The organism is Streptomyces sp. NBC_00503 (genome assembly GCF_036346895.1).
In the GTDB taxonomy this organism is placed as follows: Bacteria; Actinomycetota; Actinomycetes; order Streptomycetales; family Streptomycetaceae; genus Streptomyces.
Genome location: NZ_CP107855.1, coordinates 512147 through 569434, shown reverse-complemented (window position 1 = coordinate 569434; position 57288 = coordinate 512147). Strand labels below are relative to the sequence as shown.

Sequence of the window (57288 nt, the reverse complement as noted above, 5' to 3'; positions counted from 1 at the left end):
CAGGCGGTGCTGTTCGCCAAGGACCGCGACGAACGGGTGTTCCTCGACGGGGAGTTCGGCGAGGACATCGGCCGGATCCGCGGCGCGCTCGCGCTCCTGGACATCGACGGCGAGATCTACGTCGACCGCACCGACCGCTCCGGACGGCTGTGGACGGTCTCGGTGGTCACCGGGGCCGGCCCGGTCCTCTACTACGTCCACGACCGCGCGGACGGCACCCTGCGCCACCTCTTCAGCCACCAACCAGAGCTCGAACGCTACCGGTTGGCCAGGATGGAGCCCTTCGAGTTCACCGCACGCGACGGGGTCTGCGTACACGGCTACGTGACCTGGCCGCCGGGGGCCGACCGCAAGGCCCTGCCCGCGGTGGTCAATGTCCACGGCGGGCCGTGGGCCCGCCACACCTTCGCCTTCGACGAGGAGGCCCAACTCCTCGCCAACCGCGGCTACGCGTGCGTACAGGTCAACTTCCGGGGCTCGACGGGCTACGGCAAGGACTTCCGCAACCTGGGCGCCAAACAGTGGGGCGCCGCGATGCACAGCGACCTGCTCGACGCGCTGGACCACCTCGTCGCCGCCGGGAGCGTGGACCCCGCCCGGGTCGCGATCATGGGCTGCTCCTACGGGGGCTACGCCGCGCTGGTCGGCGCGGCCTTCACGCCGTCGGTGTTCAGCTGCGCGATCGACCTCTGCGGCCCGTCGAACCTGTTGACGATGCTGGCCGCCGGGGCGCCCCGGCGCACCCCGCTGCGGGCGTTCATGCACGCCCAGGTCGGAGATCCGCAGACCGAGCGCGAGATGCTCTGGGAGCGGTCGCCGCTGTCGCGGGTCGAGGACATCCGCATCCCGGTCCTCGTGGTCCAGGGTGCCAACGACGTCCGGGTGCCCCGGGAGGAGGCCGAGCAGCTCGTCGCGGCCCTGGAGGCCAAGGGGCTCCCGTACGAGTACCTGCTCTTCCCCGACGAGGGCCACGGCCTGGCCCGGCCGGCCAACCGGCAGGCCTACTACGCGGCCGTCGAGCGGTTCCTCGCCGCCCACCTGGGGTGACAGCCGCCGCACTCCCGGGCCATCCGCGCCGCGGGCGGCCGCGTCATCCCGACGTCAGGGCCGCACGCAGCAGGTTCGGCAGGTGCAGGCGCGTCTCCGCCTCCTCGTGCGAGGCCCGGACGAGCCCGCAGGCCATCAGCGCGCCCAGCTCGTCCACCACCCGGGTCAGCGGCAGGCCCAGCGCCGCGGCCGCCTCGGTGACCGTCGGCGCCCGCTCGAACCGCACCAGCTCCTCCAGGACCGCCCGCCGGGCGGCGTCCAGATCCTCGAACCCGGAGCGGATCATGGAGCCGACCGTCCCGGGAACACCCGCCGACCACGCCGGGACCGGCAGATCGAGCAGATCGGGCGCGGGCGCGTCCGCCAGCCGCGCCAGCGAGAGCACCCGGAACCTCGCGGCCACCGCCTCCAGGGCCACGGGCAGCCCGTCCAGCCTCCGGCACAGCCGCACCACCGCCTCGGCGTCGTCCCGGCCGAGGACGAACCCCGGCCTGACCTCAGCCAGCCGGTCGACGAGCAGCCGCACCGAGGGCACCTGGGCCAGCGCCTCCAGCGACCTGGTGGCCTCCCAGTCGGCCCCCGGCACGGCCAGCGGCGGGACCACCGTCCCCTGAACACCGGCCACGTGCCAGGGCGCGCGCGAGGTGCTGACCACGCGGACCCCCGGACAGTGCGTCAGCAGCTCCTCCACGCCGGCCCCGCACCGCGCGTCGGCGACCCCGTCGAGCACGAGCAGCACCTCGCGGCGGCCGATCAGCCGGCAGACGGTGGAGACCTCCTGGGCAGCCTCCTGTGCGCCCGATTCCACGAGCCGGCGGAGCGAGGCCGTCACCGGGCCGAAAGCCGTGCCGGGACCGTCGACGGCCACCGCTCCCGACCCGATCCACAGCACCGGCCACCCCCGGCGCGCACTCAGCCGCGCCGCCAGCTCCGCGGCCACCCGCGACTTCCCCACCCCGGGAAGCCCGGACACCGAGACCATGCGCCGGTGGTCCGACTCCAGCCCGCCCGCCATCGCCCGCACCTCGGTGTCCCGCCCGATCAGGGCGTTGACGGACCGGGGCACGGCGAGAGCGGGATCGCCCCCGGCGGGCCCCCGCTGCTGGCTGCCCAGGGCCGCGGTGACGAAGAGCTCCCGGGGCAGCCCCCCGAGCCGCAGCGCGTCCGCGAGCAGCCGGACCGTCTGCATCCGTGCGTTCACCCGACCCGACTCCAGGGCGCGGATCGTGCGCGGGCTGATCGTCGAGAGATCGGCGAGCGTCCGCTGGGTCAGCCCGGCCTGGACCCGCTTGAAGCGGAGCAGTTCGGGAAACGAAGGGGCCTCGGCCTCGGCTCTGTGAACCATGGGCGGAGCGTAGGAGGGGCCCGTTCCACAGGCGTCTCCACCAGCGTCTCCGGCGCGTCGCCGACCCGTCTGCGGTGCGTCTCCTTCGGCCGTCAGACCGGCTTCGAAGCGGAATGCGCACGTCGGTCCAGCAGATCCAGACAGATGCCGAGCAGGGAGACGGCCAACGGGTCGGACACGTCCGTGACCGCGTGCTGCGACAGCCGCGCCAGCAGGTCGCCCATGCGCGGCACCGCGGTGGCGGCCCGTTGGCTGCGCCGCAGCAGGGCGAGGCTGAGCGCGGCCTGGGTCGCGAGCAGCCCCAGCAGCTCGATGTCGTCTAGCTCCCGGCCGGGGGCGCCCGCGTCGCGGGTGTGGCGGTCCAGTACCTCGATCACACCGATGCACTCTCCGTCCGCGATGAGCGGGGCGGCCATGATGCTCGCGGGAACGTACCCGGTGGACGCCGCCGCGTCGCGGGCGAACTGGTCGGTCCCGCCCACATCGTCCGTGATCAGGGGCTGGCCGCTGGCCGCCACCCAGCCGGCGATGCCGGTGCCGGGCTCGAACCGCTTGCCGACGAGGCCCTGTTCGCCCTCGCCCGCGACCGCTGCGAAGATCAGCTCACCGGTGTCGGGACTCACCATGAAAACTGACGAGGCGGCGGCTCCGTAGATGTACCGGGCCACCGAGACCACGGACTGGAGCAGTTGGCTTTCGGTCTCCATGAACTCGGGTGACCAGGACGTCATTTTCCCCCTCCTCGGGGTGCTACGTTCGCGGCGCAGTGGTACAGGACGCTCTTGAGCTGGAATGGCGTGAGCCAGGGATGCTTGCCCAGGACGAGCGCCGCGATCCCGGCCATGTGCGGGGCCGCGAAACTGTTGCCGGTGTTACGCACGGTGCCGCCGCCGGGGCTGGCCACCGGTACCCGCACCCCGCGCGCGCGGAACTCGACCGGGGGAGCCGCGTTGTAGTAGAAGCGCATGCCGTCCGGCTCCGCGTGGCTGGCGACCGAGACGACCGAGGCGAAGTTCCACGGGAAGCTCTCGATCGGCAGGTTGTGCGCGGCGGCCACCACCGTCGTCCGGCGGAAGTAGGCGCGGTCGCACAACTCTCCCAGCCGGTCGCGGAATTCGGTCCTGTTCGTCGACAGGCTCATGCTGATGACGTCGAACCCCTCCTCGATCGCGAAGGCGAGTCCCGCGATCAGCGCGGAGGCGCTGCCGGACCTCCCGTCGCCGAGCACCTTCAGTGAACTCAGCGACACCCCCGGCGCGATGGAGCGGATGATCCCCGCACAGGCGGTTCCGTGCCCGGCGCCGTCGAGCGGCTCGCACTCCTCCACGCGCGGCGCCCGGCCCTCGGCCGTCACCACCTGCCAGGCCGCCGCGACCGGCCCGACCAGCGGATGGGCCGCGTCGACCCCGCTGTCGAGCACGCAGACGCGTACGCCCTCGCCGCTCGCACCGCCCCAGGCCCACTCCGAGTCGATCCCCTCGAACAGCACCGCGGGCACGGGCTCGCCGGGGCCGCCGTCGGCCGGCATGCTCCAGGCCGGCATCCCGGAGGCGTGCGGCAGCCGCTCGCGCCGCCAGGGCGTGTCGCTCACATCCATGCCCGCACCGCCCCCAGAGGTTTCGTGGCACCGACGGCGGCGTAGTTGTCGGCGGCCAGCGCGGCCATGGTGCGGGCACCCGAGGGGTCGCCCAGGAGCCGGTGGGCGCGGGCCAGGTCGAAGCAGACCTCGCCGCGCAGACAGGGGTCGTCGATGTTCTCCAGCAGCGCCACCACCTCGCCGCGCATCGGATCGGCCCGGCCCTCCCCGGCGGCGATCAGCACGGAGGCGGACATGCACAGGATCCGCCCCCGCACGTCCATCCGGTCGCGCTGGGACAGCAGCGCCGCGATCCGGCCCGCGGCCCCGCCCGTCCCGTCGCGGCGCGCGCCGCCAGTCCCCTCGCGGCGCGCGAACTCGCGCGCCGCCTGCACCCGCATGGTCAGCGCCGTCGGTACGTAGCCGGCCCGTTCGAGGGCGTCCGCCGCGCCGCCGAAGCGCCGCTCGGCCTCCTCGTGCTCGCCCTCCAGCGAGGCCGCCAGACCGGCCACCTGGTCGACCAGGACGCCCCCCAGGGCCAGCCGGAGCTGCTCTACCACCCATTCGGCCTCGGCCAGCGCCGCGCGGGCCCCGGCACGGTCCCCGGTCAGCGTCAGGCAGCGGGCCCGGGCGGCCAGTGCGGGCAGCGCCAGGAACCGGTCCGCGGCGAACCGCTCCAGGAGCTCCGCGCAGCCCGAAAGCTTCTCCGCCACGGGAGTCGCGGACCACTGCCGGATCTCGCACAGGGCCACCAGGAGGCGGTCCTCCTCGTACGGATCGCCGATGCCCCGGGCGTGCCCGAGCGCGGTTTCCGCGGCTTCCTCGGCCGCTCCGAACCGGCCGTGGTCCAGGTGGAACAGCATCCGCAGCTGCTCGAACCGGCACCAGGCGAAGCGGTCGTGCCCGCCGGTGAGTTCCGCGCGCACCTCCTCGACCTGTGCGGCGGTGATCCTGCCCAGCCGCGCCGCCAACAGGTACCGCTGGACCAGACAGGGCCCCCCGACCCCGTCGCCGCCGAGCGATCCGTCCGCGACCACGTCCAGGGCGAGCCCGGTGTCCCCGGCGAGCATCAGGGCGTCGCTGAGCCGGATGGCCGCGACGGACCGGCACGCGTCCGACCCCTTCCGCGCCAGTACGAGGGCCCGTTCGAGCAGTCCGATCGCCGTCGGTACATCGCGCTGCCGCAGCGCCACGGTGCCCTCCGACAGGAGCGCCTCGGCGGCCCGTCGCGTCAGCCCCGACAGCTCCGCGTCGTCCGGGCGCAGCCCCGTCAGGAGTCGCGCGGCGGCTTCGAAGTGGAAGCCGGGACCGAAACCGCGCTCGGCCAGCCGCCGGTGCCAGGCGATGCGCTGCTCCTTCTCCAGCCGCCCGTACGCCACTTCGTGCACCGCCTGCTGCACGAAGCGGTAGCCGCCCTCCTCCGGCGTGCCGTGGACCAGCCCCCGTGCCACCAGCGCGTCCACGCCCTCCGCGGGCAGGTCCTCGCCGAGCAGCGCGAGCTGCTCCAGGGTGAACGAAGGGCCGATCACCGAAGCAGCGCCGAGCAACCGACGGGCAGGCAGCGGAAGTTGATCGATCATGGCGCCCACCATGGCGGTGATGGTCGGCGGTACCCGGTCGACGGTGCGCCCGCCGCCGAGCCAGTCCATCATCAGCCTGATGTACAGCGGGTTCCCGGCGCTGTAGTCCAGGACCCGGTCGACCAGTTCGAGGGCGTGCAGTTCCACCTCGCCGGCGTCCCTCCGCGCGGCCAGCGAGAGCGCGAGCTGCGCACTGTCGGCCGGGAGCAGCGCCCCGACGTCGATCACCTGCTCCTCCGGGCGGGAGGGGTCCGCTTCCCGCACCGCCAGTTCGGACCTGGACACGCAGACCGTCAGGAGCGGGATGTCCCCCAGTCCTTCGGCCAGTTCGCCGATCAGTCGCAGGAGGGAGCGCCCCGCCCACGCGAGGTCGTCCCACACCACGACGAGCGGCCGGGATGCCGCGGCGGTGAGCAGTTCGCGCGCCGCCCAGGCCACCTCCTCCACCCCCGGACCGGGAAGGGCGTCGGCCCCGCGGGGGAGCGAGGCTTCGCGAAGTCCGTCCAGCACGGCGGCGATCCGGCTGTCGGCCCGCAGCAACTCCGCGCTGGAGGGCGCCTGTCGGGTCAGCCCGTCCAGCACCTCCACGAGCGTGGAGTAGACGCCGTCCGCACCGTAGGAAGGACAGCTCGCGAACACGGCGATGGGCTCCGCCCCGGACGCGACGAGGTCGTCCACGGCCTCCCGCACCAACCGGGTCTTGCCGATGCCCGGCGGCCCGAGCACGGTCACCATCGCGGGCCGCCGATCGCGGGCCACCCGCTGGTAGATCAGGCGCAGCCGGCGCCGTTCGGCGCTGCGGTCCACCATGGGGGAGTCCTCGCCGGTACGGGCGGCACGGGCCGTGCCCGTCACCAGGAGCACGGGTACCGGCTCGGCCTTGCCTTTCAGCGCCACCGGAGGCACCGGGGTCATGGCGTAGTGCGTACGGGCCAGGTGCGCCACGGTCTCGTTGACGATGATCTCCCCGGCCACCGCGAGCGACTGCAGCCGCGCCGCCAGGTTGACCACGTCTCCGACCACCCGGATCCCGGCCCGCGCCGAACGCGTCACCAGGGCCTCGCCGGCGGCGATGCCGCAGTGCACCTCGACCGGCGCCGCGTCCGCGGCCGGTGTGCGCAGGCCGCGGACTTCGACGCGGATGCGGGTGGCCGCCCGCAGCGCCCGCAGGGCGTCATCCTCCCGTGAGGTGTCCGCGCCGAAGACCGCCATGACGGCGTCGCCGATGAACTTCTCCACGACCCCGCCGTGTTCCTCCACCGCGACCGAGCAGATCTCGTAGTACTGGTCGAGGAGCCGCTGCAGGGCCTCCGGATCGACCCGCTCGGCGAGCCGGGTCCATCCGACGAGGTCGAGGAAGAGAACGACCACCAGTCTTCGGCTCACGCGCGGTCCTCCTCCAGGGGCAGACGGCACTTCGACGACGGGCCCTCGGGCCCGTGGCCGCCGCCCGGAGGGGCGGCGGCGGTGTCAGAGCATCTTCAGGTCGTGGGCCCACACCTCCGCGTCCGCTCCGGAGTCCGCCTGGTTCAGCCGGTGCTGGACGGCCACGATGACGGCGGCCTCCTCCTCGGTGAGGTGCGCGAGCACCTCGCGCTGCGCCGTGCTCAACTGGTCGACGGGGAGCCCCGCTTCACGCAGAGCGGTCAGAGGATCGAACACGTCACTCACCCCATTCACGGGACCGCACGGGGGCGGCCAGACATCGATCGGCAGGATCCGGTGCACGTAGCAGTAGGCCACCAGCTCCGCCCTGTTCTTGCACTTGAACCGGTCGAGCAGGACGCTGATCTCCTCTCCCACGGTGTGTCTGCTCAGGCGCAGCGCGCGCGCCACGCGGTCGGTCGTGTGTCCCCGCGCCACCATGGCCACCAGCATCAGGCCCCGGGTGGACATCTCGGGGCCCCGGATCGACGTCACCAACACGAGCTCCTCACGACGTACTCCGTACGAACAACTCGCGCACCATCACGGCGGCCATGAAGGAGACGCCGTGCCAGCCCGCCTTGCGTTCGAACCACAGCCAGTCCCCGTCCGGGTTGGCCTCCAGGAACACCGGCTCCCCGGTGTCGGACACGAGCAGGTCGAACGCCCCGTAGCGCAGCCCCCACGCGGCGCACAGGGTGCGCACCGCCTCGGCCACGGGACCCGGGCAGTCCACGCGCGTCACCTTGACGCTGTCGGGATCCGTCATCGGGCTCGACGGGTCGGGCTTGTCCACCTGGAAGGCGCAGATCCCGCCGTCGACCTGGTAGACGCGCAGTTCGCGGGCGTGGGCCACGTACTCCTGGACGACGACCGGACGCCCGTCGGCCGAGACCCTCGCGGCCGGGACGCCCCCGGCCGGGATCCGGGCCGCCCGCTCGGAGCCGACGACCGCGGGCAGGCAGCCCGGCCAGTTCCGCGGCTCCGGCTCGAACAGCCGGAAGTCCGGGGTCTTGACGACGAGGACCGGCGCGCCGACCCGACGCGCCCCCGCGGGGACGTCGTTGGTGAGCACCGTCCGGGGCGTACGCACGCCCAGCCCGCGGGCGTCCACCAGCTGGCCCGGCCCGACGAGGCTCCCGCCGGGCAGTGCGACGCTCGCGGCCGACGCCACCTGACGCAGGAACCCGGACCAGGACTCCGCCTGCAACGGGGTCACCGAACCCGCCGGCCGCGCTTGCGCCAGCAGCGCGCAGGCCGAGCCGTGGCGCACCCAGACCACGGCGGGCCGCACGCGTCGCCCGGCGACGTCCAGCAGGCCGGTGTCCAGGTCGAGTGCCATGGGCGTCGACGGGATCTCGTCCTGACGGATCAACAGGGTGGGTGTTTCCAGTGGCCCCGTCAACGCGTCGCGAACGACCTCCAATTCACGGCCGCCCGCGCAATTCACAAGAACCACAACGGATTTGACGTCGCGGTGCGCCGGATCCTCTGAACGGCTCATGCAGCCGATGTTAGCCACGGCTTCGCACGCCGGGCGGCAGAGCAGGGGCAGCTCAAAGGCAGCTTGGGCAGGGCCCGTCGCACCACGGGCCGACAGGCGTAACGTCCACCCGCAGCAACACGATCGACGATCCTGAGAAACATCAAGTCGCGGGGTGGAAGGGAGAGATCGTGGCGGATGGTGTGGTGAACGCCGAAGAACTCACCAAGAGATATCGCGGGAAAGAGACGCCGGCCGTCGACGGTATTTCGTTCGACATCGCCAAAGGCGAGACCATCGGTCTGCTGGGGCCCAACGGGGCCGGCAAGACGACCCTGATGAAGATGATCTGCGGCGTCACCCCTCCCACGACCGGGAGGATCCGGGTGTTCGGAGCCGACCCGGCCCGTGACCCGGTCGCGGCCAAGACCGGGATCGGCGCGATGCACCAGTCCGCCCCCTACGACGAGATGCTCTCCGCCCTGGACAACCTGCTCATCGCCACCCGCTTCAAGGGTCTGTCCTGGCGCACGACCCGCCCCTGGGCGCTGGAGGTGGCCGAGTACCTCGGCCTCAAAGACGCCCTGTCGCGGCTGGTCTTCCAGCTGTCGGGGGGACAGCGCCAGCGGCTGCAGCTGGTACGGGCCCTGCTGACCATTCCCGAACTCCTGATCCTCGACGAGCCGTCGGCCGGCCTGGACGTGGCCGGGCGGCACGAGATCGAGCGCTTCGTGCGGTGGCTGCGCGAGGAGAACGGCATGACCGTGATCTGGACCAGCCACATCATCGAGGAGCTGGAGCGCAACGCCGAGCGCGTCCTGGTCATCAACAAGGGCAAGGTGGTCCGCTTCGCCCAACCGAGCGAGCTGGTGCGGGAGTTCGGGGGTGCGCATCTGCTGGTGAAGGTGGACGACGCGGTCGGGGCCAAGGTCGTCAGGGAATGGGCGGGCGCGGCCGGACTCACGGCGACGGCGCAGGACGCCGAAGTGCGCATCGAGAACGCGCAGGTACGGGACGTGCTGCCGCAGCTCTCACGGCACTGCCACGACTCCGGAGTGGCGATTTCGGGGATCTCCACCGTCACCGACTCGCTGGAGAAGGTCTTCCTCCGTATGACCGGGAATGAGGGCTGAAACCGTGACCGACCTGGGTTTCAAGAACACCGCGCCGGTGGGGAAAGGGAAGCCGGCCGACTTCGCCGCGGTCTTCTACCGTGAATACGCGCTCCTCGCCCGCAACAGGGTCAACCTCATCCTCGGCCTGACCCCCATGCTCGTGTACCTGCTGCTGGTGAACACCTCGCTCGGAAACGTCGTCGGGAACATCGTCTACCGCGGCGAATCGCTTCCGTTCTCCGTGTTCCTCCTCCCCATGGTCCTGTCGATGTCCGTGGTGAGTGCATCGGGGACGACCGGAATGGCGATGTTCCAGGAGGAGATGAGCGGGGTGTCCACCCAGCTCTGGAGCTGGCCGCTGCGCCGCTCGCGCTTCCTCGCCGGCAAGCTGCTCGCCGGAGTCTCCCTGGTGCTGGCGCAGAGCGTGCTGGCCCTGGCCGTCGCCGCGATCATCTTCGACTACCCGTTCGAGGCCTCCCACTGGATCTGGCTGCTGGTCGCGCTGACCCTGTCGTCGGTGGCCTTCAACGGGCTGTACCTCGCGGCGGCGGTCCTCATCAGCGACTACCGCACCTTCATGGTGCTCACCAGCATCTCGGTGCCCGTCCTGGTCTTCGCCGCGCCGTCGCTGTCCACGACCCAGCAACTGCCCACCGTGCTCCAGTGGATCTCCACCGTGAACCCGGTGACGTACGCGGTCACGGGCATGCGCGACGCCGCGATCTTCGGCCTGGACAAGGCCTGGCCGTCCCTGACGGTCCTGGCCGTCGTGGCCCTCGTAGCCAACGCCGTCGCCGCCCGCGCGCTGCTGCGGCGCACCCGCAACCTCTGACCCGCAGGGAGTCGCTCACCGTGCAGACCGAACAATCCGCGCTGTCCTGGCTCGCCTCCCCACGAGACCTCTCCGTATTCCGCCTGCCGGGTACGAACAGGGCCCGACTGCCCGCCGCCACCTGGGAGATGGCGAGCCGGGCGGCGGCGAAGGTGGGCGTCACCCGGGTCGCCGACATCACCCGGCTCGACACCATCGGCATCGCGACCTTCCAGGCCGTCCGGCCGCTCTCCAGAACCCTCGCCGTCTCCCAGGGCAAGGGGATGACGCCCGAGCTGGCGAAGCTGTCGGCGGTGATGGAATCGGTCGAGACCTGGCACGTGGAGCAACCGGTGCGGCCCGCCCTGAGAGCGGCCCCGCGCGACATCGGCGCGGAACTGGGCAGCGAACTGGGCTACGACGTCCACGCCCTGCCGCCCTCTGCACCGAGCCTGCTGCACGACGGCCTGCCCCTGGACTGGATGGCGGCCCGCTCACTGGTCGACGGCGCGCGGACGTACGTACCCGTGGACGTGGTCCGGCTGAGCCTGGAGGAGAGAACCGACTGGAACCCGCCGGTGTTCTTCGAGTCGACGAACGGCCTGGCCGGCGGCAACACCCTGGTGGAAGCCACCCTCCACGCGCTCTGCGAGGTCATCGAGCGGGACGCGATGACGGCGGCCGTCGCGGCGGGGGGCGAGATGGGCGTACGGGTCGACCCGCGCAGCTCGGGGTCGGCGGAGGCCGAGGAACTGTGCGCGCTCATCGAGCGGGCCGGGGTCACCCTCGAAGTGCGCCTCGTCCCCTCACCCACCGGCCTTCCGTGCTTCCTGGCCTGGGTCGCCTGCCACGACTACCCGGCTCCGATGTTCGGCTTCGGATGCCATCTCCACACCGGGATCGCCCTCACCCGAGCCGTGTCCGAAGCGGCCCAGGCCCGGCTCGCCTACATATCGGGGGCCAGGGACGACCTCAAGGAGGACTTCGCCGCCGCGGACACCGACCGCCTGAACAGGGCGCACACGGCCCCGGCGGCCGACATCCCGGACCTGGTCCGGGAACCGCCCCGGCACGACGGCCTGATCGGCGATCTCGAGTACGTGGTGCGGCAGGCTGCCGAGGCCTTCTCCCACCCGCCCCTCGTGGTCGACCTGACCCGCGACGAGATCGGTGTCCCGGTCGTCAAGGTGGTCGCACCGGGCAGCCGCGTGTCTCCGGAGGTGCTGTAGTGAGTACTTCTCAAGTGAGTGCGTCCAGGGTGGTCGTCTACGTCGGCCCGACGCTCTCGGCGGCTGATGTCCGCGCGGTGCTCCCGGACGCGGAGGTCCGGCCCCCCGCCGGCCGGGGCGATCTCCTGGCGGACCAGTGGCGGCCCGGAGACGTGGCCGTCATCATCGACGGCTACTTCCGCGAGCGGCGCTCCGTCGGCCACAAGGAGATCCTGCAACTGCTCACCGAGGGCGTGGACGTGGTCGGGGCCGCGAGCATGGGCGCGCTGCGCGCCGCGGAGCTGGGGCCCTGCGGCATGCGGGGCATCGGCACCGTCCACGAGATGTACACCTCGGGGGAGATCGACGGGGACGACGAGGTGGGCGTACTGCACGGCCCGGCCGAGACGGGCTACCCGCCGCAGACCGTGGCGCTGGTGAACCTCCGGTACGGCTGCGCGGAGGGAGAGGAACTGGACCTGGTCCAGGCCGAGTCAGGGCGCCGGATCGTGGCGGCGGCCGCGGCCATGCCGTTCACCCACCGCGGCTGGAAGGACCTCGAACGGGCGGTGGAGGAAGAGGACCACGCGGCACTGTGGACGCTGGAGGAGATGATCGGCTCCGGCGTCTGGGACCTCAAGCGGCTCGACGCCCTGGCGGCGCTCGCCGTGGTCGCCTCGGGCGCCGCGACGCCCGCCCCTGCCGCCGCCCCCGTGCCCTTCACCGGGATCAGCCGTACCCAGTCCCTGGTCCGCGGCACGCGGCGGGAGTACGCCCCCGGCCGGTGGATGTCGGACCTCGACGTCCTGGACGCGGCCCGGCTGTTCGACGCCGACTACCCCGCGCTGCACGAGGAGGTCCTGACCGGGATCCTGACGGACCTCGCCGCGGCCCGGGACATGACGCCCGAGGCGTACGCGACGGCCGGACTGGGGCTGGACGGGAGCACCCCGCTGCCGGATTCCCTGGCCCGCTGGTTCACGGAGGCGGAACGCGAGCACCTCACCGGCGAGGAGCGGGCCCGGCTGCTCATGGTCCGGGTGTGGCCCGTGTGGCAGTCGATCGACTGGAGACCGGCGGTCCTGACCCGGCTGCGGGCATCCGGGCGCTGGGAGGACTGGTGCGATCTCGTGGCACAGGCCGACGAGGCCGCGCAGACGGCCGGCGCGCGGCTCGCGGTCCCGCCGCCGGTGATGTGCGCGAAGCTCTTCCTGCGCCACTGGCTGGGGCGCGGCACGACACCGGATGCCGAGATGGCCCGCCGGGGATTCTGCGGCCCTGACGAACTGGGCGGCGCGGTAAGGCGGTTCTTCGCCTTCGACATCCGCCGGGGCCGAAGCCGGGTGAACACCTCCGCGCGATGAGCCGCCGGTTTTGCCGGGACCTTCCGTTCCGCTGGCCCGGTGCTGTCCTGGCGCTACCTGCCATTGGTGAGGCTGAGCTTGTCCATCGGGACCACCGGGACGACAAGCTCTGCCTCGACCGAAGACGCAGGAGTTCACCCATGAAGCGCACGATGTCCCGCCGTACGACGCTGGTTTCCGGTGCGGCCCTGGCCGCCGCCCTCGGTGTCACGGCCGTCGCCACCACGGCTTCCGCACAGCCCGGCAACCCGCCCGGCCAGAGCCGGTCGGGCAAGCCCACGCAGCAGCAGATCGCCGGGCTCTTCGACCAGTGGAACAAGGCCCTCGCGACGGGCGACTCGAAGAAGGTCACGGCGCTCTACGCGCCCGACGCCGTGCTGCTGCCCACCGTTTCGCCGAAGATCCGTACCAACCACGACGAGATAGCCGACTACTTCGACGAGTTCCTCGCGAAGAAGCCCGTCGGGAAGAAGATCGAGACGATCGTCGAGGTCCTCGACCGGAACACCGCGATCGACACCGGCCTGTACCGCTTCACCCTGACGGACAAGACCGGCAAGAGGGTCGACGTCGACGCCCGTTACACCTACGTGTACGAGAAGATCGACGGCAAGTGGCTGATCATCAACCACCACTCCTCGGTGCTGCCTGCCGCAAGCTGATCCGCACGCACAGGCCGCCGCCGGGAGCGTCCGCGAGAGCGACGCTCCCGCCGTCGTCCATCACCAACTGCTTGACGATGGCCAGGCCCAGCCCGCTGCCGCCCCGGCCGGTCAGGCCCTGACCGCGCCAGAAGCGGTCGAAGGCACGGGCCTGGTCGGCCCCCGACATCCCCGGACCTTCGTCCGCGACCGTCAGGACCACGCACTCGCCGTCCTGTACGACGCGGACGGTGACGGCGGCGCCGTCCGGGGACACCTCCAGCGCGTTGGACAGTACGTTGTCCAGGACCTGTTCGAGATGGCCCGCACTGGTCAGCACACCGAGCCGCTCGTCCACCGGCCGGGCCGCGAACCGTACGCCCCGCTCGTCGCCGACCGCCCGCCAGACGTCCAGCCGCTCGGCCACCAGCTCGCCCACCGCCACCGGCTCCGCCGCCGAATGCCGGGCCTCGGCGCGCGCCAGTACCAGCAGCCCGTTGACCATGCGGCTCATCCGGGCCACCTCGCCGATGGCCTGGTCCACGTCCTCGCGCACGAGGTCGTCGTCCGTGCCGTCGGCGATGTTGTCCAGGGACAGCCGCAGCGCGGTGAGCGGGGTGCGCAGCTGGTGGGAGGCGTCGGCGACGAAGATCCGCTGGGCGCGCAGGAGGGTGTCGAGGCGCTCCGCCCCGGTGTTCAGGGTCTGGGCGAGGGTCTGGGTCTCGGGCGGCCCGGTCACCGGGCTGCGCGCGGTCAGGTCGCCGTCGCTGAACTTGGTCGCCATGTCGTTGAGTTGGCGCAGCGGACGGGTCAGCCGACGGGCGAACATGGCGCCGATGGCGGCCGCGACCGCGAGGACGCCCAGGGCGAGGAAGGCCCGGAAGCCCCAGATCCGCCAGAGCCTGGCGTTGAGGTCGGCCGTGGGATAGCTGATGCGTACGGCGCCCACGACGCGGCCGTCGGAGGTCCGCGCGGGGACCGTCGTGACCAGGCCGTCCGCCCCGCCGAGTGCTTCGGCCGGTCCCCAATGCGTCGAGGCGCGGCCTTCCAGGGCCCGGTCGAAGGCCGGGTCCCCCGGCGCCGGGGGCAGCGGCAGCGGGGTCACCGCGCCGTGATCGGCGGTGACCACGTCGGCCACCCCGGGGGTCTGGTCGCGGTAGGCCCCGGCCAGCGTGGCCAGCGCCCGGTGGGACGGCAGGTCGTCGGCGGCCAGCAGCAGGGCCATGGTCGCGGCCTCGCGGTGTACCGATTCCTCGGTGTCCTCGCGGAGTTGGGCGGTGAGGGTGAAGGCCACCGGCACCGTGAACGCCGCCAGCGCGACCGCCACCAGCAGGACGTAGCTGACGATGAGCTGCCGGATCAACCGAGGTCTCCTCGCGGAGCGGGGGAGGGGCCCGCACCCGGATCCGGCGCCGGGTCGGCGACCACGATCAGCCGGAAGCCCACGCCGCGGACCGTCTCGATCGCGACCGCTCCGGCCAGCTTGCGGCGCAGGGCGCCGACGTGGACGTCCAGGGTTTTCGTCGGCCCGAACCAGTTGGCGTCCCAGACCGCTTCCATGATCTGTTCCCTCGTCATCAGGGCGCCCGGCGCCTCGGTGAGGAAGGAGAGCAGGTCGTACTCCTTGGGCGTGAGCACGACCTCCTCCCCGTTCAAGTACGCCCGGCAGGCGATCCGGTCCACGGCGAGCCGCCCGTGGACCTCGGGCTCGGGCTTCGCCGCGGCGGCCCGGTCGCCGCCCGACGGCCGCACGCGCCGCATCACGGCCCGGATCCGGGCGATGACCTCGCGCACCCCGAAGGGCTTGGAGACGTAGTCGTCCGCGCCGATCTCCAGCCCCACCACCCGGTCGGTCTCGTCGCTGCGCGCGCTGATCACGATGATCGGTACGTCACCGCGTGCCCGCAGCTCCCGGCACACGTCGAGCCCGTCGGTGTCCGGCAGCCCGAGGTCGAGCAGGACGAGGTCGGCCGGAGCGGCCGCGAGGGCCCGGCTGCCGGTGCTGACCCAGTCCACCTCGTACCCGTAGCGGATCAGCCCGCGACGCAGTGATTCGGCCACGGGCTCGTCGTCTTCTACCAGGAGTACGCGCACGCCCTCAGGCTACGTGGACGGTGATCGCGCCCAGCCGCCCAGCCGCCCACCGCCCGGCCGCCCGGTCAGCCCGTCCCGTCCCCGGTCCACGGACGGAGCTTCTCCGGGTTGCGGACCGCCCAGATACGGGTGACGAGGCCATCGGTGAGGCCGAAGGCCGCCACGGTCACGGTGGTGCCCGAGAGCTGGGCGACCAGGCCGGGTTGGCCGTTGACCGTGCGCTCCAGGAGCGTCAGTCCGGGGGCCTTGTCCGCGATGTGGATCAGGTACTGGGCGATGCGCTCGCTGCCCTCGACCGGGCGGAGCGCGGCGCCGACCAGTCCGCCGCCGTCGGCGATCATCGTGGCGTCGGGGGCGAGGAGGCCGACGAGGGCCTTGATGTCCTTGGCCTCCCAGGCCTCCTTGAAGTTCCGAACCAGGCCTGCCTGCCCGGCGGTCGGAGCCGCCGGAGCCCGCGCGGCCCGGACGCGCCGCCGGGCCGAGGCGGCCAGCTGGCGGCAGGCGGCCGGCGTCCGGCCGAGGATCTCGGCGACCTCGCCGAAGGGGTACCGGAAGACGTCGTGCAGGACGAACGCCACGCGTTCGGCGGGGGTCATCGCCTCCAGTACGAGGAGGAAGGCCATGTTCACCGACTCGTCCAGCGTGACCCGGTCCGCGGGGTCGCCCGGCCCGGCCGCGCCGCCGTCCGCCGGCCCGCCGATCCACTCCGTACGGTCGGGAAGCGGCTCGGGTATCCATTCGCCGACGTAGCGCTCGCGCCGCACCCGCGCCGAGCCGAGCAGGTCCAGGCAGACGCGGCTGGCCACCGTAGTCAGCCAGGCGCCGGGGGACTCGATGGCCTCCTGCTGCTCCCGCGACATCGCGTACCAACGGGTGTAGGTCTCCTGGACGGCGTCCTCGGCCTCGGCCAGCGAACCCAGCAGCCGGTAGGAGAGGTTCATCAGCTGACGCCGCTCGCCGACGATCGCACTCAGGTCCGGCTCAGACCGGTGGTGACCCGACTCGGCTGGCGTGCTCATGGTGACGGCCGCTCCCTCGTTCTTCTCGTCGGCGCTCCGCCTCACATTTCGCGGGGCTGCGTCGTCGGACCGTCGAGACACTACCGATCCATCGCCGCGAGGCAGAAGAAGGGACCACATCATGGTCACCCAGACGACGGCAGTTCCGCGCGGCCGCACGTTCCTGCAGGTCTCGATCGCCCTGCAGACCCTGGCCGTCTTCTTCCAAGCGGCCACCGCCGGACTGCTGTTGTCCTCTTCCCACGGCGAGCTGCTGCACGGGATCGGAGCACGCGTCATGTACGGCGCGACCATGCTGTACGTGATCGCCGCGATCCTGGCCTGGCGGCCGGGCGGTGGCTCCCCCCGCCCGATCCTGTACTCGTCCGGCTTCCTCGTACTGGCCTCGGTCCAGGTGGTGTTGGGCGTCGCCCGCATAGCGACGTTCCATGTCCCGCTGGGCGTCCTCATGTTCGGCCTGAGCGTGCTGCTCCTGGGCCAGGCGCTGTCCGCACGCCTCTCCGGGAGCTCCGGCATCCGTTCCTAGGGGTGGGGTGCGGGCTTCAGGGGGCGGGTGGTGCCCGGCAGGCAGGTCACGGCCGGGTTGTAGGTCTGGAAGGCCCCCTTGGGGTTCTCCTTCCAGAGCCACATGTGCATCGCGTAGTGCACGGGCTGGCCGCGGAAGTGGCCGCGGTGCGGGCCCGTGAACTTCTCGCCGAACATCGAGGGGCGGTCCTCGTCCGTGGCCACGTCCTGGTCGCGGTCGTAGACCACCCACTGCACACCGACGAGGCGTTTGCCGCCGAGCCCGTCGTCCTCGTAGAACAGCGCGGCGGGCTTCGCCGGGTCGACGGAGTTGTCGTACGCGTGGCGGAAGTGCGGGTAGCCCAGGGCGCCCGTTCCCGCGCGGTCCGCGATGCAGTACTTGTCCGGGACGTAGCCAGCCTTCACCGCGTTGGCGTGCCGCTGGTACGGGGCGGTCGCGCGGTAGACGATCGCCCGCTCGGCGCCGGCCCAGCCGGTGTCGGTACCGACCGCGGACGTACCGACCGCGGACGTACCGACCGCGGACGTACCGACCGCGGACGTACCGACCGCGGACGTACCGACCGCGGACGGGCCGGATGCGGACGCGGTGGACGCGGAAGCAGTGGTGGGAGCGGCGGTGGCCACCAGTGCGAGGGTGGCGGCCGCCGCGAGGGTCAGGGTGGAACTGCGGGCCATGCGAGGACTCCTCGGTGGCGGACTGGTTATCAGCAGCATGTATCCCGGTTCCGGGGCACGCCACGCGGCCGGTCCGGACGGCTGACCTCCCGGCGCCGCATCTGGCGGAGCGGTCTGACTCGAACGAACCAAGGACCGTTTCGTGACGGGCCTCCCCGGGGAACCGGTGTGTGCACAGAACACCGAGGTCACGGAGGACGCGGAGCATGACGCAGGAGAACGCGGCACCGACCGGGGACGAACCGCTGGATGAGCTCGTGTCGGCCGTGTCCAGGGGCGCGCCCGAGTTCCGCGCTTGCCCGTACCCCGTCTACGCGGCCCTGCGCGAGCAGGCGCCGGTGTGCCGGCTGACGCCTGCGCACGGGGTCGAGACCTATCTCATCAGCCGCTACGACGACGCCCGGGACGCCCTGTCGGACCGGCGCTTCAGCAAGAACATGCGCGGGGCCATCGACACCTACCACGCCGTGTTCGGCAGCTTCTTCGACGCGCTCGACGACAACGTGCTGTTCTCGGACCCGCCGCGCCACACCCGGCTGCGCCGCGTCCTGCGGAGCGCCTTCACCCCGCGGCGGGTGGAGGACATGCGACCGCGGATCACGGAGATCGCCGAGGAACTCCTGCGGGAATGCCGCAAGAGCGAAACGGTGGACCTGATGTCCGCCTTCGCGTTCCCGCTCCCCATCGCGGTCCTGTGCGAGCTGATGGGGATCGCCGAGGCCGACCGGCCCGAGATCCTGGAGCAGTTCGGGGTGGTGACCCGGTCGAGGTTCAACCCCGCGCTGAAGGCGGAGCTGAAGGCGGCCGAGGGATGGCTGCAGGAGCGGCTGGGCCAGATCGTCTCCCACACCCGGGCCAACCCGTCGGACTGCTTCCTCAGCGACCTGATCACGGCGGAGGAGGGCCTCGACGACGCGGATCTGGTCTCGTCGATGTGGGTCCTGTTCTTCGCCGGCCACAAGACCACCGCGTACCAGATCGGAAACTCCGTCCTCGACCTGATCCTCCATCCGGACCAGCTGGCGAAGCTCCGCAGGGAACCCCGGCTGATCCACGGCGCGGTCGAGGAACTCGTACGGTTCGACGGTTCGGTGGAGACCTCCACCTTCCGGTACGCGGCCGAGGAGGCCGAGATCCGGGGAACCGTGATTCCCAAGGGTGCGCTGGTCCAGATCGCCCTCAACTCGGCCAACCGGGACGAGGAGAAGTTCGAATCCGCGGACGTGCTGGACGTGACGCGCGAGGGGATCCAGGGAATGCACCTGGGCTTCGGCCACGGAACGCACTACTGCCTGGGAGCCCCGCTGGCACGGCTCGAACTCGAGATCGCGCTCTCCTGCCTGCTCCGGGAGTTCCCGGAGATGGAGCTGGCGGACGAGGAGCAGGGCGCGGGCACCTGGCTCAAGGGGCCCGTGGCGGCCTTCCGCGGTCTGGAACGTCTCCTGATCGTCCTGGAGCCGCGGCCGGCCGGGGAATTCGCCCTGGCACCGGTGGCCTCCGCAGAGTAGACGAGAGCGACGGGCGGTTCTTTGGCATGCGCAATTCTGGGAGTACGACCGGCCCGGGGCTCGGAGCGGCCCCTCCGGAGACGGCCGGAGCCCACGGAGCCCGGACGAAGATCGACATGCACCATCACTTCTGCGCGCCCCAGTGGCGTGCGTGGGCCGAGCAGCACGGGCTGATCGAGCCCCAGCAGCTGCCCCGATGGGCGTACCTCGACACCGAGGCCGCCGTCGGCTTCATGGACCGCGCGGGCATCTCGACGGCCGTGCTCAAACCCATGCTGCCGGCCCGCTACCGCTCGTCGGCGCAGCTGCGCGAGGCCGTCAACATCACGCTGCACTCGATGATGGAGGTGGTGAGCGCCTACCCCTCCCGGTTCTCGTTCTACGTGCCCCTCTTCCTGGACGACCCCGAGGCGTCCTCCTGGGCGGTCCGCCGCGGCCTCGGGCAACTCGGCGCCGTCGGGGTGAACGTGACGGCCAACTACGACGGGGTCTACCTCGGGGATCCCGGCTACGACCGGATCTTCGCCGAACTGAACGAGTTCTCCGCCGTGGTGGACACCCATCCGCACCATCTGCCGGGCGGCCGGCCCGGGGCGATGACGGTTCCGGGCGTTCCGAACTTCCTGTGCGACTTCCTGCTGGACACCACCCGGGCCGCCGTCAACATGATCAGCAACAGGACGCTGGACCGGTTCCCCGACCTCTCCGTGATCCTGCCCCACGCCGGCGGGTTCCTGCCGTACATCGCCAACCGCATGCAGGCGCTCGGCCGGTTCTGCGATCCGCCGGTCGATCCCGCCGCCGTCCGCGACCACCTGGGCCGCTTCTACTACGACACGGCGGGCCCCATGGAACCGGCCGCGACGCTCCTTGCCCATGTGCCCGCCGACCACGTTCTGTTCGGCACCGACTGGCCCGCCGCTCCCGCGGACACGGTCCTGGACCAGGCGATCCCCGCCCTCGACGCCGACGGGGCCTTCACCCCCGAGCAACTGAGCGGGGTCTACTGCGAGAACGCGCTGCGTCTGATCCCGCAGCTGGCCACGGTGTAGGCCGACGACCAATGGAGCCCGCGCCCGGATCCGGGCGCGGGCTCCATTGCTCTGGGCGGGCGAATACGGGCCGCGGGCAGTTCAGTCGCGTCCGCCGGGCGGGAGCCCGGGGGCCGGTACGGCGGGGCGGCCGGGGAGGAAGAGGGAGCCCAGGCCCGCGCAGGCGGTGAAGAGGGCGGCGCAGAGGAAGGCCTGGCCGTAGCCGGCGGTGAGGGCCTGGGTGGTGGAGCCGGTGTGGTCGCGTGCGGTGTGGGAGGCGATGGTCGCGAGGATCGCGAGGCCGAGCGAGCCGCCCACCTGACGCGAGGTGTTGACCAGCCCCGAGGCCAGGCCCGCTTCGCGACGGTCGATGCCGGTGGTGGCCGCCGCGGTGACGGGAAGCATGGACATGCCCAGGCCGAGGGTGCACAGCACGAAGGGTGCGGCCACCGTGGTGACGAAGGGGCCGTGCCCGCCGATGCGCGAGAGCCACAGGAAGCCGAAGGTACTGATCGACATGCCGGTGACCAGCAGGGGGCGCGGGCCGGTGCGGTGGATGAGGTGGGCGGAGGTCCGGGTGCCGACGATGATTCCGAGGCAGCCGGGCAGGAACCACAGGCCGGTCTCCAGGGCGCTGTAGCCGAGGGCTTGCTGCAGGTAGAGGGAGAGCAGGAACCACAGGGCGAACATCGCCGAGCCCAGGCCGATCATGACCAGGTTGGAGATGGCGAGGGTGGGGCGGCGCAGGACGGATAGCGGCACCAGCGGGGCGGCGACCTGCGACTCGATGACGGCGAAGGCCGCCAGGAGCAGCAGGCCCGCGAGGAGGGCGGCCCAGACGTGGGGGGAGGTCCAGGGCGTGGTCGCGGTGGAGATGATCCCGTAGACCAGCGCGGTCAGACCGGCGGTGACGGTCAGCGCGCCGGGCAGGTCCAGGCGGCGCAGTCCGCCGTGGCCGCCGTGGTGCCCGTGGCCGACGGGTACGTAGAGGAGCGCGGCGGCGAAGAAGGCGACGCCGATGGGGACGTTGACGAAGAAGACCCAGCGCCAGCCGGCGGACGCGGTCAGCAACCCGCCGGCCATCGCCCCGACCGCACCGGCGGCGGCGTTGACCGAGGCCCAGGCCCCCATCGCGCGGGTACGGGCCCGGGGTTCGGTGAAGGTGGCCATGATGAGCGTGAGCGTGGCGGGGGCCAGGATCGCGCCACCGATGCCCTGCACCGCTCGGGCCGCGATCAGCATCGCGCCGCCGGTGGCGAGCCCGCAGGCAAGCGAGGCGACGGTGAAGACGCCGAGACCCGCGAGGAAGGTGCGCCGGGCGCCGACCAGGTCGGCAGCCCGGCCGCCCAGGAGCAGCAGCCCGGCGAAGCCGAGGGTGTAGGCGTTGACGATCCACTGCTGCCCGGCCGGACTCAGGCCGAGGGAGGCCTTCATGTCCGGGAGGGCGATGTTCACGATCGAGACGTCCAGGACCACCATGAACTGGGCCGCGCAGGCGATCACCAGGATCATCGGCGTCCACACGCCGCGGCTCGTGGACGGTCCGGGGTCTGTGCGGAGTGAGGGCGGAGCGCTGGTCATGGGGGTTCCTCACGGGCAGTGGACGGGTCGGATCAAGCGCATCGATCCCACGACATCCCTGCCCCCGCGGCGAACCGTCGTCACAGGCGGTCGGCATCCGGGTGACTGGTAAGGGGTTTGCCCGTCCACAGCGGGCGAGATCGGGCGGAGGGAGTGCTCACCTCTGGCCACTTTCAACTTATAGCGCACAGGGGGGCTTGTGGCAAGGGCCCCCTCGTCCCGCACAATCGCAGGCCCAGGCCGGAACCGGCGGAAACGAGAGCTTCGCGGAGTGCGTGTGCGTTCGGAGTTGAGCGAGATGACCACCCAGACCCAGACCCAGACCCAGACCCAGACCGGAACCGGGACCGGGACCGGGACCCGGACCACCAGTGCGTTCGATCTTCCCGAGAGCCTCGCGGCCAAGGCCGACCCGAGGCTGATCTCCGCCGACGAGCGGCACTTCGCGGCCATCGCGGAAACCCTCGCGCAGACGATCGCCGAACTGTCCGGCCGCCTCGACGCCGAACGCAGGGCGCCCGGCGGCGCGGGCCGTGGCGCGATGGACCGGGACGTGGAGATCCACCGGCTGACCGGTCGCCTCGGCGCCCTGCGCCGCTTCGGGCTGGACCTGTGCCTCGGGCGCATCGTCGGCGCGGACGACCCCGAGCCCGTGTACATCGGACGCGTCGGCCTCACCGACGACCAGGGCCGCCGACTGCTGATCGACTGGCGCTCCCCGGCGGCCGAGCCGTTCTTCGCCGCGACCCACGCCGACCCCATGGGGCTGGTGAGCCGCCGCAGGTACCGCTGGACCCGCGGCCGGATCAACGACTACTGGGACGAGGTCTTCGTAGCCGAGGGGCTCGAAGGGCACGCCGCGCTCGATGACCAGTCCGCCTTCATCGCGGGCCTGGGCGCCAGCCGCTCGCCCCGCATGCGCGATGTCCTCGGCACCATCCAGGCCGATCAGGACGCCGTCATCCGCGCGGGTTCCCGTGGCGCCCTCGTCGTCGACGGCGGCCCGGGCACCGGCAAGACCGTCGTCGCCCTGCACCGCTCCGCCTACCTCCTCTACTCCGACCCCAGGCTCGGTCACCGCCGCGGCGGCGTGCTGTTCGTCGGCCCGCACCGCCCCTACCTGGCCTACGTCGCCGACGTCCTCCCCAGCCTCGGAGAGGAGGGCGTACAGACCTGCGTCCTGCCGGACCTCGTCGCCGAAGGAGCCACGGCGGCCGTCGAGACCGACCCGGACGTGGCCGCGTTGAAGTCCTCCGCCGACCTGGTGAAGGCGATCGAGGCGGCCGTCGGTCTGTACGAGGAGCCGCCGACCGAGGCCATGACGGTGTCGACCCACTGGGACGACATCCCGCTCAGCGCCGAGGACTGGGCCCAGGCGTTCGAAGCGCCCGAACCGGGCACCCCGCACAACGAGGCGCGCGAACAGATCTGGGACGAGCTGGTCACGATCCTGCTGGAGCGGACCGACGGCGAGGTCCCGCCCCAGCTGTTCCGCAGGTCGCTGCGGGAGAACAAGGACCTGGTCACCACCCTCAACCGGGCCTGGCCGATGCTCGAAGCCGCCGACCTCGTGGCAGACCTGTGGTCGGTCCCTGCCTACCTGCGCCGGTGCGCCCCCTGGCTCAGCCGCGAAGAGGTGCGCACCCTGCAGCGCGAGGACGCCCAGGCCTGGACGGTGTCGGACCTGCCGCTCCTGGACGCCGCACGGCACCGGCTCGGCGACCCTGAGTCGGCGCGGCGCAAGCGGCGCCACGAAGCCGCCGTCGCCGCCGAGCGCGCACGCCGGGCAGGCGTCATCGACAACCTGCTCGACGCCGACGACGACGGCGAGGGCGCGGTGACGATGCTGCGCGGCCGGGACCTGCAGGACAGCCTGATCGACGAGGCGGCCGCCCCGTCCGGCGCCGAGCCGGACCGGCTCGCAGGCCCGTTCGCGCACATCGTCGTGGACGAGGCCCAGGAACTGACCGACGCGCAGTGGCAGATGCTGCTGCTGCGCTGCCCGTCCCGGAGCTTCACCATCGTCGGGGACCGCGCCCAGGCCCGGCACGGGTTCACGGAGTCGTGGCGGGAACGGCTGGAGCGGATCGGGCTCGACCGGATCGAAGTGGCCTCCCTGAGCATCAACTACCGCACGCCGGAAGAGGTGATGGCGCAAGCGGAGCCGGTCATCCGAGCCGTGCTCCCCGACGCCAACGTGCCGACCTCGATCCGCCGCAGCGGAGTTCCCGTCGTCCACGGATCCGTTGCGGAGCTGGACGCGATCCTCGACGGCTGGCTCGCCGAGCACGCCGAGGGGACCGCCTGCGTCATCGGAACCCGTGACGGCGGAGCCGAACCGTTCCGGTCGACCCCCCGAGTCCGTTCACTGACACCGGAGTTGTCGAAGGGCCTCGAATTCGACCTGGTCGTCCTCATCGACCCGCAGACGTTCGGAGGAGGGACCGAAGGAGCGGTCGACCGCTACGTCGCGATGACCCGCGCGACCCGGCAGCTCGTCATCCTCACCAGCTCCTGACCGCCCGGCTCCGCCGTCGCCGGACCCGATGTCACAGATCTGGCGACAGCGGACCCCCTGCCCGGGCGGAGGTGGGACGATGAGCCCCACGTACAACCTGCTGGGGAGTCGTCGGTGGAGTGGTGGCAGGCCGGTCTGTGGGGAGCCCTGGGGGCCCTGCTGGTCGAGGTGGCGGACCTCGTCCAATCCCTGCAGGAGAAGAAGAAGTTGCCCTGGAGGATCAGGGGCGGACCGTCGCGGGGCCTCTACTACCTGGCGGTGGCCCTCCGGACGGCCCTGGGGATCGGGGTCGCCGTCGTGCTCGGCACCGCCGGCCAGGTCTCGGGCGGCTTCGGGGCGGTCCTCGCCGGCATCGCGGCGCCGAGGGTCATCGAAAGGCTGCGCAACCAGGCGATCCCGGGCCACTCGCCGGAACAGGGCCAGCCCCTCGCCGTGCCCCGCGCCCAGGACGGGTCGGCCCTCCCGCAGCCGGTGCGGGGGGACGGCCCGTGATGCGAGCGGATTCCTTCCTGGCCCGGTTGTGGGCCGTCCTCACCCGGACCGACCCGGTGTTCGCGGTCTCCGGGCCCCCTGAGCCGACCACCGCGGGCGCCAGGCTGTGGTCGACGGTGAACCGCACGAACCCAGTCTTCCTCCGGGAAGGGCGAGGAGCGTCCGAAGGCACCCTGCGCGGAGCCGACCTGGCCGACAGGGACCTGTCCGGCGCCGATCTGAGGGGCGCCCGGCTGGGCCGCTCGGACCTGACCGGGACCACCCTGTTGGGCGCCCGTCTCTCCGGCGCGGACCTGAACCACGCCATCCTGAACGGCGCGGACCTGCGCAGCGCCGATCTGAGCGGCGCCGACCTGTCCGGTGCCACGCTGCACTACAGCGATCTGATCGGCGTGGACCTGCGCCGTGCCGATGTGAGCGACGCGGACTTGAGCCATACCGACCTGCGCGGCGCGGACCTGACCGGGGCCACCCTGACCGGCGCCGGTCTGACCGGCGCGGTCCTGCGCAGCGCCACCCTGGAAGGCGCGGACCTGCGCGGGGCCGTGCTGACCGACGCCGATCTGAGCGATTGCGATCTGCGTGGCGCGGACCTGTCCGGTGCCGAAGGCCTGATGCTGCGGAACCTGGCCGGCGTCCTGTGGTCCGACGCCACCCGCTGGCCCGGTCCACGCCTTCACGCGACCGTGGCCCAGCACTCGGACCCGCTGGAATCGGGGCTGTACCGCGTCAGGGGAGAAGAGGTCGAACTGCCGGTGGAACAGGGCCCGCTGGTGCCCGCCTAGGCGGTACCTTCGGGGTCTTGCCGGGTCCGGGCCAGCGAGAGATAGATGCCCCGGAACGATTCGACGGTGCGCTCCAGCGTGAACCGCTCGATCACCCGCAGCCGCGCGGCCCGGCCGAGGGCTGCGCGCCGGGTGGGATCGCGCAGCAGTCCCAGTGCGGCGCTCGCCATGGCCTCGGGGTCATGTGGCGGTACGACGAGCCCGGCGTCGCCGAGGACCTCCCGTACGCCGCCGACGGCCGTCGAGATGGTGGGTCGGCCGTAGGCCATGGCCTCGATGAGCCGGGACGGGGTTCCCTCGCCGGCGCTGTTCAGGACGACGCTGCCGGCGGCGTAGACCGTCCGGATGTCCGCCACCCTGCCGTCGAAGGTGACCGCATCGGTCAGGCCCAGTCCGTCGGCGAGCGCCCGGCACTGGTCGTGGTACCGCTCGCCTCCGGTCGGTACAGCGCCGAAGAGCCGCAACCGCGCCTGCGGCAACTCGGAGCGTACGAGGGCGAAGGAGCGGATCAGGGTGTCCAGGTCCCGCAGCGGGTCGATGCGTCCGGCCCAGACGAGGGTCGGGACCCGCGGCTCCGGCACGTATGCGGGGAAGGCGGCCGGATCGATGCCGTTGTAGATGGTGCGCACGCGGCCGGTGACGGTGCGGCCGTGCTCTCCCGGGCTCCGCTCGTAGTGACCGCCGCGAGTGATGACGTCGGCCTTCGCGTACGCCTCCCGGGCCAGCAGCCGGCGGAACCCGAGCAGCAGGGCCTTCACGGGCCACTCGTAGCGCGCGGCCCGGTGGCCCAGGTGGCTCTCGCCGAGATGCCCGCCGTACTCGGTGAGGAGCAGGGGCACGTTCTCGAAGTGACGGGCCGCAAGGCCGGGCAGGGCCGCCGGTCCGCCGCCGACGGCGTGGGAGATGCCGTCCCGGGGCGCGGGCGCGGCGAGGGGGCGCAGGGTGCGTTCGAGCAACTCGGTCGCATCCCTCGCACCGTTGAGGATCGACCCGGTGAACGAGTCGGCCATGGGGGTGCGTTGCCATGCCGAGGCCAGGATTCGGGCCGCCGACCGGGTCCGCAGGGCAGGCGAGAGTTCGCCGGACCGGGCGTACTCGGTGAGGGCGTAGAGGCCGTGGGCGAAGTGCTCGGGTGGGGTGATGTGCAGCAGGGACAGCAGGAAGTCCTCGTAGCGGGACAGGAGTTCGCTCAGTCGCCTGCCGCGTGGCGAGTGCCGGGCCGGAGGTGCGCTGCTGGTGGGGACGACCGTGACGCGCGTGACGTTCGGCGGCAACTCCCACATCAGTGCTTCGTGCGCGTCCGCGGCCACGGAGAGGATCCGGAACTCGATGTCGGGCATGCCGCAGACCAACTGGTCGGAGAGAAGAGCGAGTTCCCCGAGGGAGTGCGGATAGGCCCCTTGGGTGAGGAGCGTCACCCCGGGTGTGGTCATGATGCGCGCGGCCCTCCTTCAAGTGCGGCCCCGTTCCGTACGGTTATACCGCCTCCGAGTCGCCCGGTTGGCCCCGCGCACCGCGTGGACCAGGGGTTAATCATAGGATATTGACGCTTTGTCCGCGTTTGGTAATCTTGGGCGTTTTGCTGGAAAACGCCGTGCGGGCGGGCCAGAGTGTGGGTTCCCGGCAGCAAGTCGGGTAACCGCACGTCCCTGAGGTGACATCTCCATGTCTGCTTCTCGCACCACTCGTCGCGTCCTCGCCACCGCCGTGGCCACCGCCGCGGTCCTGGGCTCCGCCGCCCTGCCGGCCGCCGCCGCCACGCACGGCCACGGCCATGGCCACGGCACGACGGGCAAGCACTCCACGATCATGATCAGCAAGGTGCAGTACGACAGCCCCGGCCGCGACGACCGCTCCAACCGAAGCCTGAACGGCGAGTGGGTCGAGGTGAAGAACACCGGTAAGAAGACCGTCGACCTGCGCGGCTACACCCTCACCGACCAGCAGGGCAACCGCTACCGGTTCCGCAGCCTGATGCTCGACGGGCACTCCAGCGTCAAGGTTCACACGGGCAAGGGCAAGGACACCCTCCACGACGTGTATCAGGGCCGGGCGAACCAGGTCTGGGACCAGCGCGACTCCGCCACCCTGCGCAACGACCACGGCCGCATCCTCGACAGCAGCAGCTGGGGCAAGGCCAAGGGCCACGACAAGGGCCACAAGCAGGGCACCCGCCACGGCGGCCGCTAGCCACCGTACGGCCCGCAGCACACCGCGGGCCGATGCGCCGGGCCCCCGTCCCTCCCAGGGACGGGGGCCCGGCGCGTGGGAAAACCGGTGGTCGGCCCGGCGCGTGCGGCCCTAATCTCGCCCCGATGACTACTCCTTCCGTCGAAGACCTCGCCCGTGCGACCGCAGCCGTCGCCGACCTGATCGCCTCGATCCGCCCGGAGCAGTGGAAGGAGCCGACGCCGTGCACGCAATGGGACGTGCGCGGGGTGGTCACCCACCTGGTCGGCATGGATCTGGTGTTCGCGGCCATGATCGGGGGCGGCCCGATGCCCGAGCGCGGAGCGGACCCCCTCGGTGACGATCCCGCCGGTGCCTACCGGTCCTCCAGCGCCGCGCTGCTGGCCGCCTTCTCCGCTCCCGGAGTCCTCGAGCAGAACCATCGCAGCCCCATGGGGAGCGCCACGGGCGCCGAGCGCCTGCAGATCCGTCTCTACGATCTCCTCGCGCACGGATGGGACCTCGCCCGGGCCACCGGCATCCCGGCCGGACTGCCCTCGGACCTCGCCGAGCGGAGCCTGGAGTTCGCCCGGGTCCAGCTCGCCACCCAGTCCCGTACGGGACGGTTCGCCGACCCGCAGCCCGTAGGGGACGACGCCCCGGCCCTCGACCGGCTCGCCGCCCACCTCGGCCGGACGGTCCCGCCGCGGCAGGATCCGGAAGAGACCGCCTAGCTGCGCCCCCGGGCCGCGGGTTCGCCGTTCGTGGGCGGGTAGCCGGGCTTCGCCGGGACCGAGAGCCGGGCGGGCGGGGAGGGCAGCGGGGGGAGGGCCGGCTCGTACAGCCAGGCCGAGAGCAGGCCGTCCACCGGCTCGGACGCGTACCGGGCCACGTGGGCGGTGAAGGCCACGGTGCTCACCACCCCGTGGCGGTGCGAGGTGGCCCAGTCGCGCAGCATCCGGAAGAACGCCTCGTCGCCCAGGGCGCAGCGGACCGCGTGCACGGCCAGCCCGCCGCGCTGGTACAGGCGGTCGTCGAACATGAGCTTGCGGCCCGGGTCGGCCAGTACGAGGTCCTGCGCCTGCGAGGCCAGCAGCCGGTGGGCGGCGAGTGCCAGCTCGTGTGCGCGGCGGCCGCCGGAACGCTCCGACCAGAGCCATTCGGCGTACTTCGCGAAACCCTCGTTCAGCCAGATGTGCCGCCAGTCGGCGATGGTCACGCTGTTGCCGAACCACTGGTGCGCGAGCTCGTGGGCGATGAGCCGCTCCGAGCCGCGTACGCCGTCCACGTGGTTGGTGCCGAACAGGGAGAGCCCCTGGGCCTCCACCGGGACGTCCAGTTCCTCGTCGGCGACGACCACCGCGTACTCGCCGAACGGATAGGGCCCGAAGAGCTCCTCGAAGAGCTTCATCATGGCGGGCTGCCGCGCGAAGTCCCGGGAGAACCGGGGCAGCAGGTGCGCCGGCACGTGGGCGCTCTGCGTCACCCCGCCCAGTCCCGGGTCGCCGAGCAGCACCGTCTGGTACATGCCGATCGACAGGCCGACCAGATAGCTGGAGGTGGGCGCGGGCTGCTCGTACACCCAGGTGGTCGTGGAGGCCCTGGTCGTCCGGGTGAGCAGCCGGCCGCCCGCCACCACCGTGTAGGCGGACGGGGTGTTCACCGAGATCTGGTACGAGGCCTTGTCGGCGGGCCGGTCGTTGCACGGGTACCAGGAGGGCGCGCCGACCGGCTGGCTGGCCACCAGAGCGCCGTCGGTCAGCTCCTCCCAGCCCAGACCGCCCCAGGGACTGGTGACCGGCTTGGGATTGCCCACCCAGTGCACCTCCACCGTGAAGGCGGCTCCCGCGGCCAGCGGCTTGGCCGGCCGGATGCGGAGCTTTCCGCCGCGGTGGGTGAAGTGCGGACGCCGGCCGTCCACCATGACACGGCCTATTTTGAACTCGGCCAGGTTCAGGTGGAACTCGGCGAGCGCAGCCCGCCCGGCGATGGCGCTGAGCCGGGCCGTCCCGGCCAGCCGGTTGGGGCCGGGACGGTATTCCAGAGCGAGTTCGTACCGGTGCACGCGGTAACGGGGGTCACCGTTGGCGGGGAAGTACGGGTCCGATGCCGCTGTGCTCTGGCCGTTCATTACCGCTTCCGCTCCCTGCGCCGTACTCGGGTCCTGCACCGTGCGCGGGCCTTCTCAGGTCCGCCACGCCTCGATCGGGTTGCCCAGCCAGCGGGTGTCGGCGGGGACGGATTCCCCGGCCATCACGAGAGAGGCGGGACCCAGTGTGCTGTGGGCCCCGACCGAGCTTCCGGGCAGGACGATTCCGCCCGGCCCCAGGGTGGAGCCCTCACGGAGGACCACAGTATCCGTCCTCAAGATCCGGTCGTGGAAGAGGTGTGTCTGCAACACGCAGCCGCGGTTCACGCTGACCGCGTCGCCCAGCGTGACCAGGTCGGTCTCGGGCAGCCAGTAGCTCTCGCACCACACGCCCCGGCCGATCCGGGCGCCGAGCCCGCGCAGCCACCACACCATCAGCGGCGTACCGGGCACCGAACCCGCCAGCCACGGCACGGCCAGCACCTCGACGAAGGTGTCGGCCAGCTCGTTGCGCCACACGAACCCGCTCCACAGCGGGTGCTCGCCCGCCCGGTGCCGGCCCACCAGCAGCCACTTCGCGGCCACCGAGACGAGGCACGCGGCCGCACCGGCGACGAGCAGGACCGCACCCGACAGCAGCGCGGTTCCCCAGACCCCCAGGGCGCTGCGCGTGCTCAGTGCGCAGAGCGCCGCCACGGTCAGTACGGCCAGCGTCGCCGAGCAGAAGACCGGGACGAGCCGGCACACCTCCACCAGACCGCGCGCCCACAGCAGGTGCGCGGGCGGGTCGTAGGTGCGGCTCTGGTCGGCCTTCGCGGTCGAGCGCGGCAGCTTCACCGGCGGCAGACCCAGGTACGAGCTGCCCTTCTTGGCCTTCTTCGGAGTGGCGGACAGGACGCCCACCAGCCCCCCGTCGGGCACGCTGCGGCCCGGCGCGGTCATGCCGGAGTTGCCGAGGAACGCCCGGCGGCCGATCTCGGAGTGTCCGATCCGCATCCAGCCGCCGCCCAGTTCGTAGGGGGCGGTCAGGGTGTCGTCGGCGAGGAACGCGCCCTCGCCGACCGTGGTGAGGCTCGGCAGCGCCAGCACGGTGGACACCTCCGCGCCCCGGCCGATCTTCATGCCGAGCAGCCGCAGCCACACCGGGGTGATCAGCCCGGCATACAGCGGGAAGAGGGTCTCCCGCGCCAGGTCCATCAGCTGGGTGACCGTCCAGGCCTGCCAGCCGATCCGGCCGTGCGTCGGGTGGACCCCCGTCCGCAGTCCGAGGCTCAGCAGGCGTACGCAGACCAGCAGCGGCAGCGCGTACGCGAATCCGTAGGCGAGGGCTCCGGGCACTACGGCGAGCAGGGCTCCGCGCAGCGCCTCGGCCAGGCCCGCGTCGGCGGGCACGAACAGGCTCACCACGAGCAGGGCGGGCACGGCGGCGAGCACCGGCAGGGCCGTCAGGCACAGGCCCGTGGCCCCGTACACGGCGCGCCAGGCGAGCGAGCGCGGCGGCCGGTGCCCCGGCCAGTTCCGCTTGGCCTTGCCCAGCTTGACGGCGGGCGCTCCGGCCCAGCGCTGGCCGGTCGGAATCTGCCCGCTCACCGCGGAACCGGGAGCCACCTCCGCCCGCTTGCCCACCCGGGCACCGGGGAAGAGCAGGCTGCGGGTGCCGACCACGGCGCCCGCGCCGACCTTGACCGGGCCGATGACGAGGCGGTCCCCGTCCAGCCAGTGCCCGCTGAGGTCCACCTCGGACTCCACGGCGCAGCCGCGGCCGAGCTTGAGCATGCCCGTCACCGGGGGCAGCGCGTGCAGGTCCACCTCGGGGCCGACCTTGGCACCCAGAGCGCGGGCGTAACGTTCCAGCCAGGAACCGGTGAGCGAGGTCGCACCCGAGTACTCGGCCAGCCGTTCGGCCGTCCACAGCCGCAGGTGCACGCTCCCGCCGCGGGGATGGCGTCCGGCCTTCACCCCGCGCAGCAGCAGCCGCGCACCGCCGGCCGCGATGGCGAGCCGCCCCGGCGGGCTGAAGAGCAGAGCCGCCCCGGCGGCGACGAGCCACCACGAGGCGGTCGGCGCCCACGGGTAGGGCCCGAACCAGTGCAGTACGTTGCCCAGCGTCAGCAGCGCCACCGACCAGCGCAGACCGACCAGTGTGTACAGCGGGAGCAGCAGGAGCGACTGCACCACCTGGGCCCGGAGCGGAACGGGCGCGACCTCGCGGGCCGTGCCGTCGTCCTGCGCCGACTTCTCCAGGTGCCGGGCCAGCTTGCGCAGGGTGGGCTGCTGGTAGATGTCGAGCACGGCCGCGCTCGGGTAGCGGGTGCGCAGCCGGGTGGTGAGCTGGGCCGCGGCGAGACTGCTGCCGCCGATCGCGAAGAAGTCGTCGGCCGCGCCCGACACCGACACCCCGAGGGTCTCGCTCCACTGCTCGGCGAGCCAGGCCTCGGTCCCGTAGAGCTGCTCGGAGGGACCGCTGGTCTCCAGGTCGGGCAGCGGCCAGGGCAGTGCGCCCCGGTCGACCTTGCCGGAGGTGCGGGTAGGCAGTTCGGCGACCGGCGCGAGCAGCGGCACGAGGGCCGCGGGGAGCTCGGCGCGCAGCCGCTCCACCGCAGCCTTGTGGTCCCAGCCCTCCTGGGTGACCAGGTAGCCGACGAGCAGCTGGTTGCCGCTGCGGGCCGTTCGGACGGCGGCGGCCGCGCCGGCCACCCCGGGCAGGGCCTGGAGCGCGGCGTCCACCTCGCCCAGCTCGATCCGGCGGCCTCCGAGCTTGATCTGCTCGTCGCCGCGGCCGAGGAAGACCAGCCCCTCCGGTTCGGCGCGGACCAGGTCGCCGCTGCGGTAGGCGCGCTGCCAGCCGAGGGATTCCAGCGGGGCGTACTTCTCGGCGTCCTTCTCGGGATCGAGGTAGCGGGCCAGGCCGACCCCGCCGATGACCAGCTGGCCGCTGCCGCCCATGGGCACGGGATCGCCGGACTCGTCCACGACGGCCAGCTCCCAGCCGTTGAGGGGGAGCCCGATCCGGATCGGCTCCTCGCCGGTCAGCAGCGAGGCGCAGGCGACGACGGTGGCCTCGGTGGGGCCGTACGTGTTCCAGACCTCGCGGCCTTCGGTGACCAGGCGCTGGGTCAGCTCGGGCGGGCAGGCCTCGCCGCCGAAGATCAGCAGCCGGACCTCGCCCAGGTCATCGGACTCCCACAGGGCGGCCAGGGTCGGGACCGTGGAGACCACGCTGATCTCCTGCTCCGCCAGCCACGGGCCGAGGTCGGCGCCGCTGCGCACCTGGGAGCGGGGGACGGGCACGAGGCAGGCGCCGTAGCGCCAGGCCAGCCACATCTCCTCGCAGGAGGCGTCGAAGGCCACGGACAGCCCGGCCATCACCCGGTCGCCGGGGCCAATGGGCTCCTCGGTGAGAAACAGGGCGGCCTCGGCGTCCACGAAGGCGGCGGCGCTGCGGTGGCTGACGGCGACGCCCTTGGGCTTGCCGGTGGAACCGGAGGTGAAGATGATCCACGCGTCGTGCTCGGGGCCGGGCCGGGCGGCGGATACGGGGACCTCCGCGGCGCCCGTGACCTCGACGCGCTGACCGGCGCCCAGCACGGCCCGTACCCCGGCTTCGCCGAAGACCAGCTCGGCCCGCTCGTCCGGGTCCTCGGCGTCCACGGGCACATAGGCGGCGCCCGCGGCGAGCACCGCGAGGATGGCGACGTACAGCTCGTTGGTCCCGGACGGAACGCGTACGCCGACCCGGTCGCCCAGGCCCACCCCGGCGGCCCCCAGCACCCGCCTGCGGCGTTCGACCTCCGCGGCCAGCGCCCGGTAGGTCAGCCGGTCGGTGCCGTCGTCCAGGGCGAGCTCGTCGGGGTGCTCCCGTACGGAGGCCTCGAAGATGTCGACGAGGGTACGGGTCGGGGCGGCCGGCCCCGCGGAGAACAGGGCGGACTTGCCGGACTCCTCGTACACGTCCCCGTCGTCGAGCAGGGTCGAATCACCGCGCTCAGGTGTTGCTGCCATCGGCCCTCACGTTTCGTTCCCGGAAACGTCCGGGTCGCCGGTGGAGCCCGGGTTTGCCCAGGTTGTTCCGGTCCAGCGCCAACACAACCGGCCAGTCTAGTGGGCCACCAAGGATCTTCCCGCCGAAGTCTTGCGTGTGGCGGAGAAGAGACGCTAAGCGGAACTCTCCACGCCCTCGTCACGCCCGGGTCACTCCTGCATGGCCAACCATTCGGTGTTCACCGAAGTTTTACGGCACTCTGGTGGGATGAACGACGTGCAGGCCCGAAAGCCGAACGATGCCCCCGCCCCCGCGGCGCGCCTCGCCGCCCTCGCCGCGGCCCTGGCCGACGAGACCCGGGCGGCCATCTGCATGACCCTCCTCGAAGGCCGCGCCTGGACCGCGGGCGAGCTGGCCCGGGCCACCTCGGTCGCACCCTCCACGGTCAGCGGCCACCTGGCCCGGCTCCTCGACGCGGGCATCTGCGTGACCGAGCGGCAGGGCCGCCACAGCTATGTGCGGATCGCCGACGCCGCGACGGCCCGGCTCGTCGACGAACTGGCCTGCCATGCCATTCCGGGAAGGGACGCCCCGCACGCGGCGCCCGTGGTCTGCGCGCCCGACCCGCTGGCCGGCGCGCGCACCTGCTACGACCATTTCGCGGGCCGGCTGGGCATGGCGGTCACCGACGCCATGGAGGAGCGCGGACTGCTGCGGACCGAGGGAGTGTTCCAGCTGACCGAGGAGGGGCGCGCCTGGTGCGGACGGGCCGGAGTCGACCTCGGCCAGGAGGGGCGCAGGCCGCTGGCGAGCTCCTGCCTGGACTGGACCGAGCGGCGGCGCCACCTGGGCGGCCTGGCCGGGGCCCGGCTGTGCGCGCGGGCGCTGGGCGAGGAGTGGGTGGTGCGGCCGCCGGCCGGCGGGCGGGGGCTGATCGTGACCGCGGCGGGGGAGCGGACCCTCGGGGAGCTGCTGGGGATCACCCCGGAGGCGTGGGTCTGAAGGGCCTGAGAGCCTCGAGGGGTTGAGGGGTCTGAAGGGCCTGAAGGGATCGCCGAAGATTTCGGGGTCAATATTTCGGTGGACTCCGAAATGTGGTCTGGATAGGGTGCGCGTATGAAGTCCCGCCTGAGTCTGCTCTCGCCCGGTGTCCTCACCGTCGGCGCCGTCTCCTTCACGGTGCTCGCCTGGGCCTCCGCCTTCGTCGCCATCCGCAGCGCCGGAGCCGCCTACTCGCCCGGGGCCCTGGCCCTCGGCAGGCTGCTGGCCGGCTCGCTGGTCCTCGTCGTCCTGCTGATCGTGCGGCGCGAGGGCCCGCCGCCGCGCGGAGCGTGGCGCGGCATCCTGGTGTCCGGAGTGGTCTGGTTCGGCGGCTACATGGTCGCGCTGAACTGGGGCGAACGGCTCGTCGACGCGGGCACGGCCTCCCTGCTCGTGAACATCGGGCCCATCCTGATGGCCCTGCTCGCCGCCCGCCTACTCGGTGAGGCGCTGCCGCCGCGGCTGCTGGCCGGGATGGCCGTCTCCTTCGCGGGCGCCGTGGTCGTCGGCCTGTCCATGTCCTCCTCCGGCGGCGACGGCGGCTCCACCTCGATCCTCGGGGTGGTGCTGTGCCTGCTGGCCGCCGTGGCCTACGCGACCGGTGTGGTCGCGCAGAAGCCGGCGCTCTCCTTCGGGACGCCCCTGCAGATCACCGCGTTCAGCTGCCTGACCGGCGCGGTGGCCTGCCTGCCGTTCATCGGCCAACTCGCCCGCGAACTGCCCGCGGCGCCGCTGTCCGCCACCCTCGGCATGGTCTACCTGGGCGTGGTGCCCACCGCCCTCGCCTTCATCACCTGGAGCTACGCCCTGTCCCGGATGCCGGTGGGCAAGCTGGGCTCGACCACGTACGCGGTCCCGGCCGTCGTGGTGCTGCTGAGCTGGGTGTTCCTGGGCGAGGTGCCCGCCTGGCTGACGCTGGCCGGCGGGGTGCTGTGCCTGGCCGGGGTGGCGGTGTCCCGGAGCCGGCCGCGGGTCGAGAAGGAGGAGTCGGTCGCGGCGTAGCGAGGACGGTGGGCCTGGATCAGGCCTGGATCAGGCCTGATCCGGCGCGTCGTACCAGGCGAAGGCCGAGATCCGCCAGCCCTCCGGGGTGCGGACGAACTGGATGGTCTTGGTCCCCCCGCCCTCGAACGGTTCGCCGTCCAGGATCCCGGCCTTGCGGTACTCCCCGAACCGCGACGCGATGTCGCCCGCGATATCGGTCCGCTCGCTCGTCTCCCACTCGGAGAACTCGGTCAGCCGCCCGTCGCTCAGCCACCGCTCGCGCGGCTCGATGAACTCCTCCACGGTGTAGACCGTGAGCTTCGCCCCGGTGCTGGCGATCACGCCGCCCGGCAGGACGAGCCGCCGCAGGCGGTCCAAGTCGGCAGCCTTGCCGCCCCTGTTGTCGAAGGCGCCGAAGAACTCGGCGGTCACCTGGTCTATCTCGGTCTTGGACATGGCGGGACCGTAACACGCCCCTCAGTGCGCCCCGGAGGTCAGCGCGGCCAGGTAGTCCTCGAGCAGCTGCGTCTGGCGGTCGGGCGGGAACGCCGCCGGGTCGAACAGGGCCTGCACCACCAGGCCCAGTACGAACGACTGCGCGCCGGCCGCCAGGTCCGCCGGATCCCCGGCGGGCAGTTCGCCCACCTCCTGGGCCGCGGCGACCAGGTCGCGCAGCTTGTCGCGGCTGCGGCCGTACTTGCCGGCGTAGTCCTCGCTCAGGCCCGGGTCCGAGAGGGCCGTGTCCCAGGAGGACACCCAGATCCGGTTGCGGTCGGTGGCCGGGCCCGTCAGCGGCAGGATGTCCAGCAGCGCGGCCCGTACGGCCGACAGGCCCGGGCCGGCGGTGCGCCGGGGGCGGGCGGCGCTGCGCTGTTCGAGCAGGTCGAGGGCGTGCGCGACCAGGTCCCGCTTGGCGGGGAAGTAGTGGGTCAGCAGACCGGTGGTCGCGCCGAGCTCGGTGGCGACGGCGCGCAGCGTCAGGCCGGCGAAACCGTGCGCGGCCAGTACGCGCCAGACCGCCTCCGAGACTTCGCGGCGACGGGCTTCGTGGTCCCCCTTGGTACGTGGCATGCTGCTACCGTAATAGTCATAACACTTGTTGTGTGAATGGGGTCCTCGTGTTCTCTCTGCCGCTGCGGGACGACGCCCGCCTCCGTCCCCTCGAAACCTGGCACGCCGAGGAGTTCGCGGCCCACATGGACCGGGCCCGCGAACACATCCGGCCCTGGGTCGGAGCGGCGTTCGTCACCACCGGGGTGGAGGCGGCGCGCGCCCAACTGGGCCGCTACGCCGAGCGCCAGGCCGCCGACGGCGCCCGCATATTCGGCATCTGGCAGGGCGGCGTACTCGTCGGCGGAGTGATGTTCGTCGACTTCAACGCGGCCGCGGGTTCCTGCGAGGTCGGCTGCTGGCTGGAACCGGCGGCCGAGGGCCGCGGCCTGGTCGCCGAGGCCTGCCGCGCCCTGCTGGACTGGGCGTTCGAGGTCCGCGGCGTGCACCGCGCCGAGTGGCACTGCCGGGCCGACAACCAGCGCAGCTCCGCGGTGGCCGAACGGCTCGGCATGACCATCGAGGGCGTACGGCGCGAGGCCTGGCCCTACGGTGGCACCCGCCACGACAAGCAGGTCTGGGCGGTCCTGGCCCCAGAATGGCGAACCCGTCGCGGGTGACCAACGCAGCCGTGCTCAGGGGCGGATCCCGTCGCAGGCGATCCGCAGGTGCCGCGGCCCGCGCAGCACCGCGTTCTGCCGGTAGGGCGGCGGGTCCTCCAGCAGCCGGGGGTTCTCCAGCCGCCGGGCCAGCTCGCTGAGGGCCAGCTGCGCCTCCAGCCGGGCCAGCGGTGCGCCGAAGCAGCTGTGGATGCCGCTGCCCAGGCCCAGGTGCTGGATGTCCTTGCGGTGCGGGTCGAAGCGGTCCGGGTCCTTGAAGCGCTCGGGGTCCCGGTTGCCGGAGGCCAGGATCAGCCACATCGAGGAGCCCTTGGGGATGGTGACCCCGCGGACCTCGATGTCCACGAGCGGGGTGCGCTGCGGCAGCAGCTGTACCGGCGGCTCGAACCGCAGCAGCTCCTCCACCAGCGGCACGGCCAGCCGGGGCTCCTTGCGCAACTCTCCCAGGACATCGGGATTGCGCAGCAGCGTCAGCATGCCGTTGGTGATCAGGTTGACCGTGGTCTCGTGGCCGGCGATCAGCAGCAGGGCCGCCGTGCTGAGCAGTTCCATCGTGGACATGGACTCGTCCGGGCCGTGTCCCACGGCCAGTTGGGAGAGCATGTCGTCGCCGGGGTTCTTGCGCCGCTCCTCGATCAGCCCGGCCAGGTACATGCCCAGCTCCATCCGGGAGTCGTGGGTCTTGCGCTGCCGTTCGGCGGGATCGGACTCCGGATCGGGGTCCAGGCTCGCGGCGAGGGTGTCGGCCCAGACGTGGAATTTGGCCTCGTCCTCGCGCGGTACGCCCAGCAGCTGGCAGATCATCGTCACCGGGAACGGGTACGCGAACTGGTCGACCAGGTCGATGTCCCCGGTGGCCCCGGTATCGGCGAGGTTGTCGATCAGCCCGGTGACGATGGAGGCGAGGCCGTCGCGCATCCCGTCCACGCGGCGGGGTGAATGCGGCGGGCCGAAGGGCCGGTTGGCCATGCGGCGCAGCCGGTCGTGCTCCGGCGGGTCCAGCTTCAGGAAGCTCGGCGGCAGCGCCGCGGCCTCCTCGTCACCACCCTCGGCCAGCGGGTCCCCGGCCGTCGCGGCCAGGTTCCGGGAGTCGGAGCTGAGTCGCGGGTCGTGCAGCAGGTTCAGGATGTCGAAGTAGCCGCTGACGACGTACGGCCCGGTCCCGTCGTGGAAGACGGGGGTCTTGCGCAGCTCCTCGTACAGCGGGTACGGGTTCGCGCGGTTGGAGTAGTCCAGGATCTGGCTCAGGATGCCGTGGCTCATGCGGGTCCTCCGTGGGCGTGCGGGTCAGTGCCCGGCGGGGGTGAAGGTGGCGATCCGGCGGTCGGCCGGCGAGTACCCGCTGAGGGTGATGGTCGGGCCGTGCGTGGGGATGGACGGGTCCGGGAAGTCCGCCGGGATCGGCCGCTGCCCCTCGGGGCGGCGGTCCACCGTGGTGAACGGGGGCGGGAAGGGCGCCGTGCACTCGATCTGCTTCTCGTAGAACTGCAGCCAGCGCGCGTTGTCGAAGGTGACCGCCCCGATGACCCGGCCCTGGTAGCCGTAGACCCCGGTGAAGCGGCGCTCGGCGCGCGACCCCTGGGTGATCATGATCTCGGTGCCCATGGAGGGCACGCCGACGGACTTGATGTTCACCCCGAACTGGGAGGACCAGAACGACGGCACCCACAGGTGCGGACGGCGGTCCGTGCTCTCGCTCAGCATGTTGTGCGCGGCGATCTCCGCCTGCGCCACGGCGTTGCCCCAGTGCTCCAGGGACAGGAACTGGTAGCCGAACAGCGCGTGCGGGGAGCGGGCCACGTCGCCCGCCACGTAGATGTCGTCGGTGACGATGCCCCTCAGGTCGAAGGCCCGGCAGCCCGCGTCGCAGGCGATGCCGCGCGGACCCGCCCCGAGCCCCGAGCCCGTCAGCCACTCGGTGTTGCGCTGGGCGCCGAGGCCCACGACGACCACGTCGCACTCCAGCGTGGTGCCGTCGGACAGGTGCGCGGCGCGGACCCGGCCCGTGGAGTCGCCCTCCAGCCCGGTCACCATGATCCCGGTCCTCAGGTCGACGCCGTTGTCCCGCTGGAGGTCGGCGGCCACCGCGCCGATCACCCCGCCGAGCGCGCCGACCAGCGGGCCGTCGCCGCGTTCGGCCACGGTCACGTCCAGTCCGCGCTCCCGGCAGGCCGAGGCGATCTCGGAGCCGGTGAACCCGGCGCCGATGACCAGGACCCGGCGCGGTCCGGCGGCCAGCGCACGGGCCAGGCCCGCCCCGTCCTCGCGGGTGCGCAGGGTGAAGACCCCTTCGAGTTCGCCCTCGGCCTCGTTCGGCCAGGGCCGGGCCCGCACCCCGGTGGCGATCAGCAGGCGGTCGTACGGGACCTCGTCGCCGTCGGCGAGCTTGACCGTACGGGCCGCCATGTCGAGGCCGCTGGCAGCCACGCCCAGACGCCACTCGGCGTCGATGTCGCGCCGCCGGGGGAGCGTGGTGCGCTCGGCGTCGGCCTTGCCCAGCAGCACCCCCTTGGACAGCGGCGGGCGGTCGTAGGGGTCGTGGGGCTCGTCGCCGATCAGGGTCAGCGAGCCGGCGAAGCCCTTCTCGCGCATGACCTCGGCGGCGCGCAGGCCGGCCAGCGAGGCACCGACGACCACGATCCGGCCGGACCGCTTGAGCTGCTCCAGGGCGGACTCAGGCATCGGGTGCCTCCCCGCTGCCCGTGGTGGTGGACGCACCGGCCAGGTCCACTTCGTCCACGAGGATCGCCTGCACGGGACAGGCGGCGACGGCCTGGGCCAGGCGCTCGCGCTGGGCCTCCTCGGCCTCCGGGTTGTAGAGCAGTCCCTCGTCCCCGTGCATCGCGAAGACGTCGGGGGCGAGGAAGGCGCATTGCGCGTATCCCTGGCACCGGTTGAGATCGACGACGAGCCTCAGCAAGGTGTGGTCCTTTCGGTGCCCCCCTCGGCTTCCCGGACCAGCGTGCGCGCGCGGGTGGCCGGGGGCCCGTCCGACACCGCCATTGGAGTGAGAGCGCCGGTCAGGCGCCGCGGGTGCGGATGCGGCCCGACCGCAGGATGTACGAGCTCACGAGCGCGGCCCAGGCCGGGAAGAGCAGCTCGGACCACGGCACCGAGGAGCCGACGACGAGCAGCACGAGCCCGGCCAGGTACCCGGTCATGGCCAGCGGCTTCGGGAAGATCCCGAGTTTGCGGCCGATCGTGGAGGTCGCGAAGACGAAGACGGCGGCCATCCGCATCGCGTAGGTGGTGAGCAGCGTGTAGGAGAAGTGGCGGCCGAACTCCTGGGGCTGGTCGGCGTCCAGCACCGTCCCGGCGGCCGCCGCCGCGCCGAAGAGGCAGGCGACGAAGACCAGGCCGCTGCCCAGGAAGACGGTGGCGACGAACCGGTCCTCCCGCTCCCCGGCGTGCGAGCGCAGCGCGCCCATGAACCACAGGAAGGCGATGCCGGCGAACGGTACGAGTTCCACCGCGGTGGTCACCGCGTCCCGCTGGCCCGAGGTGACCGCGATCTCGGCCGCGCCGCCCCCTTCGGGCAGGGCGAGACGGGCGAGCACGATCGCCGCGGCCAGCAGGGCGGCGAACACGATTCCGGCGAGCCCCGCCGCCCGGGGGGTGCTCAGGCTCTGTCCCGGGGAGGTTCCCGGATCTCCTTGCGTCATGCGTCCAGCAAGCCGGGGGCGCGGCCGGGATGCCAGCGGGGCCGGGCGCCCGGGTGACACGGGTACCGCCGGATGCCCGCCTCAGACCGTCCCGGCCGTCCGGGTCGCCCCTGCCGCCCCTGCCGTCCCGTCCGTCTCCCGCTCCGCTTCCACTCGCTCCAGCCGGTCGATGTTCCACAGGGGCAGGCTCCGGAAGAATTCCACGGCATCCGGCCGCCAGTACGGGGCCCAGGACGCGGCCTCGTCGCCCGCCGCCCCCGCGTACCGGCGGATCTCCGCGCGCAGCCGCCGGTCCGCGCCGCCGTGGCGGGCGATCTCCCGGATCCGGGAGATCGTCGCCTCGGAGCAGCCGGGGTCGCCGAGCGCGGCTTCCACCAGGGCGGCGTCTGAGCCGCTCGCGCAGTCCAGTACCGCGTTGACGGCGTAGGTGCGCCGTCCGGCGCGCAGGTCGGCCCCGGTCGACTTGCCCACCTGTGCGGCCTCGCCGAACAGGTCCAGGTAGTCGTCGTGCATCTGCTCGGAGATCCCCACGAGGCGCGCGTACCGGTGCAGCCGCTCGCGGTGCGGCGCGGGGTCCTCGCCCGCGGCCAGCAGGCCCATGGTCAGCGGGGCCAGGATGGAGTACCGGGCGCTCTTGAACTCCGTGACGGCGTGCAGGAAATCCTCATCGGGATCCCCGAGGGTGTCCCGCTCCAGGTCCGCCATCTGCCCGGTGACGGTCTCGGCCGCCGTGCGTATCTGGACGGCCAGCAGGGCCTGGCGGAGCTCCGCGGAGACCTCGGCCTCCAGCAGCACCTGCATCGACAGGAACGCGGCGAGATCGCCCGCCAGCACGGCGAGGCCGAGGGCGGCCGGCAGATCGCCGGGCAGCTCGTCGCGGTAGGCGTAGTACGTGGACGGACCGCCGCGCCGCAGCGGTGCGTCGTCGATGATGTCGTCGTGGACCAGCCCGTGGGTCTGCAGCAGCTCCAGGCTCAGCCCGGCCTCCGCCAGCCCCGGCGGCTCCTCGGTGGTGACCAGCCGGGCGGCCTCGTGGAGCAGGACGACCCGCAGGCGCTTGCCGCCGCGCATCGACAGCTCGCGCAGCAGCTCCAGGCAGCGCGGCGCGAACCGGCTCGCCGCCGGGACGTCGAGCCGGTCGCCGAGGGTGTCGAAGTACCGCTCGAAGCGGGCGTCGAAGCGGGTCCGGTGTCCGTGGATCCGCTCCAGCACGCGGGCGGTGGTGGCCGTGTCGTTCATGAAGATCAGTATCGACCCCTCGGCGGCGATGTAAGAAATAATTGACACGAGGTATGGATGCTTTTACATTCGCCATGTCAAAGTTGTTTTACACAGGAGTGGGGTGCGGACGTGGCCTTCGAGGAGAAGCGCGCGTGGATCATGGGGGTGGTCGCCATCGCGGGGTACGCGGTCTACCTGGTCCTGCTGCTGGGCCGGGCCGGCGAAGGCGTGCCGCTCGCGGAGGTCCCGTACGTCGCGGCGCTGCTCTGGACGGTCGGGGGCGCCATCGCGGCCTCGATCCTCCTCAACATCGCGGTCGGGGTGCTCTCACCCCGCGAGGCCGCCACCAAGGACGAGCGGGACAGGGAGATCGGCCGCCGGGGGGAGTACGCCGGGCAGTCCTTCCTGGTCATCGGCGCCGTGGCCGCGCTGATCCTCTCGATGGCCGGAGCGGACCGCTTCTGGATCTCCAACGCGATCTACCTGGGCTTCGTGCTCTCGGCGGTGCTCGGCTCCGCCGTCAAGCTCGCCGCCTACCGCCGGGGGTTCCAGTCGTGGTGAAGGCGACCGGCATCACCAACCGGATCAGGGCGCTGCGCTTCGAGCGCGCGGAGATGACCCAGGCGGAACTGGCGGAACGCATCGGCGTGACCCGCCAGACCGTCATCGCCATCGAGAAGGGCCGCTACTCGCCCTCCCTGGAGACGGCGTTCCGGATCGCCCGGGTGTTCGCGGTACCGCTCGAGCAGGTCTTCCAGTACGCGGACGAGGAAGGGACGGCGCCGTGAAGGCGATCGTGCAGGACACCTACGGCGACAGCGAAGTACTCCAGCTCAGGGACATCGAAACCCCGGAGCCGGGCAAGGGCGAGGTGCTGATATCCGTCCGGGCCGCCGCCGTGGACGCCGGGGTCTGGCACCTCATGACCGGCCGGCCCTACCTGCTGCGGCTCATGGGGTACGGGCTGCGCGCGCCCAAGGTCCCCGTACGCGGCCGGGAGGTCGCCGGGCGCATCGAGGCCGTCGGCGAAGGCGTGACCGGCTTCCGCCCGGGCGACGAGGTGTTCGGGATCTGCGAAGGCTCCTTCGCCGAGTACGCGACCGCCCGACAGGACAAACTCGCCCACAAGCCGGCCGGCCTCCCCCTGGAAGAAGCGGCCGCACTCCCCATATCCGGGCTCACCGCGCTCCAGGCGCTCCGCGACGCGGGACGCGTCCGGGCCGGGCAGCGGGTCCTGGTCATCGGCGCGGCGGGCGGGGTCGGCACCTTCGCCGTCCAGCTGGCCAAGGCCTTCGGCGCCCATGTCACCGGCGTGTGCAGCACCACCAAGACGGAGCTCGTCCGCTCGCTCGGCGCCGACGAGGTCATCGACTACACCCGCGAGGAGTTCGCCGACGGCACCCGCCACTACGACCTCGTCCTCGACACGGCCGGCAACCGCACCCTGTCGCACCTCCGGCGCGCCCTGACCCCGCGCGGGACCCTCGTCATCGTGGGCGGCGAGGGCGGCGGGAGCTGGCTCGGCGGCACCGACCGGGTCCTGCGGGCCGCCCTGCTGAACCCCTTCGTGCGCCATGGCCTCAAGGGCGTCATGGCCGTCGAACGCCGGGCCGACCTCGACCTCCTGCGGCAGTACGCCGAGGACGGCACGCTGGCCCCGGCCATCCAGCGCACCTGCCCGCTCGCCGAGACGGCGCGGGCGGTCGACGAGCTCCAGCGGGGCGGGGCGCGCGGGAAGATCCTGATCACGCCCTGAGACCCGTATACGGGGCGTCTGCTGTGGTGCGGTCGGTGTCCGCGCGGTCGGTGCGGTCCGTGCGGTCGGGCCCGGGGGAAATCCGGGCGCCGTGCGGGGCCCTGCCGTGCGAGGCTGGCCCGTCGGCCTACCGTCCCCCGGACCGTCCCGCGCCGGGGCGGCCGGCCACCCCAGGAGCGTTCCGGTGATTCCACCCCGTCTGGTCCCTTTGCTCGCACAGTTCGACTTCGCGCGGGAGCGCCTCACCGGCCGGATGGCGGGTCCGGTCATGGACAGCGGCGACGGCATGGACACCGAGGTCGGTCCGATGACCGACGAGGAGTACCTCTGGGAGCCGGTTCCCGGCTGCTGGTCGCTTCGGCTGCGGGCGGCCGGGCCGGGGCCGCGGGCGACCCTGCTGGCCGGAGCGGGCGACTGGGGACGCGACAGCGCCGCCTACCCGCACCCCGCGCCCGCGCCCTTCACCACGATCGCGTGGCGCCTGAGCCACCTCACCGAGATGCTGACGTTGCGCGCCGACCACGTGGCCGGCAGCCACCTGCTGACCCGGGACGACCACCCGGTCAGCGGCGACGCGAAGGGGGCGGTCGCGGCCTTCGACACGGGCGCCGCGGCCTGGCGCGAGGCGCTGCTGGGCGTCGGCGAAGCCGCACTGGACACCGTCGGGTACTGCACCTATCCGCACGGCAGCGACCAGGAGGAACCCTTCGTCGACATCGTGTGGTGGGTCAACCAGGAGCTGCTGCACCACGGGGCCGAGATCGCCCTGATCAGGGACCTTTATCGAGCGCAGCCGCGCTGACGTCAGGTGTGGCTGGGGGTCGGCGCGGGGGAGCCGGCAGGGGCGCCCGGGCTGGCAGAGGTCCCCGGAGCGCCGGAGGTGCCCGGGATGGCGCCGGTGCTGGGGCCGGCCGGGGCGGTGGGACTGGCCGGGGCCGTGGGGGTCTCCGGGGCGCAGATGATCTCGTCGCGCGGGGTGTAGTGCGTACGGAACGTCTCGCGCTTCACCTCGTACCCGCCCCGGAGGAAGACGCGGCCGACGGAGACGTCGAAGCCTTCCAGGGGGGTCTGGACCTCGCAGGTGGGGCCGGAGACCGTGCGCTGCGCCGGCGGGGTGGTGTGGGTGCGGGGGCCCTTGGTCGCGCGTATCTCGTCGTACTTCTTCGTGCCGAGCAGGGTGATCGTCACCGAGGTCTCGGTGGACGAGGCGCGGATGGAGACGGGGTGGCCGGAGTCGTTCTGCCAGCGCAGGTCGAGGGTGCCCCAGGCGACGGTGGCCTCGCGGCCCTCGGGGTAGCGCTCTATGTAGAAGGAGTGGGCCCCGTGCTCCACCGGCTTGAGGCCGGCGAAGAACATGGCGTTGTACATGGTCGTCGCGACCGCCGAGACGCCGCCGCCGGGAGATTTCACGTAGCGGCCGTCGTTGATCATGATGCCGTCGACGAAGCCGTTCTCCACGGTCCGCTCGCCGACCGTCCCGTTGAAGCTCCAGATCTGCCCCGGCTGGACCACGCCGCCGTTGATGAGCTCGACGGCGCGCGCGATGTTGTGGGTGCGGTACGGCGCGGCCGGGAAGGCGACGGTGAAGGACGAGAGCTGCTGCCCGGACGGGACCTGGGCCTGGCTCCGGGTGCCCGCCTGGCCCTGGCCCTGGGGGCCAGCCGCGGTCGCCGTGCCGAGGGTCAGGGCGCTGAAGCCCAGGAGGGCGGCAACGCCGGCCGAGGTCAGGGCGAGCCGCTTGGTGGCCGTCCGGCGGTGTGCGCGTCGCATGTCGTTCCCATCGCTGAGGAATGTCGGTTCGGCGCCTGGCAGCCACCCCGAAACCGAAATCCACCAGACCGGAATCAATGGTGAGCCAATACCGGCCAAAACGGGCAGAATGTGCGGATAGTCACTCCTAGAGAACCGATCGGATCCGGCGGACCAGGACCGATCCGACGAGCGCCAGCCCGCCCGCGAGCGCGTACAGGGCGGTGTACCCGCCGAGGTGGGTCACGACCGGGGCCGCGATCACCGGGGCCAGGACCTGGGGCAGGGCATTGGCGATGTTGATGACGCCCAGGTCCTTGCCGCGGTCCTCCGCCGTCGGCAGTACATCCGTGAGCAGGGCGAAGTCCACCGAGGTGTACACGCCGAAGCCGAGGCCGAGGATCAGCGAGGCGACGACCGCGCCGGTCCAGGTCTGCCAGCCGGCCAGCAGCAGCGTGGCCGCGGAGATGACCAGCCCCGACCAGATGACGTAGGACTTGCGCCGGCCGCTGCGGTCCGACCTGATGCCGCTGATCACCACCGTGGCGAGCAGGGTGAGCGCGTTGAGCGCGGTCAGGATCAGTACGCCGGTGTCCGCGTCGTCCGTGTAGTGCACCGCGTCGGTGAGGTAGTAGAGCAGGTACATGGTGCTGATGGAGTAGGACAGGTTCATCAGGAACCGGGTGAGCCAGGCCCAGCCGAAGTCGGGATGGCGGCGCGGGTCGATCCAGAAGCCGGTGAGGAAGGTCCGCCAGCGGAAGGCCGGCCGGGCGGCGGGGGCGAGCGGGGTGTCGCGCCGCATCAGTACGTACGGCACGGCCGCGAGGACCGAGAACCCCGCGCAGGCCAGGTACCCGGCGGTGATCCCGCCCGCGACCGTGGCCAGCGCGGTGCCGATCAGGATGCCGACGACCTGCGAGACGCCGAGCCAGCCGCCGACCAGACCCCGCCGCCGGGGCGGCACCTGGTCGGGGACGGCCGCGGTCAGCGCGGCGAAGGCGGCGTTGAGCGCGAGCTGCACCAGGCACCAGCCCGCGATCACGGTGGCCACGCTCGAAGCCAGCGCGAGGACCGCCAGCCCGGCGGCCCCGCCCGCGACGCCGCCGACCACCCAGGGGATCCGGCGGCCCACGCGCGCCGTCGTCCGGTCGGAAAGGGCCCCGAAGACGGGGTTGGCGACCATCGAGACGGCCGCGCCCAGTCCCGTCACCACTGCGAGGGTGGAGGCCTTGTGGTCGGGGGTGAGCTGCTCGGCCTGGCGCGCCAGGAGCAGCTGCAGCGGGCCGAACCAGCCGACCCAGACCCCGAGGTTGGCGAGCGACAGCGCGCTCACCCACCGCCCGCCCGGTTCGGCGCCGACGCCCGGTTCCACGCCGACGCCCGGGGAGGCGGTGCCACCCGAGGGCGTGGTCATCTGCCGCTCCTGATCAGGTCGCGGTACCAGGCGTACGACTCCTTCGGCGTGCGCCGCTGCGTCTCGTAGTCGACGTGGACGAGCCCGAACCGCTGCCGGTACCCCTCCGCCCACTCGAAGTTGTCGAGGATCGACCAGATGAAGTAGCCGCGGACGTCGGAGCCTTCGGCGATCGCCTCGTGCAGGGCGCGTACGTGGCCCTCGTGGTACGCGATCCGGCGCGCGTCGGCTATGCGGCCCGTCGCGGGGTCCGGCCCGTCCCCGTAGGAGCAGCCGTTCTCGGTGATGTACACGGGCGGCAGCCGGTCGCCGTACCGCTCGCGCATGGTGGCGAGCAGTTCGCGCAGTCCGTCCGGGACCACCGGCCAGTCGAAGTCGGTGCGTTCGTACCCTTCGATCTGCCGGATGGAGAAGGGGAGGTCGGAGGGGATCTCGATGCCGCCGAAGTCGGAGGCGTCGGCGGCCGGTTGGGGGGCGCCGACGAGCATCGGGTTGTAGTAGTTGATCCCGTACCAGTCCAGCGGGGCCGAGATCGTCTTGAGGTCCTCCGCCACCGGACCGGGCAGGAGCGCGTCCAGACCGTCCGGGTAGGCGCCGGTCAGGAGGGGGTCCGCGAAGAGGCGGTTGGTGAGCGTGTCGTACAGCGCGGCGGCCTCGCGGTCGGCGTCGCTGTCGCCGGCGGTCCAGACGGGGCTGTGCGATGCCGCGATGCCGATCCGCCGGGCACCCGCCGCGCGCAGGGCCTGTACGCCCAGGCCGTGGGCCAGGAGTTGGTGGTGGGCCACGGGCAGGGCGTCGAAGACGAGCTGCTTGCCGGGGGCGTGCTCGCCGAGGCCGTAGCCGAGCAGGGTCACTTCGGCGGGCTCGTTGATGGTGATCCACATGGGCACGCGGTCCGCCAGTCGCTGCGCGACCACCGAGGCGTACTCGGCGAACCGCTCGGCGGTGTCGCGGTCGAGCCAGCCGCCCCGCTCCTCGAGGGCGAGCGGGGTGTCCCAGTGGAAGAGCGTGGGCACCGGATCGATCCCCGAGGCGCACAGCTCGTCCACGAGGCGGTCGTAGAAGTCCAGCCCCTTGCGGTTGACCGGGCCGTGGCCCTCGGGCAGGACGCGGGACCAGGAGACCGAGAACCGGTAGGCGCCGACGCCGAGTTCGGACATGAGCGCCACGTCCTCGCGGTAGCGGCGGTAGTGGTCGGTGGCCACGTCCGCGTGCGAGCCGTCCTTGATGCGCCCCTGCTCCTTGGTGAAGGCGTCCCAGGAGGACGGCCCCCGGCCGTCGGCCGTCGGGGAGCCCTCGATCTGGAAGGCGGAGGCGGAGACTCCCCAGAGGAAGCCGGCCGGGAACTGGGGTGCGGGCGCTGTCATGCGGACTCGCTTCGGTCGGGGAGTGCGGATCCCCAACAGGGCCGTGGGCGGCGCTGTTGGACGCGTTGCTCACGGCACTGTCGGGTCCCCGGCCCCGCCCTGTCAATGGAAAGTGAACAATCCTCAACTTTTATCGGCGCGCGTCGTTCCCAGGGCCCGTACCGAAAGCGGATCTTGAACCGTTTCGCCTAGGTCGTCTCTTTCGGATCTTGCCGGCCCGGCAAGATCCGAAAGAGACGGCCTAACCGAGCGCCGTGACGCTCCGTACGTGACGCAGGCCCGGCCCCGCCAGCACCTCGTGCAGCTGCTGGAAGACCTGCCGGGCGCCCACCGCGTTCCAGTCCGCGGGGAGCAGTTCGGCGGGGAGACCGGGGTCGAGGTAGGGAAGGCGCCGCCACTCGGTGAGCATCGGGACGTAGTGGCGGAACGCCTCGGCGTCGTCGATGCCCTCCGGCCCGGCGAGCCGTGCCGCGACCGGTGCGTACGTGGCGGTGAAGGCCGCGTACTGCGCCTGGATCGCGGGGAAGTCCCACCAGGAGCTCACCGCCCCGGGCAGATCGCTGAAGGCGGCGTAGTCGGCCGCCGCGAACAGGTGGACGTACTCGCTGAGTCCGAGCCGCACGAGCATGTCGCGAGCGTCCTCCAGCAGCCGGCCCGGCGCCAGCCACATGCCGGGGGCGATGTTGCCGAAGCCGAGCCAGGTCAGCCGGGTGCGCAGCTGGTAGCGGTGCGAACGCTCGGACTCCGGTACGGAGAACACCGCCAGGGCCCAGCCGTCCGACAGGTCCGCCGGTTCCAGGCTGGCGAAGATCCGCCGGTCGCCCGCGTCGAAGACGGGATGGACGGACGGGCTGAGCCGGTATCCGGTGGCTCCGCGGCGTTCCGGTTCCAGCACGCCCTTCTTCTTGAGCCGGGAGATCGCCGAGCGCACCGCCTGGCTCTCCACGTCGAGCTCCGACATGAGCGTGATCAGGTCGGCGATCGAGACCCAGCCGCCGCTCCCGCGCAGGAACGCCCCGTAGACCGTACTGATCAGCGAGCTGGGCCTGAGCGGACTGTCCGACATGATCACCTTCCGTAGTGTGCGGAGGTGATCCTACCGAGCGGCGCGTCCCGGGCGCGGTGCGGGAGGGCGGCGGGGGACCCGTCGGTGTCATTCCCCGGTCGCGGCCCCCCGAGCCAGCGGCGCCCGCGCGTACGCGCCGGAGAGCAGGTGACCCGCTCCGGGAGCCACGGCCGCCAGGTCCAGGGAGCGCAGCATCTGGTGGGCGGTGCAGACGGCCGCGGAGACGACCGGCTTCCCGAGCAGCTGCTCGGCCTCCTCGATGGCACCGAGCGAGGGCATCTGCACGCACGCGGAGAGGACGACCGCGTCTGCGTCGGAGTAGTCCAGGGCGCGGGCCAGCCCGGGCAGCTTGGCCGGATCGTGGGCGGCGACGTCGAGGTTGTCCGGGATCTCCAGGGCCTGGTAGTCGAGGACCTCGATGCCCTCGTGGGTGAGGTAGTCGACGACGGTCCGGGTGAGGGGGCGCATGTACGGGGCCAGCAGGGCCACCTTCTTGGCGCCGATGGTGTGCAGCCCGTGGACCAGGGCCCCGGCGCTGGTGACCACGGGGGCGGGGGCCCCGTTCTCCACGGTACGGGCGTGCAGGCGCTCCTCGGAGGTGCGGTGGTAGCCCAGGCCCATGCTCATGATGGCCACCAGGCAGGCATAGCCGAGCACGTCGACGCGGGCGTCGGAGAGCTCCACGGCGCACCGGTCGGAGTCGGCGTCCATGGCCCTGAGCTGCTCCGGGGTCACATGGGTCATCCGCATGCGGCTGGAGTGGAAGGTGAACCGTTCGTCCGGTGCGATGGCCGCGCGGGCGCGCAGGATCGCGGGGACCTCGGTCTCCATGGTGACGTTCGAACTCGGCACGATCTGGCCGATGCGGTAGGTACGGGGCGACACGGGTACTCCTCGGTTCTCTCGGTTCTTTCGGTTCGCTGGGCTCGCTCGGCTCTCTCGGGGGCGGGTCAGCGGGGGCGGCGCGCGTCGACGACCGGGTTGGTGAGGGTGCCGATGAGCTCGACCGTGGCCTCGACCGTGTCACCCGGGACGAGGAACTCGGGCGGCACCATGCCGGCGCCGACGCCGGAGGGGGAGCCCGTCGCGATGACGTCACCGGGCTCCAGGGTCACGCCGGAGCTGATGTCGGCGATGAGCCGGGCGATGGGGAACAGCATGTGGCGGGTGTTGGACTTCTGCTTCGTGACCCCGTTGACCTGCAGTTCGAGATCCAGGGCCATCGGGTCCGGGATCTCGTCGGCGGTGACCACGGCGGGGCCGAAGGGGGCGTAGGAGTCCTGCCCCTTGGAGAAGAACCACTGGCCCGAGCGGCGCTGGTCGCGGGCGCTGATGTCGTTGACGATGCTGTAGCCGAAGATGTGGTCGTACGCGTCCTCCTCCGTCACCCGGAAGGCGGTGCGTCCGATGACCACGGCGAGTTCGCACTCCCAGTCCAGCTGCGTGGTCAGATCGGCGTTGTGCAGGATGGGCTGCCCGGGTCCGGTGACGGCGGTGGCGGGCTTGGAGAACAGCACGGGCCGCGGGGGGAGTTCCTTATCGGTGTCCAGGGTGCGGCTCGATTCCGCCACGTGCTCCACGTAGTTCAGCCCGACCCCGATGATCTTCCCGGGGCGCAGTGGCGCGCACAGCGTGACGTCCTCGAGCCGGTGGACGGCCTCGGCGGGCCGACCGGCCGGGTCGCCTTCGATCAGACGGGCGGCGGTTTCGAGGGCGGGGCCGCCGGCCCGGACGAACGCCAGCAGCCCGGAGGGCAGATCGACACCGGCGTGCCGGGCGAGGACCGCGAGGTCGAGGACCAGGCCGTCGACCTGGGCGCCCAGGCGGGCCTCGGGTGCGGCGGATCCGGCGGCGGATCCGGCGGTCTCGGTGGTGTCGGGCGTGTGGGCGGTGGTGTACGTCACCAGGCGCATCGGTGGCTCCTCGGGGAGGCGTGGGTGGGGGCGGGACGGGGCGTGGGTAGCGCGGGGATGGGGCGAGGGTGGGGTGTGTGGGGCTGCGTTCGGAGCGCCGCCGTACCGGGGCAGGTGTCAGGGCCGGCGGCCCGGTACGGCGACGCGGTTCAGGGGGTGCGGCTCAGGCAGCGCGGCTCAAGCGGCTCGGCTCAAGCGGCGGGCTGGTGGCCGCCGTTGTCCGGGTACGCCTCTTCGCGGTGGAAGCCGAGGGAGCGCATGACGGGGAAATCGTTGAAGGAGAACAGGCAGGCGTCCTCGGACTCGTCGAGGTTGTGGTGCTCGTGCCAGGCCCAGGACGGGACGCAGAACACGTCGCCCTGCTTCCACTCGAAGCGCTGCCCGGCGATCACCGAGAACCCGAACCCCTTGGCAACGGTGTAGATCACCGAGCCGGTGTGGCGGTGGGCCAGCGTGGCCTGGCCCGGGCGCAGCAGCTGCATGTGGGCGCTCATGGTGGGCATGACCGAGCCGCCCGTCACCGGGTTGGCGTACTCCGCGATGACCCCGTCGTACGGGGAACCCTCCGTGGCCCGGGCGAGGCCGAGCAGGGCCTCGTAGGTCTGCTCCCACGGATAGGCCAGGAGCGGGGAGTAGGGGCGGGTCCACTTCTCGGAGCCGTACGGGAGCAGGTTCGCGGCGTAGGTCAGAACCGAGGAGTTGATCACCTTCCCGGGCTGCTGGTACAGCTCGGGGTGGACCTCGTAGAAACCGGCGTCGAGGGCGTTGACCAGGGGAATGTCCAGGCCGTCCTGCCAGATCACCGGGGCGTCCGCGGCGTCGTTCCCGTGCTCGTGCCAGGTGCCGTTGGGGGTGATCGCGAAGTCGCGCGGGCCGACCTTGAGCTTCTGCCCGTCGACGATCGTCCAGGCCCCGGTGCCCTCGTGGACGAAGCGCAGCGCGGCGGCCTGGTGGCGGTGGGCCGTCATGGCCTCGCCGGGGCCCATGATCTGCAGTCCGGTGTAGAGGAGCCCGGCGGCGGCGCTCACGTCCTTGCGGCCCGGGTTGACGAGCATGACCACGCGGCGGCCCGCGTCGTCGGCCCGGACGAGCTCGAGGGCCTTGTGCACGAGGGGGCGCAGCTCCTCGTAACGCCACAGCACGGGAACGGACTTGGGCTGCGGGTACCAGGGCTCGATGTCGTTGGCCACGGTCCACAGCGCACCGGCCTCGCGGGCTTCGAGCTCGGCGTAGTAGGCGGTGAGTTCGGGGGTGTCGAGGACCCTCGCCCGGCCGAGTGCGGTGTCGTCCTGTTCGATGGTCATGCTTCCTCCTCGGGAGTGGCGTACGGGGGGCCGGGCAACGGGTGGTACAGCGGGCCGGGCGCCTGGCCGAACGCGGGTCCGGCCGGGGGCACGGTGAAAGTGACCGGCGTACGGGGCCGGTTGTCGACTTCGAGGCGGAAGACGTCGAAGCGGTTGTAGTGCCCGGTGATGTCGTGCATCTGCTTGGGCTGGATGCACCGGGACAGGTCGATCTCGGCGTAGACGATGCCCTCTTCGTCCACGAGCGGCTCCGTGACCGGACGGCCGTCGGGGCCGAAGATCCCGGACAGGGCGCTGCGCGGGCGGCTGAACAGGGCCCGCAGCTCCTCGTCGTCCCCGGCGACGGTGTCGATGATCTCCGGGGAGACCGTGGAACAGGCGACGACGGAGAAGACCTTGCCCTCGAAGCTGTGGGCGGCGGTCCGCACGGCGATGGCATCGGCCATGTCGTAGTCGGCCGGGGCCACGGGCAGGGCGATGTAGCAGGAGGCGTGGACGAGTTCGCCCTGCGCGAGGAGGGCGAAACGGGCCAGGGTGTTGGTGTTCTCCCCGCAGGCGAGGGCCCCGAGCGGTCCGACGGGGGTCCGGTGGACGCGCAGCGAGCTGCCGTCGCCGCCGGTCCAGGTCAGCTTCTCGGCCCAGGTGGGGACCAACTTGCGGTGGACGCCCAGGATTTCACCGTCGGGGCCGATGGTGAGCAGGGTGTTGTAGAGGACGCCGAGGCTGTGCGGGGCGCGCTCGTTGACCCCGATGACCAGGACGATCCCGTACTGGCGGGCCGCCGCGCGCAGGGCGTCGACGTGCGGCCCGGGGATGTCCACGGACGCGCGGTGCAGCCGCTCGAACCAGGGTGAGCCCTGGACCGGGTTCATCGTCCAGTTCCAGTACGGATAGCCGGGGACGAACACCTCGGGGAAGACGACGAGTTCGGCCCCGTTCCCGGCGGCCTCGGCGATCAGGGCGACGGCCTTGTCGACGGTGGCGGTGGGGTCGAGGTAGACGGGGGAGGCCTGCACCGCCGCCGCGGTGAAGCGCGGCAGGCTGTACGCGGGCGGACTGTAAGGGGAAGGGGCCGTCGGGGACGGGCCGTTCGGGGGTCGGGTGGTCTCCACGGGAGCTCCGATGGTCGTCAGTGGGTGGGTTCCGTCACGCGCGCCAGCCAGCGCTGGTGCACCGGCGCGGCGGGCTGCCGCAGCAGTTCGAGGCGGGGCGGGACCCGGTCGGTGCGCCCGGCCGGCGGTCTCGCGCTGCCGGCCTGCCAGGACCGGGCCCAGGGTGCGGCGGGCCCGCGGTAGCCCTGGGCGGCGGCCGCGTGCAGGGTCCACAGGGGATCGTGGAGCTGGGCACGGCCCACCGCGCACAGGTCGGCCCGGCCGGCCAGGATCACCGAGTTCACGTCGTCGTACGTGGAGATCGCGCCGACGGCGATGGTCACCGCCCCGGTGGCATTGCGGATCAGATCGGCGTACGGGGTCTGGTAGCTGCGCCCGAAGCGGGGCCGCTCGTGGGCCACGACCTCCCCCGTCGAGACGTCGATCGCGTCGGCCCCCGCCTCGGTGAGGGCGCGGGCGATCTCCACGGCGTCGGCCTCGCTCAGCCCGCCCGCCGCCCAGTCGGCGGCGGAGATCCGCACCAGCAGTGCCTTCCCGGCAGGCCACACCGCCCTTACCGCGGCCAGTACTTCGAGCGGGAAGCGCAGGCGGCCGAAGACGTCGCCGCCGTACTCGTCGGTGCGCCGGTTCGTCAGCGGGGACAGGAACCCGGACAGCAAGTGACCGTGCCCGTACTGGAGTTCCAGCACATCGAAGCCGGCCCGGTCGGCGCGCTCGGCCGCGCGCACGAAGTCCCGTACGACCAGGTCCATGTCGGCGCGGTCCGCCTCACGCGGCACCGGGCTCCCGTCGGCCCAGGGCAGCGCGGACGCGGCCAGGGCCGGTCCGTCGGACGCCCGGCGGCCCGCGTGGGTGAGCTGGATGCCGAGGCAGGTGTCCGACTGGCCGTGCACGAAGCCGGCGATGCGCCGCCAGGCGGCCTCCTGCTCGTCGGTCCACAGTCCCGCACAGCCCGCGTCGCTCCGGCCGGCGGGGCTGACGGCCGTCATCCCGGCGATGACCAGGGCCGCGCCGCCCAGGGCCTGCGTACCGAGCTGGACGAGGTCCAGGTCGCCCGGGATCCCGTCGCGGGTCGTGGACAGGGCCATCGGCGGTACGACGACCCGGTTGCGCAGGAGCAGTCCGCCGAGCCGCAGCGGACGGAACATCGGCGGCACCGGGGCGGAGGCGTTGACGGCGGTGGTGAAGGCCTCGTCGCGGTCGCGCAGACCGTCGTACGTGACGCGACGGCTGCGGGTCAGCAGGTTGAAGGCGAACTGCTCCGGCTCCTGGCCGGTGTACCGGTCGATGTTCTCGAACCATTCGAGGCTGGCCTGCGCCGCGCGCTGGGTGGACTCCACCACGGCCTTGCGCTCGTCCTCGTACGCGGCCAGCGCGCTCGGCACGTCGGGGTGCTCGTGCAGACAGGCGGCCAGCGCGAGGGCGTCCTCCATGGCGAGTTTGGTGCCGGAGCCGATGGAGAAGTGCGCGGTGTGCGCGGCGTCCCCGAGCAGCACGGTGTTGGCGTGCCGCCAGGTCCGGTTGCGCACGGTCGTGAAGCGGAGCCACTTGGAGTTGTTGGGGATGAGCCGGTGGCCGTCCAGATGGCCCGCGAAGATCTCCTCGCAGCGCCGGATGCCCTCCTCGTCGCTGGCGCCGGGCGGCAGGTCGAGCCCCTCCGACCCGTCGAACCCGCCGCGCCGCCACGTGCCCTCGTCCATCTCGACGATGAAGGTGGAACGCGTGTCGTCGTACGGGTACGCGTGCACCTGGAGGGTGCCGAAGTCCCGCTCCTCGACGATGAAGGTGAAGGCCTCGAAGACCTTGTCGGTGCCGAGCCACATGTAGCGGCCGGAGCGTTCGTCGAGGTCGGTGGCGAAGGTGTCGGCATAGGCGGCGCGGGTCGCCGACCGTACGCCGTCGCAGGCGACCACCAGGTCGTATTCGGCGGCGAGTTGCTGCGCCGGCGGGGCCTGGGTCCGGTAGCGGACGTCCACGTTCAGGGCGGCGCACCGGTCCTGGAGGATGCCCAGCAGCCGACGGCGGCCCAGAGCGGCGAACCCGTGCCCGCCGGACGTGAGGGTCCGGCCGCGACGGCGGACGTCGATGTCGCTCCAGCGGGCGAACTCCGCCGACATCGCCTCGTGCACGGCGGGATCCGCCTGGGCGATGCCGTCGAGGGTCTCGTCGGAGAAGACGACCCCGAAGCCGAAGGTGTCGTCGGGAGCGTTGCGCTCCCAGACGGTGATCTCCCAGTGCGGGGAAAGCTGTTTGGCCAGGGCGGCGAAGTACAGGCCGCCCGGCCCGCCTCCGATGACTGCTACGCGCACGGGGCGCCTCCTCGGACGTTCTCGATCAGTTCGGGGGCCTGGGGGCCCGCCTTGGTGAGGACCTCCCGGACCTCGGCGGGCCAGGGGGTGGTCCCGGTGGCGCGGGCCGCGGAATGGGCGATGACCATGCGGCCGGTGGCCGCCTCCGTGCCCTCCTCCCCGTGGACGGTGAAGGCGTAATGCAGGGAACTGGTACCGACCTTGGTGATGCGCAGCTCCGTACGGACGGCCTCGCCGAACCAGAGCCGGGCCCGGTAGTCCGCCTCGAAGTGGACGCGGGGCGTGCTGCCGAACAGATGGGACAGGCCCAGCCGGCGGAGCAGCACGGCCTCGGCCGCCTCGACCCAGCGCACCACCGTGGAGTGGTGGTAGTGGCCGGCGGCGTCGGTGTCGGGCCACTCGACGCGCCGCTCGACGACGACGCTGGGCAGGTGCGGCACCCGGGCCTCGGGGCAACCGGCGGCGCAGCCGCCGGTGTCGGCATCGGCGGCGGTCGCGGCCACAACGGGATTCGGCAGGTGCTGGGTGGCCGACTCCCTTGCACGGGTACGGAGTTCACCGCGCCGGAGCTTTCCGGTCCCGGTGCGGGGGAGCTCGGTGACGAACTCCACGGCCCGCGGGTACTTGAACGGAGCGATGGCCGCCTTGACGTGC

Annotated in this window: 50 protein-coding genes and 3 pseudogenes (2 of these 53 only partly in view); 21 read left to right on the top strand and 32 right to left on the bottom strand. The window is 72.3% G+C overall.

Annotated features, from left to right (window positions below; genetic code table 11):
• Positions 1–1047: the 3' portion of a S9 family peptidase gene (locus OG490_RS02710; protein ID WP_330294654.1), read on the top strand. Its footprint begins 807 nt before the window's first position; the window shows 1047 of its 1854 coding nt (coding positions 808–1854); its start codon lies off the left edge, out of view; the stop codon is at positions 1045–1047.
• A gap of 43 nt (positions 1048–1090) precedes the next feature.
• Here the strand turns inward: OG490_RS02710 and OG490_RS02705 are convergent, their stop codons facing one another.
• The 6 genes from OG490_RS02705 to OG490_RS02680 all read right to left on the bottom strand — a co-directional run bounded on the left by OG490_RS02705 (position 1091) and on the right by OG490_RS02680 (position 8348).
• Positions 1091–2392, bottom strand: coding sequence for a helix-turn-helix domain-containing protein (locus tag OG490_RS02705; protein WP_330294653.1), 1302 nt, complete (start codon positions 2390–2392; stop codon positions 1091–1093).
• Positions 2393–2484: 92 nt separating this feature from the next.
• Complete coding sequence (locus OG490_RS02700; protein ID WP_330294652.1) at positions 2485–3123, bottom strand: GAF domain-containing protein; 639 nt, start codon at positions 3121–3123, stop codon at positions 2485–2487.
• Complete coding sequence (locus tag OG490_RS02695; RefSeq protein WP_330294651.1) at positions 3120–3989, bottom strand: S8 family serine peptidase; 870 nt, start codon at positions 3987–3989, stop codon at positions 3120–3122. The genes OG490_RS02700 and OG490_RS02695 overlap by 4 nt, the downstream gene beginning before the upstream one ends.
• Positions 3980–6934, bottom strand: coding sequence for an AAA family ATPase (locus OG490_RS02690; protein WP_330294650.1), 2955 nt, complete (start codon positions 6932–6934; stop codon positions 3980–3982). Before OG490_RS02690 ends, OG490_RS02695 begins: the two co-directional genes overlap by 10 nt.
• A gap of 84 nt (positions 6935–7018) precedes the next feature.
• Positions 7019–7468: an aroma-sacti cluster domain-containing protein gene (locus OG490_RS02685; RefSeq protein WP_330294649.1), complete on the bottom strand. Its 450-nt coding sequence runs from the start codon at positions 7466–7468 to the stop codon at positions 7019–7021.
• Between the two features lie 13 nt (positions 7469–7481).
• A complete protein-coding gene (locus OG490_RS02680; protein ID WP_330294648.1) occupies positions 7482–8348 on the bottom strand; it encodes a hypothetical protein in 867 nt (288 codons plus the stop codon).
• A 299-nt stretch (positions 8349–8647) separates the two neighbouring features.
• On the opposite strand from OG490_RS02680, the gene OG490_RS02675 reads away from it, so the two are divergent.
• The 5 genes from OG490_RS02675 (at position 8648) to OG490_RS02655 (ending at position 13616) form a co-directional block, all read left to right on the top strand.
• Complete coding sequence (locus OG490_RS02675; protein ID WP_330294647.1) at positions 8648–9589, top strand: ABC transporter ATP-binding protein; 942 nt, start codon at positions 8648–8650, stop codon at positions 9587–9589.
• A gap of 4 nt (positions 9590–9593) precedes the next feature.
• Entirely contained in the window at positions 9594–10403 is an 810-nt protein-coding gene (locus OG490_RS02670) for an ABC transporter permease (RefSeq protein WP_330294646.1), read from the top strand.
• 20 nt (positions 10404–10423) lie between these two features.
• A complete protein-coding gene (locus OG490_RS02665) occupies positions 10424–11611 on the top strand; it encodes a YcaO-like family protein (protein ID WP_330294645.1) in 1188 nt (395 codons plus the stop codon).
• 14 nt (positions 11612–11625) lie between these two features.
• The gene (locus OG490_RS02660) at positions 11626–12954 is read left to right on the top strand and encodes a TfuA-like protein (RefSeq protein ID WP_330294644.1); all 1329 of its coding nucleotides are present in this window, start codon (positions 11626–11628) and stop codon (positions 12952–12954) included.
• Positions 12955–13094: 140 nt separating this feature from the next.
• Positions 13095–13616 (top strand): SgcJ/EcaC family oxidoreductase, encoded by a 522-nt coding sequence (locus OG490_RS02655; protein ID WP_330294643.1) that lies wholly within the window; start codon positions 13095–13097, stop codon positions 13614–13616.
• Here OG490_RS02655 and OG490_RS02650 read toward each other — a convergent pair.
• From OG490_RS02650 to sigJ, 3 genes are all read right to left on the bottom strand, one after another.
• The gene (locus OG490_RS02650) at positions 13579–14958 is read right to left on the bottom strand and encodes a sensor histidine kinase (RefSeq protein WP_330294642.1); all 1380 of its coding nucleotides are present in this window, start codon (positions 14956–14958) and stop codon (positions 13579–13581) included. The genes OG490_RS02655 and OG490_RS02650 overlap by 38 nt on opposite strands.
• The gene (locus tag OG490_RS02645) at positions 14955–15689 is read right to left on the bottom strand and encodes a response regulator transcription factor (RefSeq protein ID WP_330294641.1); all 735 of its coding nucleotides are present in this window, start codon (positions 15687–15689) and stop codon (positions 14955–14957) included. Before OG490_RS02645 ends, OG490_RS02650 begins: the two co-directional genes overlap by 4 nt.
• A 65-nt stretch (positions 15690–15754) precedes the next feature.
• Positions 15755–16708: an RNA polymerase sigma factor SigJ gene (sigJ, locus tag OG490_RS02640; RefSeq protein WP_330294640.1), complete on the bottom strand. Its 954-nt coding sequence runs from the start codon at positions 16706–16708 to the stop codon at positions 15755–15757.
• A gap of 121 nt (positions 16709–16829) precedes the next feature.
• On the opposite strand from sigJ, the gene OG490_RS02635 reads away from it, so the two are divergent.
• On the top strand, positions 16830–17234 hold the full coding sequence (locus OG490_RS02635) for a hypothetical protein (protein ID WP_330294639.1): 405 nt from the start codon (positions 16830–16832) through the stop codon (positions 17232–17234).
• Here OG490_RS02635 and OG490_RS02630 read toward each other — a convergent pair.
• Positions 17231–17911 carry a hypothetical protein gene (locus OG490_RS02630; protein ID WP_330294638.1) on the bottom strand — a complete coding sequence of 227 codons (681 nt, stop codon included), beginning with the start codon at positions 17909–17911 and terminating at the stop codon, positions 17231–17233. The two genes, OG490_RS02635 and OG490_RS02630, sit on opposite strands and share 4 nt — an antisense overlap.
• 206 nt (positions 17912–18117) lie before the next feature.
• On the opposite strand from OG490_RS02630, the gene OG490_RS02625 reads away from it, so the two are divergent.
• Positions 18118–19419, top strand: coding sequence for a cytochrome P450 family protein (locus OG490_RS02625; protein WP_330294637.1), 1302 nt, complete (start codon positions 18118–18120; stop codon positions 19417–19419).
• 26 nt (positions 19420–19445) lie between these two features.
• Positions 19446–20471, top strand: coding sequence for an amidohydrolase family protein (locus OG490_RS02620; protein WP_330294636.1), 1026 nt, complete (start codon positions 19446–19448; stop codon positions 20469–20471).
• 81 nt (positions 20472–20552) lie between these two features.
• On the opposite strand, the gene OG490_RS02615 is transcribed toward OG490_RS02620, so the two are convergent.
• A complete protein-coding gene (locus OG490_RS02615) occupies positions 20553–22031 on the bottom strand; it encodes an MFS transporter (protein ID WP_330294635.1) in 1479 nt (492 codons plus the stop codon).
• Positions 22032–22329: 298 nt separating this feature from the next.
• On the opposite strand from OG490_RS02615, the gene helR reads away from it, so the two are divergent.
• The 3 genes from helR to OG490_RS02600 all read left to right on the top strand — a co-directional run bounded on the left by helR (position 22330) and on the right by OG490_RS02600 (position 25826).
• Positions 22330–24549 carry an RNA polymerase recycling motor ATPase HelR gene (helR, locus tag OG490_RS02610; RefSeq protein WP_330294634.1) on the top strand — a complete coding sequence of 740 codons (2220 nt, stop codon included), beginning with the start codon at positions 22330–22332 and terminating at the stop codon, positions 24547–24549.
• Between the two features lie 114 nt (positions 24550–24663).
• Entirely contained in the window at positions 24664–25041 is a 378-nt protein-coding gene (locus OG490_RS02605; RefSeq protein WP_330294633.1) for a hypothetical protein, read from the top strand.
• Positions 25041–25826 (top strand): pentapeptide repeat-containing protein, encoded by a 786-nt coding sequence (locus OG490_RS02600; RefSeq protein WP_330294632.1) that lies wholly within the window; start codon positions 25041–25043, stop codon positions 25824–25826. Before OG490_RS02605 ends, OG490_RS02600 begins: the two co-directional genes overlap by 1 nt.
• On the opposite strand, the gene pelF is transcribed toward OG490_RS02600, so the two are convergent.
• Complete coding sequence (pelF, locus tag OG490_RS02595) at positions 25823–27259, bottom strand: GT4 family glycosyltransferase PelF (RefSeq protein ID WP_330294631.1); 1437 nt, start codon at positions 27257–27259, stop codon at positions 25823–25825. The two genes, OG490_RS02600 and pelF, sit on opposite strands and share 4 nt — an antisense overlap.
• A gap of 232 nt (positions 27260–27491) precedes the next feature.
• On the opposite strand from pelF, the gene OG490_RS02590 reads away from it, so the two are divergent.
• Both OG490_RS02590 and OG490_RS02585 read left to right on the top strand, forming a co-directional pair.
• Positions 27492–28016, top strand: a complete 525-nt coding sequence (locus OG490_RS02590) for a lamin tail domain-containing protein (protein WP_330294630.1) — start codon at positions 27492–27494, stop codon at positions 28014–28016.
• Between the two features lie 125 nt (positions 28017–28141).
• Complete coding sequence (locus tag OG490_RS02585) at positions 28142–28729, top strand: TIGR03086 family metal-binding protein (protein ID WP_330294629.1); 588 nt, start codon at positions 28142–28144, stop codon at positions 28727–28729.
• Here OG490_RS02585 and OG490_RS02580 read toward each other — a convergent pair.
• The gene (locus OG490_RS02580) at positions 28726–30126 is read right to left on the bottom strand and encodes a M1 family metallopeptidase (RefSeq protein WP_330294628.1); all 1401 of its coding nucleotides are present in this window, start codon (positions 30124–30126) and stop codon (positions 28726–28728) included. The two genes, OG490_RS02585 and OG490_RS02580, sit on opposite strands and share 4 nt — an antisense overlap.
• 54 nt (positions 30127–30180) lie before the next feature.
• A complete protein-coding gene (locus OG490_RS02575) occupies positions 30181–34086 on the bottom strand; it encodes a Pls/PosA family non-ribosomal peptide synthetase (protein WP_330294627.1) in 3906 nt (1301 codons plus the stop codon).
• Positions 34087–34333: 247 nt separating this feature from the next.
• Here OG490_RS02575 and OG490_RS02570 point away from each other — a divergent pair, with 247 nt between their 5' ends.
• Both OG490_RS02570 and OG490_RS02565 read left to right on the top strand, forming a co-directional pair.
• Positions 34334–35068: an ArsR/SmtB family transcription factor gene (locus tag OG490_RS02570; protein ID WP_330294626.1), complete on the top strand. Its 735-nt coding sequence runs from the start codon at positions 34334–34336 to the stop codon at positions 35066–35068.
• Between the two features lie 114 nt (positions 35069–35182).
• A complete protein-coding gene (locus OG490_RS02565; protein WP_330294625.1) occupies positions 35183–36109 on the top strand; it encodes a DMT family transporter in 927 nt (308 codons plus the stop codon).
• A gap of 30 nt (positions 36110–36139) precedes the next feature.
• Here OG490_RS02565 and OG490_RS02560 read toward each other — a convergent pair whose 3' ends face one another.
• Both OG490_RS02560 and OG490_RS02555 read right to left on the bottom strand, forming a co-directional pair.
• Positions 36140–36547, bottom strand: a complete 408-nt coding sequence (locus OG490_RS02560) for a DUF4440 domain-containing protein (protein WP_330294624.1) — start codon at positions 36545–36547, stop codon at positions 36140–36142.
• A gap of 21 nt (positions 36548–36568) precedes the next feature.
• The gene (locus tag OG490_RS02555) at positions 36569–37162 is read right to left on the bottom strand and encodes a TetR/AcrR family transcriptional regulator (protein WP_330294623.1); all 594 of its coding nucleotides are present in this window, start codon (positions 37160–37162) and stop codon (positions 36569–36571) included.
• A 47-nt stretch (positions 37163–37209) separates the two neighbouring features.
• Here OG490_RS02555 and OG490_RS02550 point away from each other — a divergent pair, with 47 nt between their 5' ends.
• Positions 37210–37761: a GNAT family N-acetyltransferase gene (locus OG490_RS02550; RefSeq protein ID WP_330294622.1), complete on the top strand. Its 552-nt coding sequence runs from the start codon at positions 37210–37212 to the stop codon at positions 37759–37761.
• 15 nt (positions 37762–37776) lie between these two features.
• Here the strand turns inward: OG490_RS02550 and OG490_RS02545 are convergent, their stop codons facing one another.
• From OG490_RS02545 to OG490_RS02525, 5 genes are all read right to left on the bottom strand, one after another.
• On the bottom strand, positions 37777–39024 hold the full coding sequence (locus OG490_RS02545) for a cytochrome P450 (protein WP_330294621.1): 1248 nt from the start codon (positions 39022–39024) through the stop codon (positions 37777–37779).
• 24 nt (positions 39025–39048) lie between these two features.
• Positions 39049–40443: an NAD(P)/FAD-dependent oxidoreductase gene (locus OG490_RS02540; RefSeq protein ID WP_330294620.1), complete on the bottom strand. Its 1395-nt coding sequence runs from the start codon at positions 40441–40443 to the stop codon at positions 39049–39051.
• Positions 40436–40678 carry a ferredoxin gene (locus OG490_RS02535; protein ID WP_330300748.1) on the bottom strand — a complete coding sequence of 81 codons (243 nt, stop codon included), beginning with the start codon at positions 40676–40678 and terminating at the stop codon, positions 40436–40438. Before OG490_RS02535 ends, OG490_RS02540 begins: the two co-directional genes overlap by 8 nt.
• A gap of 103 nt (positions 40679–40781) precedes the next feature.
• Positions 40782–41423 (bottom strand): hypothetical protein, encoded by a 642-nt coding sequence (locus OG490_RS02530; RefSeq protein WP_330294619.1) that lies wholly within the window; start codon positions 41421–41423, stop codon positions 40782–40784.
• 81 nt (positions 41424–41504) lie between these two features.
• On the bottom strand, positions 41505–42662 hold the full coding sequence (locus tag OG490_RS02525) for a polyprenyl synthetase family protein (protein ID WP_330294618.1): 1158 nt from the start codon (positions 42660–42662) through the stop codon (positions 41505–41507).
• A 111-nt stretch (positions 42663–42773) separates the two neighbouring features.
• Between OG490_RS02525 and OG490_RS02520 the strand changes: the two genes are divergently transcribed.
• The 4 genes from OG490_RS02520 (at position 42774) to OG490_RS02505 (ending at position 45202) form a co-directional block, all read left to right on the top strand.
• Positions 42774–43205 (top strand): hypothetical protein, encoded by a 432-nt coding sequence (locus OG490_RS02520; protein ID WP_330294617.1) that lies wholly within the window; start codon positions 42774–42776, stop codon positions 43203–43205.
• Complete coding sequence (locus OG490_RS02515; protein ID WP_443065737.1) at positions 43199–43432, top strand: helix-turn-helix transcriptional regulator; 234 nt, start codon at positions 43199–43201, stop codon at positions 43430–43432. The genes OG490_RS02520 and OG490_RS02515 overlap by 7 nt, the downstream gene beginning before the upstream one ends.
• A complete protein-coding gene (locus tag OG490_RS02510; protein WP_330294616.1) occupies positions 43429–44400 on the top strand; it encodes an NAD(P)-dependent alcohol dehydrogenase in 972 nt (323 codons plus the stop codon). Before OG490_RS02515 ends, OG490_RS02510 begins: the two co-directional genes overlap by 4 nt.
• 184 nt (positions 44401–44584) lie before the next feature.
• Positions 44585–45202, top strand: coding sequence for a DinB family protein (locus tag OG490_RS02505; protein WP_330294615.1), 618 nt, complete (start codon positions 44585–44587; stop codon positions 45200–45202).
• 2 nt (positions 45203–45204) lie between these two features.
• Here OG490_RS02505 and OG490_RS02500 read toward each other — a convergent pair.
• From OG490_RS02500 to OG490_RS02450, 11 genes and pseudogenes are all read right to left on the bottom strand, one after another.
• Positions 45205–46002 (bottom strand): annotated as a pseudogene (locus OG490_RS02500) (VanW family protein); the annotation flags it as partial.
• 295 nt (positions 46003–46297) lie between these two features.
• Positions 46298–47563: an MFS transporter gene (locus OG490_RS02495; protein ID WP_330294614.1), complete on the bottom strand. Its 1266-nt coding sequence runs from the start codon at positions 47561–47563 to the stop codon at positions 46298–46300.
• Positions 47560–48930, bottom strand: a complete 1371-nt coding sequence (locus tag OG490_RS02490; protein ID WP_330294613.1) for a GH1 family beta-glucosidase — start codon at positions 48928–48930, stop codon at positions 47560–47562. Before OG490_RS02490 ends, OG490_RS02495 begins: the two co-directional genes overlap by 4 nt.
• Positions 48931–49171: 241 nt before the next feature.
• The gene (locus OG490_RS02485; RefSeq protein WP_330294612.1) at positions 49172–49996 is read right to left on the bottom strand and encodes a PaaX family transcriptional regulator; all 825 of its coding nucleotides are present in this window, start codon (positions 49994–49996) and stop codon (positions 49172–49174) included.
• An 87-nt stretch (positions 49997–50083) separates the two neighbouring features.
• Positions 50084–50827, bottom strand: coding sequence for a maleate cis-trans isomerase family protein (locus OG490_RS02480; protein WP_330300746.1), 744 nt, complete (start codon positions 50825–50827; stop codon positions 50084–50086).
• Between the two features lie 119 nt (positions 50828–50946).
• Positions 50947–51909 carry a fumarylacetoacetate hydrolase family protein gene (locus tag OG490_RS02475; RefSeq protein WP_330294611.1) on the bottom strand — a complete coding sequence of 321 codons (963 nt, stop codon included), beginning with the start codon at positions 51907–51909 and terminating at the stop codon, positions 50947–50949.
• 191 nt (positions 51910–52100) lie between these two features.
• The gene (locus tag OG490_RS02470; RefSeq protein WP_330294610.1) at positions 52101–53213 is read right to left on the bottom strand and encodes a cupin domain-containing protein; all 1113 of its coding nucleotides are present in this window, start codon (positions 53211–53213) and stop codon (positions 52101–52103) included.
• Entirely contained in the window at positions 53210–54325 is a 1116-nt protein-coding gene (locus OG490_RS02465) for a carbon-nitrogen hydrolase family protein (RefSeq protein WP_330294609.1), read from the bottom strand. The genes OG490_RS02470 and OG490_RS02465 overlap by 4 nt, the downstream gene beginning before the upstream one ends.
• Positions 54326–54342: 17 nt before the next feature.
• Positions 54343–56634, bottom strand: a complete 2292-nt coding sequence (locus OG490_RS02460; RefSeq protein ID WP_330294608.1) for an oxidoreductase — start codon at positions 56632–56634, stop codon at positions 54343–54345.
• A pseudogene (locus OG490_RS02455) lies at positions 56625–56978 on the bottom strand (acyl-CoA thioesterase); the annotation flags it as partial. The pseudogene OG490_RS02455 and the gene OG490_RS02460, both read right to left, overlap by 10 nt.
• Positions 56979–57173: 195 nt before the next feature.
• Positions 57174–57288: pseudogene (locus OG490_RS02450) on the bottom strand (AMP-binding protein) (its annotated part continues 1550 nt past the right edge of the window); the annotation flags it as partial.

Bases quoted from the DNA above. Each gene is read 5' to 3' on its own strand.
- OG490_RS02705 (WP_330294653.1), bottom strand. From the start codon at position 2,392: ATGGTTCACAGAGCCGAGGCCGAGGCCCCTTCGTTTCCCGAACTGCTC.
- OG490_RS02700 (WP_330294652.1), bottom strand. From the start codon at position 3,123: ATGACGTCCTGGTCACCCGAGTTCATGGAGACCGAAAGCCAACTGCTC.
- OG490_RS02695 (WP_330294651.1), bottom strand. From the start codon at position 3,989: ATGGATGTGAGCGACACGCCCTGGCGGCGCGAGCGGCTGCCGCACGCC.
- OG490_RS02655 (WP_330294643.1), top strand. From the start codon at position 13,095: ATGAAGCGCACGATGTCCCGCCGTACGACGCTGGTTTCCGGTGCGGCC.
- sigJ (WP_330294640.1), bottom strand. From the start codon at position 16,708: ATGAGCACGCCAGCCGAGTCGGGTCACCACCGGTCTGAGCCGGACCTG.
- OG490_RS02635 (WP_330294639.1), top strand. From the start codon at position 16,830: ATGGTCACCCAGACGACGGCAGTTCCGCGCGGCCGCACGTTCCTGCAG.
- OG490_RS02630 (WP_330294638.1), bottom strand. From the start codon at position 17,911: ATGGCCCGCAGTTCCACCCTGACCCTCGCGGCGGCCGCCACCCTCGCA.
- OG490_RS02625 (WP_330294637.1), top strand. From the start codon at position 18,118: ATGACGCAGGAGAACGCGGCACCGACCGGGGACGAACCGCTGGATGAG.
- OG490_RS02620 (WP_330294636.1), top strand. From the start codon at position 19,446: ATGCGCAATTCTGGGAGTACGACCGGCCCGGGGCTCGGAGCGGCCCCT.
- OG490_RS02615 (WP_330294635.1), bottom strand. From the start codon at position 22,031: ATGACCAGCGCTCCGCCCTCACTCCGCACAGACCCCGGACCGTCCACG.
- helR (WP_330294634.1), top strand. From the start codon at position 22,330: ATGACCACCCAGACCCAGACCCAGACCCAGACCCAGACCGGAACCGGG.
- OG490_RS02600 (WP_330294632.1), top strand. From the start codon at position 25,041: ATGCGAGCGGATTCCTTCCTGGCCCGGTTGTGGGCCGTCCTCACCCGG.
- pelF (WP_330294631.1), bottom strand. From the start codon at position 27,259: ATGACCACACCCGGGGTGACGCTCCTCACCCAAGGGGCCTATCCGCAC.
- OG490_RS02590 (WP_330294630.1), top strand. From the start codon at position 27,492: ATGTCTGCTTCTCGCACCACTCGTCGCGTCCTCGCCACCGCCGTGGCC.
- OG490_RS02585 (WP_330294629.1), top strand. From the start codon at position 28,142: ATGACTACTCCTTCCGTCGAAGACCTCGCCCGTGCGACCGCAGCCGTC.
- OG490_RS02580 (WP_330294628.1), bottom strand. From the start codon at position 30,126: ATGAACGGCCAGAGCACAGCGGCATCGGACCCGTACTTCCCCGCCAAC.
- OG490_RS02575 (WP_330294627.1), bottom strand. From the start codon at position 34,086: ATGGCAGCAACACCTGAGCGCGGTGATTCGACCCTGCTCGACGACGGG.
- OG490_RS02570 (WP_330294626.1), top strand. From the start codon at position 34,334: ATGAACGACGTGCAGGCCCGAAAGCCGAACGATGCCCCCGCCCCCGCG.
- OG490_RS02565 (WP_330294625.1), top strand. From the start codon at position 35,183: ATGAAGTCCCGCCTGAGTCTGCTCTCGCCCGGTGTCCTCACCGTCGGC.
- OG490_RS02560 (WP_330294624.1), bottom strand. From the start codon at position 36,547: ATGTCCAAGACCGAGATAGACCAGGTGACCGCCGAGTTCTTCGGCGCC.
- OG490_RS02555 (WP_330294623.1), bottom strand. From the start codon at position 37,162: ATGCCACGTACCAAGGGGGACCACGAAGCCCGTCGCCGCGAAGTCTCG.
- OG490_RS02545 (WP_330294621.1), bottom strand. From the start codon at position 39,024: ATGAGCCACGGCATCCTGAGCCAGATCCTGGACTACTCCAACCGCGCG.
- OG490_RS02540 (WP_330294620.1), bottom strand. From the start codon at position 40,443: ATGCCTGAGTCCGCCCTGGAGCAGCTCAAGCGGTCCGGCCGGATCGTG.
- OG490_RS02530 (WP_330294619.1), bottom strand. From the start codon at position 41,423: ATGACGCAAGGAGATCCGGGAACCTCCCCGGGACAGAGCCTGAGCACC.
- OG490_RS02525 (WP_330294618.1), bottom strand. From the start codon at position 42,662: ATGAACGACACGGCCACCACCGCCCGCGTGCTGGAGCGGATCCACGGA.
- OG490_RS02495 (WP_330294614.1), bottom strand. From the start codon at position 47,563: ATGACCACGCCCTCGGGTGGCACCGCCTCCCCGGGCGTCGGCGTGGAA.
- OG490_RS02490 (WP_330294613.1), bottom strand. From the start codon at position 48,930: ATGACAGCGCCCGCACCCCAGTTCCCGGCCGGCTTCCTCTGGGGAGTC.
- OG490_RS02485 (WP_330294612.1), bottom strand. From the start codon at position 49,996: ATGTCGGACAGTCCGCTCAGGCCCAGCTCGCTGATCAGTACGGTCTAC.
- OG490_RS02480 (WP_330300746.1), bottom strand. From the start codon at position 50,827: ATGGAGACCGAGGTCCCCGCGATCCTGCGCGCCCGCGCGGCCATCGCA.
- OG490_RS02475 (WP_330294611.1), bottom strand. From the start codon at position 51,909: ATGCGCCTGGTGACGTACACCACCGCCCACACGCCCGACACCACCGAG.
- OG490_RS02470 (WP_330294610.1), bottom strand. From the start codon at position 53,213: ATGACCATCGAACAGGACGACACCGCACTCGGCCGGGCGAGGGTCCTC.